Genomic DNA, 56,285 nt, shown 5'->3' on the forward strand with positions numbered 1-56,285 from the left:
GTGAGGGGAGTGGTCATGGTCTCCATGCCAGGAATCTGGGGGCGCCTCATATTTCACGTCCACTTAGTCGTGCCGGCTGTTTCGTTGAGCAGCGCTACGCCCGGCATCGGGGCCGGAACATGAAGCGGCCGCCGCGCCTTCCGGTGCGACGGCCGCTCGGGCATCACAGGCCCATCACGCGCCAGTCAGGCCATTCCGCGAACGCTTCAGGTCCTGGGTCCGCTCGGAAGCGGACTCCTCCGACGACTTCGGCTTCCGCTGGTCGGTGCGCCGCTCGGCGGCACGGTCCTTGTTGCCCGACTTACGGTTCTGGGACTTCGGCATGATGACTCCCTATGTCTCGCCGAATGTTTCTTACATGCCCAGTACCGCACCACCCGCGGCAGTTGGCCCCCCGGCGTGGGCCAGGCGGGTGACCGGAGCGTCACACGGGGTGACATGCCGCGTGCTACGGCTTGATGCGCAGCACCTGCGGATCGTGGTCGCTGGCCTGGTCGGCGTACTCGGCGTTGAGGTGCACGATGTCGTAGTCGGACCGGGTCAGCGGACGGCTGGTGAGCATGTGGTCCAGCACCTGTGAGTTGCCGCTGTAGACGTAGCCGTACCGCTCGGCGGCCGGCAGCCGGCGCACCTGGTCGGTGAGCACGCCGCCGGCGGTGAGGTCCTTCAGGGCCGGCGAGAACTGGTAGTCGTTGAGGTCACCGGCCACCACCACACCGGCCTTCGGGTCCTTGGCCAGCAGATCCTTGACGAAGGTGTTGACCAGGCGGGCCTGGGCGGTGCGCTGGGTCTCGGAGCTGCGGGCCGGGGGCTGGAAACGGCTGTCCAGGCCCTGGTCGCCGCCCTTGGAGTTGAAGTGGTTGGCGATCACGAACACCCGGCTGCCGGGACGGCTCTTGGCGGAGAACTGGCCGGCAAGGGGCTTGCGGCTGGTCTTCCATGCCTCGTCGGTGGGCGCGATCCGGCCCGGGGACGCGGACAGCGAGGCCTTGCCGTGGTCGCCGACCACCTTCACCGGGGTGGTGGCGTCGCCGCCCTTGATGTCGGTGAAGGACGCCCGCTCGGGGTTGAACAGGAACGCGGTGCGGATGTTGCCGCCGGGCTGGCCGCCGTCCTGGTCGTTGACCGGGTCGATCTGCCGCCACTCGTACGCCGGGCCGCCGGCCGCCTTGACGGCTTCGGTCAGCTTCTTGAGGGTTTCCCCGGCGGTGACCACGCCGTTGTCCTTGGGGCCGCTGTCGTCCTGGACCTCCTCCAGCGCCACGACGTCGGGGGAGGACAGGTTCTGCACCAGCGCCTTCGCCAGCCGGTCGAACTTGGCCTGCGGGGTGGCGGGGGACAGGTTCTCGACGTTGTAGGTGGCCACCGCCAGCTCATCGGACTTCTGCTTGCGGGTGGTCTCCGGCGCGGGGCTCTGACCGGTGACCTTGCCCAGCTCGGTGGCCTGCAGGGTGTAGCCGCCGAAGTTGTCGTAGTCCAGCGGCCCGGCGGTGGTGCCGGACAGTGCCTGGCCGACGTCGGCGACCGGGAACGGCTGCTGCGCGAACGGGATCAGGGACGCCACCTTGACCCGGCCGCCGTTGGGGTCCGCGTACGAGCCGTAGAGCGCCCCGCCGCGGGCGGTGCGGTGGTGGCCGGGCTCGGCGGTCACCCACAGCTCGTGGTAGCTGCTGGTCGGGCCGACGACCGGGGCGTTCGAGACGGAGACCCGCATGCCCTCCAGCGACTCGTAGCGGTCCAGGGCGTACGACGAGGGGCGCAGCTTCAGCGACTCGATGCTGTTGCCGCCCGCGGAGGGGGCGTAACGATTCGGCACCGAGGCCGGGTTGAGCTTGAAGGCGGCCGGCAGCGGGGCGTCGGAGGAGACGGTCTTCCAGGTCGCACCGGTGATCTCGGTGACGGACTGCAGACCGGCGTCCTTGCCGCCCGGGTAGTACTCGCTGACCGTGCCGGAGAAGGTGATCGCGTCGCCGACGGCGGCCTTCGGCGTCTCCTTGCCGGTGAAGACGAAGACCGCCTCGCTGGTGGCGGGGTTCTTGTCCGGGTGCGGGTCCTGCACCCACAAGCCGCGGGCCGAGCCGAACGAGCGGATCGCGGTGACGGTGCCGGGCACCTCGCTGACCTGCTGTCCGGCCAGCGGGGATATGCGGGTGCTGCCCTGGATGTCGTGGATCCGGGTGCCGGCGGCGGAGGCGGACTGCGTGGCGGTCAGCAGTCCGCCGGCCAGGGCGGCGCAGATCACCGCGCCGAGGGTGACCGGTCTGCGGAGTGAACGACGGGACGGCATGGATGCCTCCGAGGTATATGGGGGGTGGCCGGTGAAGGTGCGTGCGGAGCCGGGCCGGCGCGCGCTACGCGCGTCGATCTGCGTCAATCTCTTGCGCACACAGGGGAGTTGTCAAGCTTCGCCCGGTGACCGGCAGGGGACGCGCGGGTGAACCGTCCGGGTTACGGCGAATTCCGTCTACGCTGGGGCGGCGACTCTCCCGGCCACCGCTGGGAGGTACCCGCAGCCGTAGTCCGTCCGAGGAGCTGAGCACCCGATGTCCGCAGACCGCCCCACCCTGCCGCCGGTGCGGCTGCACTCCGAAGCGGAACTGGCCAGGGACGCGCTGAGCGCTCCCCTGCTGGCCCGCGCCGCGAAGCTCGCCCGCTGGGCCGAACGGGGTGTCCCGGTCGGCGTCGGCGGCCAGATCCTCGACGAGCCGCTGGCCGCCGCCACCGAGCACCTGGGCCTGGCCGGCGACGAGGACGGCGCCGCCTACACCGCCGAGGCCTGGCAGCTGGCGGTGGACACCGGACTCGTGGAGATCGAGGAGAGCGCCGACGGCGAGGACGGTGCCGACCTCCCCGACGATGCCGCCGCCGGCCTCGCCACCCCCGGCGACGAGCTCGGCCTGCTCACGTCCGGCAGCCCGCAGGACATCCTCGACATCTGGCTGGGCGGCATGGAGACCGTGCTCGCCGATGCGGCCGCCCCCGACCTCGCCGATCTCGCCGACCAGCTCACCGAGGGCGGCGAACTCGACCTGGACGCGATCGACTGGAACCCGGAGGAGGAGGCCGAGCTGCTGGACGGCATCCTCGGCAACCTCTATCTGCTCACGGCCCTGAACGAGCGCCCTGACCAGGACGTTCCGCTGCCCGCGCTGGCCGCTTCCATGATCGTCCCGGACGATATGGGCGAGCCCACCGACGACGTCCTCGAAGAGGTCTCCGAGGCGATGATGCGCCTGGACGACCAGTTCCGGGTGCTGGAGCCGATCGGTCTGGTCGCCTACCAGCCCGTCGACGAGGCGCTGATCGAGGAGCTGGACGAGGACGGCGAGGCGGTCCTCGCCCAGGGCTCCTCCGAGGGGACTTCCGCCGCGGGGCCGCTGACGGACGAGGACGTCTCCCGCTACGGCCTGGTCCGCCTCACCCCGCTCGGCGTCTACGCGGTACGCGCCCGGATGCTGGACGCGGGGGTCGACGCCCCGGCGGTCGGCGACCTCGCCGACAAGGGCGCCGACGTCCTCCTGGAGGCACTGCCCGACTACCCCGAGGCGCTGGCCCAGGCCGAGTCCGAGCTGTGGCTCGCCGCCCGTACGCCGCTGGACGCCGCACGGGACCTGCTCGCCGCCGCCCGCGGGGACGACGACCGCGCCCCGCGGCGCCGGCTGGCCGCCCAGCAGACCCTCTCGCTGGTCTCGTCGGACGCCGAGGCCGCGCTGCGTGACGTGCTCGACGACCGGCAGCTCGGCGGCCTGGCCCGGGTCTGGCTCGCCGAGCGGGCGCTGCCCGGCATCCCCGAGCCCTCCCAGGAGATGATCTTCTGGCTGACGGTGGACACCATCGCGGCGCAGCTGGAGAGCGCCGACGAGGACGCCACCGGGGAGCTGCGCGACCTGGTGCAGGGGCTGACCCAGCAGCACAGCGGGTTCTTCGACACGGCCTGGCGGGTGGACCACCCGGCCACCGCCGACGTCCTGGAGGTCATGGGCCGGCTGCACCCGGACAAGAAGGCGGCCAAGGAGGCCCGCAAGGCGGCCTTCAAGGCGCGTTCGCGGCAGTCCGGCTAGCGGAACCGGACCGGCCGGGACGGACCACCCCGCGGGGAGACACCCCTGCGCCCGGGGCCGGTCCAGCGGATCAGGGCACGCCCGGCCCTGATCCGCCGGACCGGCCCCAACTGCTTCCTGGATGTCGGGCGGCGTTCAACTGGAGTTCGACGACGCACGAGAGCGTGTGCGGCGCAGGCACAGGGGATGAAGAAACCGGCCATCCAGGAGATGACAATGCCGCTCACCCGCAGAGACTTCGCCAAGCGTTCCGCCCTCGCCGGCGCGGGGGTCACGCTGGCCGGCAGCGTCGGGGTGCTGGCCACCGCGCCCGGTGCCCTCGCCGAGGAGGCACCGGACGCCGGCCCGGGCGGTGCGGCGGACGGCCACGGTCACGGCATCGGCTACGGCCCGCTGGTCCCGGACCCGGACGGCATCCTCGCGCTGCCCGCCGGGTTCTCGTACAAGATCATCACGCGGACCGGCGTCACCAAGCTCGACAGCGGCGAGTCCACCCCCTCCCACCACGACGGCACCGGCACCTTCGCCGGCCACCGCGGCACGACTCTCCTCGTCAACAACCACGAGCTGAAGGGCCCGCGCGCCGACTGGCCGCACCCGGTGCCGCTGGCCGAGGGCCTGGTCTACGACCCGGCGGCGTCCGGCGGCTGCACCGTCGTCGAGGTCGCCAAGGACGGTACGCCGGTCGGCGAGTGGGTCGGCATCGCCGGTACCTCCACCAACTGCGCGGGCGGGACCACTCCTTGGGGCACCTGGCTCACCTGTGAGGAGAACGAGGACAAGGCCGGCCAGCACGGCATGACCAAGGACCACGGCTATGCCTTCGAGGTCGACCCGCACGACCTCCGGGCCGGCCGCAATCCCAAGCCGGTCAAGGCGCTGGGACGCTACGCCCACGAGGCGGTGGTCGTCGACCCCAAGCGCGGCCACCTCTTCCTGACCGAGGACGCCGACACCCCCAACGGCCTGTTCTACCGCTGGACCCCGCCGCACGGATTCCGGCACGGCCGCGGGCAGCTGCGTACGCTGGCCGATGACGCCGGCGTGCTGGAGGCCTTCAAGTGCTTCGACTCCGGCGGCCGGTTCGTCGATGACCTCTCGCGAGCCACCAAGGCCGGCACCGTCTACGGCGTGGACTGGGCAGAGGTCCCCGACCGCGACGCCCGCAAGGTCTCGGTGCGCAAGCAGTTCAAGGACGGTGAGGTCACCCGCGCCCGCAAGCTGGAGGGCCTGTGGTGGGCGGACGGCGGCGCGTACGTGGTGTCCTCGTACGCCCGCGACGAGAGCCCCGTCCAGCACGACGGCCAGGTCTGGTTCTACGACCCGCGGCGGCGGACCCTGACGCTGAAGGTGCTGCTGGGCGTCAACAAGGAACCGTCGAAGGACGGCGCCCTGGACGGCCCCGACAACATCACCGTCTCGCCCTACGGCGGGCTGATCATCGCCGAGGACGGCGAGGGCGTCCAGCACCTCTTCGGGGCCACCGACGACGGCCGGACCTACCCGGTCGCCCGCAACGACCTCAACATCGGCACCGCGGACGAGCCGGAGTTCAGCGAGTTCACCGGGCCGGTGTTCTCCCCGGACGGGCACACGCTGTTCGCCAACATCCAGGAGCCCGGCATCATGCTGGCCATCACCGGCCCCTGGAAGCGGCAGCGCCGGCAGCGGTAGCGCCGGCAGCGGCAGCCGTCACCCGGCGTCGGGCGGTCCGTCAGCGGCAGCCGTACCCCGGCGACCCCGGGCGGGCGGTTCAGTCCGCCCCGCCCGTGAGCAGGTAGTAGTCCAGCAGCCCGGTCTCATACGCCGTCAGGTAGCGGCGCGGCCACTCGTCGCGGAGCTCGGGCTGCTGGGCCATATAGCGGTCGTAGGACTCCCAGACGCCGTCGCCGATGGACCGGACCCGGACCTCGCGCAGACCCGCGGCGCTCAGCGTCGTGGCGACCTCGTCGACCACGTGCGGGACGTCCAGGCCGTCGGCGTACGGGGGCAGCATGGTGGGCAGCACCCGGGCGGCCGCATGGGTGCGGGCGAAGAACGTCGTCAGCGCCAGCCGGCCGCCCGGGCGCAGGACCCGCGCCGCCTCCCGGGCGAAACCGGTGAGCTCGCGGAAGTGCTGCGCCGCCTCGACGGAGAAGAGGCAGTCGACACAGCCGTCGGGGAGCGGGATGCGCTCGGCCGCGCCCCGGAGGAATTCCAGCCGCCCGGAGGAGTCGGAGGAGGCAGCGAGCAGCCCGGCATTCGCTTCCCGGGCACGGGCGATCTGGTCGGGGTGCGCGTCCATGCCGAGGACTTTGCCCAGGCCGAACTCCCGCAGTGCCAGCGCGGAGCCCAGCCCGCGTCCGCAGCCGACCTCCAGGGCGGTGCGGCCCTGCGGCCGGTCGAAGGTGCCGAGCACCAGACGGTAGAGGTCCTGCTCGCTGCGCACCCGGTCGGCCTCGGTCAGCGGCCGGCCGGCGGGGCCGGGCAGGCCCGCCCAGTAGCCGAAATTGATGAAGCCGCCGGCGAAGGCGGGGACGGTGCTGAGGTCGAGCTCGCCGTAGGTCAGCGCGACCCGGTCGGGAAGGTCCGGGGGCTCTGGGCCGTCCGGGGGATCCGCGGGGCCGGCCGGCGGCTGCTGCGTCATCGAACGCTCCTCGTGCGTGCCGTGGGGGACGCTCCGTGACGGGCCGGACGGGGCGGCCGTGACGGGGCGGGGCCAAAGGGCGTGGAGGGGGACGGGAGGGTACGGGCGGGACGGGGACGGCGGCCGGACGGGGACGGTAGGGAGCGGCGGTGGGCTCCGACGGTGGGGACGGCACAATTTTCGGTCCTTGGCCGCTCCCGCACCAGGGAGGTTTCGGTCCCGCTCCGTCCCTGGCGGCGGCCCGCCAGGGACGACGGCGTCAGCGGCTCACAGGGCCTGTGCGGCGGGTTTGGCCATGCCGCGCACCGTACGGGCGTCGGCGAACTCGCCCAGCGCGGTCATCTCCCACTCGCCGGAGAACTGGCGGATGAGCTTGGCCATCATCACGCCCGTGCGCGGTTCGGCGTGGGTGAGGTCGAAGCGGACCAGCTCCTCGCCGCTCTGGGCGTCCACCAGGCGGCAGTACGCCTTGGCGACGTCGGAGAACTTCTGGCCGGAGAAGGAGTTCACGACGAAGACCAGGCCGCTCACCTCCGGGGGGACCCCGCCGAGGTGGACGGTGATCGCCTCGTCGTCGCCGGCGCCCTCGCCCGTGAGGTTGTCGCCGGAGTGCTGGATCGCACCGCCCAGGATCATCAGCTTGCCGAAGAAGCAGTTGTCGACCTTTTTGCGGTCCGGGCCGAAGGCGATGACCGAGGCGTCCAGGTCGATGCTCTTGCCGCGGAAGGCCGGCTCCCAGCCGAGGCCCATGGTGACCGAGGTGAGCAGCGGACGGCCGCCCTTGACCAGCGAGACGGTCTGGTTCTTCTGCAGGCTGACCCGGCCCTTGTCGAGATTGACCTTGCCGGAGCCGGGTGCCGCAGCGGCGGGGGCCGGGGCCGGCGCCGCTGCGGCCGGCGGCGGGGCCACCGGGGCCGGGGCGCCCGCGGGCGGTCCCCACTGGCCTGCGGGGGCAGGGGGCGCCGGGGGAGCGGCGGGTGCCTGCGGGGCGGCGGGTGCCTGCGGGGCGGCGGCGGGTGCGGCCGGCTCCTCCACGCTGACGCCGAAGTCGGTGGCGATCCCCGCCAGACCGTTGGCATAGCCCTGGCCGACCGCGCGGACCTTCCAGGCACCGCCGCGGCGGTAGATCTCGACGACCACCAGCGCGGTCTCGGTGCCCAGCTGCGGCGGGGTGAAGGAGGCGATGACGCTGCCGTCGTCGGCGTTGCGGACCGTGCCGGTCGGCTCCGTGCCGGCGAAGGTCGCGCCGGGGGCGTCCGGACTCGCGGTGACCACGATCTTCTCGATGCCCTCGGGCACCGCGGCGGTGTCCACGGTGATGGTGTCACCGCCGCCGGCTGCCGCGGAGTGCGTCACGCCCGGTCCGCTGGGCTGGTTGTAGAACACGAAGTCGTCGTCGGAGCGCACCTTGCCGTTGGCGGCGAGCAGCAGGCCCGACACGTCCAGCCGCACGGGGGCGGTGACGTCCACCGCCACCCGCACGGCGTTGAGCGGGAGGTTCGAGCCAGGAGTCATAGCGGTCATGCCGGGCTCAACGATCGGCTCGCCTTTGCGGTTCCATTACCTGCGGCCGGATGGCCGCCGGGCCCGGTCACCGGCGTTCGCGGGAGTTGCCGAAGAGCAGCCGGTAGGCGATCAGCAGGACCAGGGCCCCGGCGACCGAGGCGATCCACATGGACGGCTCGCCGAAATCCTTGGGGATCGGGCGGTGCAGGAATTTGGTGGAGAGCCAGCCGCCGAGGAAGGACCCCACGATGCCGATCAGGGTCGTGCCGACGATGCCGCCCGGGTCCCGCCCCGGCAGCAGGACCTTCGCGATGATGCCCGCGATCAGCCCGAGTACGAGCCAGCTGACGATGCCCATGATGCGTTCCTCGTTCCTGCGCGGTGGGTGGGTACACAGACCAGGACGCCACCCGGGCGGCCGGGGTTCCGCGGCGTGGCAGGGGCCACGAGCGTACGGTCCCCGGCGGGCTCGGTGGCGCTGCGGCAAGGGGCGGGACCCCGGCCCGACCACCGTGCGGGACCGTCAGTGTGGCCACCGGGGCGGGTCGGTGCAGAAGGTGCCGCCGAGGAAGGCGTGTTCGGGGTTGTCCGGATCCAGTGCGCCCTGTGCGGCGATCAGCCGTGCCGCGTACGGCTCGGAGTCGTCCTGCGGCGCGTAGCCCAAGGCGCGGGCGGTCGACAGGTCCCACCACAGGCGGGTGTTGGCGGAGGAGCCGTAGACGACGGTGTGGCCCACGTCCGGCGCGGTGAGCGCGGCGTGCAGCAGCCGTGCGCAGTCGGCCGGGCTCAGCCAGATGGACAGCATCCGCACCGAGGTCGGCACGGGGTAGCAGGAGCCGATGCGGACCGAAACGGTCTCGATGCCGTGCGTATCCCAGTAGAGGGAGGCCAGATCCTCGCCGAATCCCTTGGACAGCCCGTAGTAGGTGTCGGGCCGGCGGGGTGTGCCGACGGGGAGGGCGCCGGAGCCGTCCGCGGGGCGCGGGGTGAAGCCGACGGCGTGATGGGAGGAGGCGAAGACGATACGGCGGATGCCCGCCTCGCGCGCCGCCTCGTACAGGCGGTAGGTGCCCTCGATGTTGGCGCGCAGGATCTGCTCGAAGTCGGCCTCCAGGGAGATGCCGGCGAGGTGGATCACCGCGTCGGCCCCGCGCACCGCCTCGCGCAGTGCCTCGGTGCCGGCCAACTCGGCCGTGATCGCGTCCGGTTCGCCGGCGGGGGTGTCGACGGGCCGCTGGTCGAAGAGGCGCAGCCGGTACCCGTAGGGCGGCAGCAGCTCACGCATCAGGGTGCCGAGCCCGCCGGCGGCGCCGGTCAGCAGGACGGTGCGCGGTGCGGTGCGTGGTGCGGTCATGGACGGGGACTCCTCCGGCTCAACAGCAAGGCTGTATGCACGGACAGCATTCAGATGTGTGGACACGCTAAGCGAGCTGGTTCATGGCCGGTCAAGACGCTTGACGGGGCCGGCAAATCCGCTTGCGGCGCGGCAGGGGCCGGTGCCTGATCACCCCGGCCGGACGCCATCACCCCCTCCGGGCGCCATCACCCCTCCGGACGCGTCACCCCGGCCGGACGAACCCGCACTCATACGCGGCGATCACCGCCTGGGTCCGGTCCCGCACCCCGAGCTTGGCCAGCACGCCCGCCACATGCGTCTTGACCGTGGCCGGGCCCACCCCCAGCCGGTCCGCGATCTCGGCGTTCGCCAGCCCGGCCGTCATCAGCCGCAGCACCGCCCGCTCCCGCTCGGACAGCCGGGCCCGCAGCGTCCGCACCGCCTCGGCTGCCGCCCGCTCCCCGGCGTGCCGGGCGGCCAGCCGCCGCACCGCCGCGGGGAACAGCAGCGAGTCGCTGCGCGCCACCAGTCGTACGGCCTCGACCAGGTCCTGTGCACCGGACCGTTTGAGCAGGAACCCGCTGGCGCCGGCCCGCAGTGCGTCATAGACGTAGGCGTCGTTCTCGAAGGTGGTCACCACGATGATGCGGGGCGGCTCCGGCATCCCGGCGAGCACCTGCTCGGTCGCGCGGATGCCGTCGATCTCCGGCATCCGGACATCCATCAGCACGATGTCCGGGCGCAGTGCACGGATCAGCGGCACCGCCTCGGCGCCGGTCGACGCCTCGCCGACGACCTCCATGTCCGCCTCGGCGCCCAGGATCGCGCGCAGCGCCGTGCGCACCATCCGTTCGTCGTCGGCGAGGACGATACGCAGCGGGCGGGAGCGGCCCCCGTCGCCGGACCGCTGGTCGTCGCCGTCCTGCCTCGTGGTCACGCCCCGCTCACCCTGTCCCCGCTCACTCACCCTGTCCCCGCTCACTCACCCTGGCCCCGCTTCCGGTCCGGTGCTCCCGCGTCCCGCTGCTCATCGGCCTGTCGCCCTGTCGCCTCGTCGCCCCGTCATCCCGTCATCCCGGCCGACGGCAGCCGGGCCGTCAGCCGCCATACACCGTCGTGGGCCGCGGCCGTCGCCTCGCCGCCCAGCAGCCGGGCCCGCTCGGCGATTCCCCGCAGTCCGCGGCCCCCGCCCGAACGGTCCGCGGCCGCGGGGGAGCCGTCCGCCTGCCCGGTCACCGGATTCTCCACCCGGATCGTCAACTCCCCCTCGTCAAGGCGCAGATGGAGCCGTACCGGTACCGGACCGGCATGCCGCAGCGCATTGCTGAGGCCTTCCTGCACGATCCGGTAGGCCTCCCGCGAGACCACCGGGGCCAGCCCCGCGCACCGCCCCTGGACCGTCGCCTCGACCGCCAGGCCCGCCGCCCGGGTCCGGGCGAGCAGCGCGTCCAGGCCGTCCAGGGTCGGGGCGGGCGCGGTCGGGTCGGCGCCGTCCTCCTCGCGCAACAGGCCCAGTACGGTGTCCAGTTCGCTGACCGCCTCGCGGGTGGTCTCCTCGATGGCGGCCAGTGCCCGGCGGGCGAACTCCGGGTCCGCGTCCAGCACCCGGCGGGCCGCGCTCGCCTGGAGGGTGACCGCGCTCAGCGCGTGTCCGACGGCATCGTGCAGCTCGCGGGCCAGCCGGTTGCGGGACGCCAGATAGGCCGCCCGGCGTTCGGCGGCGGCCAGCCGGTCGGCGGGCGTCGGCCCCAGCAGCACCGGGGCGCAGCGGGCCAGCAGCGCTCCGGCCCCCCAGGCGGTGCCGGCGACCAGCGCCAGGAGCGCCAGGCCCGTGAGCGGCCCCAGCGCACCGTGGAAGGCGTCCGGCCATCCCGGCGAGGCCCGTTGCAGGGGTTCGGAGAACGGAAGCACCAGCAGCAGGACGGCGGCCGGCGGGGCGGCCAGCGACATTCCGCTGACGATCCCCCCGGCCAGCAGATGCGCCACGAACCACAGCGCCGTACGCCGCCGGGCCGCCCAGGAGAGTGCCGGCCCCTCGGCCAGCCGCTCCGCCGGCACCGCGCACAGCGACCGTACGGCGGCCACCTCCAGCGGCCGCAGCGGCGGGAAGAGCAGCGCGGCCAGGGCGGCGAGCGGCAGCGCACCGCCGAACGCGACGAACTGCCAGCCCATCCGGCGCAGCGGGTCGGCCCCGTCCACGAGCAGCGGGATCACGACCGACGCCAGCAGATGGAACGGCATCAACAGTGCGCCGCCCAGCACCAGATGGACCCAGCGCCGGCCGGCCCGTCGCACCGGGCGGCCGGTACGGGTGTTCATGGCGTCCAGCCTTCCGCGGGCCGCCCCCGGCGCGCCTCCGCCCCGACGACGATCCCCCTCCGCCGTATGGGGGAGGGGGAGGTGCAAGGGAGTTGGCCGAGGGGGCTCACAGCCGCCGGGTGGCCAGCGTCAGCCGGTCGCGGGCGTCGAACAGGGCGTTCTTGGTCATCTGCTCATGGGCCGGGGTCAGCCGGGCCACCGGCACCGAGCAGCTGATCGCGTCCCGGGCCGGGGTGCGGTACGGGATCGCGACGCCGAAGCAGCGCAGGCCCAGGGTGTTCTCCTCACGGTCGACCGCATAGCCCTGCTCGCGCACCGCGTGCAGCTCCTCGATCAGCTGCTCGCGGTCGGTGAGGGTGTGTTCGGTGAGCTGCGTGAGCGTCGGCGGCAGCATCGCCCGCACCTGGTCGTCGCCGTACGTGGCGAGCAGCGCCTTGCCCAGCGAGGTGGAGTGCGCGGGCAGCCGCCGGCCGACACGGGTGAAGGGGCGCAGAGAGTGCTGCGACGGACGGGTGGCGAGGTAGACGACGTTGGTGCCGTCCAGGCGGGCGAGGTGGATGGTCTCGGTGGTGTCGTCGGAGAGCCGGTCCAGCGTCGGCCGGGCCGCGGCCACCACCTCGTCGCCGTCGATGTACGACGTGCCGACCAGCAGCGCGCGGACACCGATACCGTAGCGGGTGCCGGTGGCGTCGGTCTCGACCCAGCCCAGGTCGGCCAGGGTGCGCAGCAGCATGTAGAGGCTGGATTTCGGGTAGCCGACGGCTTCCTGGACGGAGGACAGAGTGTGCATACCGGGGCGACCTGCGAAGTATTCGAGCAACTCCACCGTCCGCACCGCGGATTTGACCTGAGATCCACCGGTCTCGGTAGCTGGCATCGCCCTTGACCCCCCTGTTCGGACCGCCATAGAGTCCCGGTTGTTCACCATCTGGGACAGCGTTCAGCATATCGAACGCCCTCCGATGTGCGGCAGGACTCGGAACGACTCGGCAGGCACGCCCGGGAGGAATGCACGGTGGCAGCAGCAGCACCAGTCTGGAGTGTCGACCCCCGAACCGGGAAGCAGCGCGAACAGGTTGCGGTGGAGGCCACGGCCGACGAGGTGGATACCGTGGTCCGCGCCGCCCACGCGGCCCGGGACGCGCTCGCCGACCGCGCCGTACGCGCCGCGCTGTTGCGCCGCGCCGCCGATCTGCTCGACGACGCGGGCGAGGCGGTCATCGAGGCCGCCGACGCCGAAACGGCGCTCGGCCCCGGCCGGCTCACGGGCGAACTCGGCCGCACCACCTACCAGTTGCGGTCCTTCGCGGACCTCGTGCAGGAGGGCGCGTTCCTCGACGTACGGATCGACCACGCCGACGCCGGCCTCGCCCCGCCCCGGCCCGACCTGCGCCGTTACAAGATCCCGCTGGGCCCCGTCGCGGTCTACTCCGCCAGCAACTTCCCGCTCGCCTTCTCGGTACCGGGCGGCGACACCGCCAGCGCCCTCGCGGCCGGCTGCCCCGTCGTCGTCAAGGCACACCCGGACCACCCGGCCACCTCCGAGCTGTGCGCCGCGCTGCTGCGCCGCGCCGCCGCCGAGGCCGGCCTGCCGGAGGGCGTGCTGAGCCTGGTGCACGGCTTCCAGGCCGGTATCGACCTGGTGCGCCATCCGCTGATCACCGCGGCCGGGTTCACCGGCTCGGTGCGCGGCGGCCGTGCCCTGTACGACGCCGCCGCGGCTCGTCCGCACCCCATCCCCTTCCACGGCGAGCTGGGCAGCCTCAACCCCGTCGTGATCACCGAGGCCGCGGCCGCGGAGCGCGCCGAGCAGATCGGTGCCGGGCTGGCCGGTGCGATGACGCTCGGCGTGGGCCAGTTCTGCGTCAAGCCGGGCCTGGTCCTGGCGCCCGACGGCGAGACGGGCGAGCGGCTGCTGTCGGCGCTGACCGACGCGGTCAGCGACACCGAGGCCGGGGTGCTGCTCGACCACCGGATGCGGCAGGCCTTCCTCGACGGGGTCCGCACCCGCGCCGAACTCCCCGACGTCGAGGCTCCGGTGACCCCGGGCGCGGGCGGCGAGCACACCGTCAGCGCCGGCTTCCTCTCCGTGCCGGCCGCCCGCCTCGCCGCCGAAGGGCCGCACGACCTCCTCCTGGAGGAGTGCTTCGGCCCGGTCACGGTCGTCGCCCGCTACCGTGACGAGGCCGAGATCGGCGCCGTACTCGCCCGGCTGCCCGGCAACCTCTCCGCGACCCTGCAGCTCAGCGACGCGGAGAGCGCAGGGCGCGACGACGGGGGCCGCGGCGCCCGGCTGCTGGCCGAGGTCACCCCGCTCGCCGGCCGGGTGGTCGTCAACGGCTGGCCGACCGGGGTCGCCGTCGCCCCCGCCCAGCACCACGGCGGCCCCTACCCGGCGACGACCTCCACCTCGACCTCCGTCGGCGGCACCGCCGTCGAGCGCTGGCTGCGCCCGGTCGCCTACCAGAACACCCCGCCCGCGCTGCTGCCGCCCGAGCTGCGCGAGGACAACCCGCTCGGTCTGCCACGCCGGGTCGACGACCGCGCCGAGGGCGCGTAGACACCGCGCTCCAGGCCACCGACGAGACCGCCGTCCAGGTCCGTGCGCCGGCACCCGCCGGCCTGGCGGCGGTCACCGGCGCCCTGCACACCGCCGGCTGCGCACCGGCCCCCCGCGCCACCCTCCACCGGGCAGGCCCCCGCAGGCGTCCTTCCACCTCACCCTGACGCCGGCCCCGGCGACGACTCCGGCCCCGCCGCGTCCGGCTCCCTGAAGGCAATGATCTGCAGCCGTTCCGCCGTCCGCCCGTCCAGCGTGCCCACCACACCGACCCGCTCCTTGCGTACCGAGAAGCCGGCCTCCCGCAGCAGCCCGCGCAGCCGCTCCGGCGGGTGGTGCCGGAACACCCCGCCATCGGGCGTCTCGAAGACCCCGTACGTCCCGTGGCGCTCCGCGAACCGGGCGTACCGCTCCCGGTTGAGCGCATCGCCCTGCAGCGGCACATCACTCAGGTAGACCACCCCGCCGGGCCGCACCAGCCGCCCCAGCTCCCCGGCGATCGCCGTCTGGTCCGCGTCCCCGGGAACACAGGTGAGCACCGCGAACAGCAGCGCGGCGTCGAAGCTCCCGTCCTCGAACGGCAGCGGGAAAGCGGGGCACCGCATGAGCGCCAGCTCCGGATGCTCCCGCCGGCCCCGCGCGATCAGCGCCGCCGAGACATCCACCCCGCGGACCGCCCCGTACCCGAGCCCGGCCAGCTCGGCGGTCAGCCGCCCGTAGCCGCAGCCGTAGTCCAGCACCCGCGCGCTCCGCGGCACATAGGCGTCCAGCAGCGCCGGATCGAGCGGATGGGTGAAGGTCTTGGCGGAGCCGGTCGTCTCCCAGAACCCGAGAAATCCCTGTGGCGAGGTCATGCGGGGACGCTACCCACGAAACAGCCTGCCGGCCCCCGCGGAAACCGGTGGGACGGGCCGCTGAAGCGGGAAGGACCGGGAAGGCGCGCCCGTCCGCAGCCACAGCGCAAGAGGGAAGGGCCAGAGGAAGTGGCCGCGTCGAGTGGCCTCAGCAAACATCGATTTGGCGCTGGCCTTGCTCGGAACCGATCGGCTGGATGAGGCTTGCAACGCAGCGCAGCGGGCCATACTGTCCGGCCGTATTGTTCCGTCGAATCACTGGCGTGCTCTTGAAGTCGTCATGGCAGTGGAGCGGCGCCGGCTCCCGGAAGCGTCCGACCTGCGAGAGGCTTACCAGGGTTTAAAGGCACTCCCCAGGCGTGACTGAAGCAGCGAGCCCGGCCCCAGTGCGCCATATGATCAATCGTTATTGTTGCAGTGAGTGTTCAGGGCTGGAATGGTTCGGTTCACTCCGCTCAACCGCGGCCGGTGCGGGCCTCGACCCCGCGCGGACCCGCAAGGATTCGTGGCGGGATACGGCCGAGGTCATGGACGCGCCGGGCGATCACCGAGCACAGTGGGGGCATGCAGCGACGCGCGTCACTCGGCGGGGCCGAGTTCGAGCCCCGGACGACCTATCTGAACTCCGCCTCCAGCGGGCTCCTCCCGGCGCGCAGTGCCGCCGCCCTGCGCGCTGCCGTCGAGGAATCCGTTTCCTACGGCACCATGGGCCGCGACTACTTCGCCGCCGCCCACGCCTCCCGCGCCGCCTTCGCCCGGCTGCTGGACGTGCCCGCCGAGCGGGTCGCCCTCGGCAGCTCGGTCGCGGTGCAGTCCGCGTTCGTCGCCGCCTCGCTCCCGGCCGGTGCCGAAGTGCTCGCTCCCGAGGGCGACTTCAGCTCCTTGCTCAATCCGTTCGCCGCCCACCCGGGGATCAAGCTGCGCACCGTGCCGCTGGAGGCGCTTGCCGACGCGGTGCGCCCCGGCACCGCGCTGGTCGCCTTCAGCGCCGTGCAGTCGCTGGACGGGCGGATCGCCGAGATGGCGGCGGTCCGCGAGGCGGCGCGGGCCCACGGGGCGCGCACCTACCTCGACGCCACCCAGGCCGCCGGCTGGCTGCCGCTGCGCGCCGCCGACTTCGACTTCGTCGTCGCCGGGGCCTTCAAGTGGCTGCTGTGCCCGCGCGGGACGACCTTCATGGCGTTCGGAGGGGACCTCGGGCGGGGCGAGGAGTGGCCCGCCGCCCTCCACGCCGGCTGGGTCGCGGGCGAGGACATCGGCGCGTCCAACTACGGCCCCCTCCGTCCTGCGGCCGACGCCCGGCGCTTCGACGAACCGCACGCCTACCTCTCCTACGTGGGCGCCGAGCAGTCCCTCGGCCTCCTCGGCGAGCTGGGCGTGGCGGCCGTCCACGCCCACAACACCGCACTCGCCGACCGCTATCGCGCGGGGCTGGCCGAACGCGGTCTGACGCCCTGCCCCGCGCCCGGTTCGGCGATCGTCTCCACCCCCGGGATCGCCGGCGCGGAGCAGCGGCTGACCGAGGCGGACGTGCGGATCTCGGTGCGCGGCGGCCTGCTCCGCGCGGCCTTCCACCTCTACAACTCGACGGATGACGTGGACCGGTTGCTGGCCCTGCTGGGGTAGCCCCGACCGGCCCCGGTCACACGGCCGGCCCCCGCTCACACAGCACGGCCGCCGCACAGACCCTGCTGTGCGGCGGCCGCGCCACCCGTACTCCCGCCGTGACTACTTCACCGGCGTGAAGTCCCGGGCTCCGATGTATTCGGGGCGCCGGACCGGCGCCGCGAACGGCTCCACCGCTTCGTTGTCCACGCTGTTGAAGACGATGAAGACATTGCTGCGCGGGTACGGCGTGATGTTGTCACCCGAGCCGTGCATGGCATTGCAGTCGAACCAGGTCGCCGAGCCGGCCTTGCCGGTGAAGAGGCGGATGCTGTGCTTGTCCGCCATCTTCGTCAGCACCTCGTCCGACGGGATGCCCGCGTCCTGCATCTGCAGCGACCGCTTGTAGTTGTCCTTCGGCGTCTCGCCCTCACAGCCCACGAAGTGCTGGTGCGAGCCGGGCATGATCATCAAGCCGCCGTTGGTGTCGTAGTTCTCGGTGAGCGCGATCGAGACCGACACGGTGCGCATATTCGGCAGACCGTCCTCGGCGTGCCAGGTCTCGAAGTCCGAGTGCCAGTAGAAGCCGGTGGCACCGAAGCCGGGCTTCACATTGATCCGCGACTGGTGGACGTAGACGTCCGAGCCGAGGATCTGCCGGGCACGGCCGACCACACGCGGGTCGGAGACCAGTTTGGCGAACACCTCGCTGATCTTGTGCACCTCGAACACGGTCCGTATGTCGCCCGACTTCGGCTCGACGATGGAGCGCGGGTCGGCGCGCATCGTCGGGTCCAGGACGAGACGGTCCAGTTCGGCGCGGTACACCGCGACTTCTTCCGCCGTGAGCAATTCCCCGATGGCGAAAAAGCCGTCGCGTTCGAAGTCGCTCAGCTCGGACGGCGCGAACGGGCCGGCCGCTCCGGGCTGCGACCACACCACCGGGTCCTTCCGCGGGGTGATGACCTCAGCGGTCCCACGGGTCGGGTACAGGTCGGCGGTGCGCTCGGGTGCGGTGGTCATGGTGTTGCCTTCCTCTCCTCTCGTACGGGCTCTGGCTTCCGTGCGTGTGGGCGTGCCTTCCTCATCTGCCGGACGGGGCAGGCGGGTGACGATCGCCTCAGACCGTCTCGGCCTCGGGCTCGGGCTCGGTGAGCAGCGGGTAGACCCCGTTCTCGTCGTGGTCCTCGCGGCCGGTGACCGGCGGGTTGAAGACGCAGACGCAGCGGAAGTCCTTCTTGATCCGCATGGTGTGCTTCTCGTGCCCGTCGAGCAGGTACATCGTGCCCGGCGTGATGAGGTGCTTCTCGCCGTTCTCGTCGTTCGTGAGCTCGGCCTCGCCCTCTACGCAGAGTACGGCTTCGATGTGGTTCGCGTACCACATCGAGGTTTCCGTACCGGCGTACAGGGTGGTCTCGTGCAGCGAGAAGCCGACGCGCTCCTTGGCGAGCACGATGCGCTTGCTCTCCCAGGTGCCCGACTTGGCCTTGACGTGGCGGTCGGTGCCTTCGATGTCCTTGAAGGATCGGACGATCACGGTGACTCGGTGCCTTTCTGTGGAACGGTAAGGGGCTCTGGAGTGGTCAGACGCAGTCGCGAACCGCGCGGGCGAGGATCCGAAGTCCCTCGTCCAGCTCCTCGGGGGTGGTCGTCAGTGCGGGCAGCAGCTTGACGACCTCGCTCTCCGGGCCGGAGGTCTCGATCAGCAGACCCAGCTCGAAGGCACGCTTGGCGATCTTGTCGGCGACGGGCTTGTCGTTGAGCTCCATGCCCCACACCAGACCGCGGCCGCGGTACTCGGCGATGGCGTCCGGGTGCTCCTCGGCGATGGCCTTGAGGTGTGCCTCGACGATCTCACCGCGGGCGAGAGTCTGCTTCTCCATCTGGCCGTCGGCCCAGTAGGTGTCCAGCGTCGCGGCGGCGGTGACGAACGCCGGGTTGTTGCCGCGGAAGGTGCCGTTGTGCTCGCCCGGCTCCCAGATGTCCAGCTCAGGCTTGAACAGGGTGAGCGCGAGCGGCAGGCCGTAGCCGCTGATGGACTTCGAGACGGTGACGATGTCCGGCACGATGCCCGCCTCCTCGAAGGAGAAGAAGGCACCCGTACGGCCGCAGCCCATCTGGATGTCGTCGACGATGAGCAGCATGTCCCAGCGCTCGCACAGGTCGGCGAGGGCGCGCAGCCACTCGGGACGGGCGACGTTGATGCCGCCCTCGCCCTGGACCGTCTCGACGATCACGGCGGCGGGGGTGTTCAGGCCGGAGCCCTGGTCCTCCAGCAGCCGCTCGAACCACAGGAAGTCCGGGTAGGTGCCGTCGAGGTAGTTGTCGAACGGCATCGGGGTGCCGTGCACCAGCGGGATACCGGCACCGGCCCGCTTCATGGAGTTACCGGTGACGGCGAGGGCGCCCAGCGACATGCCGTGGAAGGCGTTGGTGAAGGACACGATCGACTCGCGGCCCTTGACCTTACGGGCCAGTTTGAGCGCGGCCTCGACGGAGTTGGCGCCCGTCGGGCCCGGGAACATGACCTTGTAGGGCAGGTCGCGGGGCCGCAGGATGATGTTCTGGAACGACTCCAGGAAAGCGCGCTTGGCCGTGGTGGACATGTCCAGGCCGTGGGTGACGCCGTCCCGCTCGATGTAGTCGATCAGAGCGCGTTTGAGCACGGGGTTGTTGTGGCCGTAGTTGAGCGAGCCGGCCCCCGCGAAGAAGTCGAGGTAGGTGTGGCCGTCCTCGTCGGTCATGCGGCTGCCCTGCGCGCGGTCGAAGACGGTGGGCCAGCTACGGCAGTAGCTGCGGACCTCCGACTCCACGGTCTCGAAGACGCTCAGATCGGGCTGGGTGATGGTCACAACATGCTCCTGGGAGATGAGTGGCGAAAAGGATCAGGAAGTCTGGGGGGCTGGGCGGTGCCGGCGGTGTCGCGGGTGTGGTGCCGGGTCCCGCATGGCCGCTGCGGCGCGGTGGCCGCGCGGTCCTGGGAGGCGTCAGTGCTCCGGGCGGGCCGGTGGCTCGAACGGGCCGATGAGGTGCAGCACCTCCGGCTCGTGGCCCTGCTCGGGGAAAAGCCCCGCGTCGAAGAGCACCTCGCGCTTGATCGGCACTGAGTGCCGCTCGGCGAAGGACGCGAACAACCGGTTGGATGCGGCGTTGTCGGGGGTGATGGTGGTCTCGACGAAGCGCATGCCCAGCTCGTCCCTGGCACGGGCGCCGAGCCCGTCCAGGAGTGCGGCCGCCAGCCCCTGGCCACGGTGCGCGTCGTCGACGGCTACCTGCCAGACGACGAGGGTGTCCGGGCGCTCGGGGCGGATGTATCCGGTGACGAAAGCGGCCGGCTCGCCCTCCGTGTCACGGGCGACGACGGAGGTGGCGGCGAAGTCGCGACACCACAGGAGGTAGCTGTACGAGGAGTTGAGGTCCAGCGCCTTCGAGTCGCGGGCGATACGCCAGATCGCGGCTCCGTCCTCCACGCGTGGGGTGTCGAGCTTGAAGCCCTCCGGCAATTCTCTGATATCGCTTCGGGCACCTGCATGGTCTGCTTGTGCGGCGGTCATAGAAATTAAATTTACCCAGGGAAAAAGGAAATTGCATCGTGGGCAGGGGTTACGGAAGCGCCGAAGATGTGTTATCGCGCGGGGGCGCCCGTGCGCGCGGTCCCACCGCCGGATGTCCCGATTTGACCGGGATGTTCGGGGTAAAACGGACACGTTGTGTAGTCGGTCACAGCTCCGTAACGCCCACGAGATCCGTCCGAATTGCGGAACTTGCCACTAGCGAAATCTTGGCGTTTGGGGTGCGGAAAAGCGGGCAGAAGAATACGGGAAGCTGTACGCGCGGGTAATTGGGAATTCGCCCCCGGAAGGCTAGGCGTAAGGCCCATCGAAACCTGCTCGGCAAGCCGATGGCAAGACCCGTGAGAACGTGCGCGAGATGACGTCCCCGAGTATGCCGAGAACGTCGGCGCAAGTGTCGGCAGAACGTACGGAAGGCCTACGGAGAGCGACCGGCATGAAAAGCGCGGCGCGGCTGTGGGTATCCCGGGAATCGGCGGGGGAATGCCGCCTTGCGGCCGGTGTGACGGTACGGGTCACAGCGGCGGGGGCGCCGCCTACAGTGCCCCTATGACGTCCATGAGCGAAGGTGCGGTGCTGCACCTCAAGGGGAGGGTCCTCGTCGGGCCCGACGACGTGCGCGACGAGCTGTGGGTGGTCGGCGGTCGGGTCACCTTCGACCGGCCGGCAATGGCACGGGATGCCACCACCGTGACGGGCTGGGCGCTGCCCGGCCTGGTTGACGCCCACTGCCATGTGGGCCTGGACGCGCACGGCCCGGTGGACAACGCCACCAGTGAGAAGCAGGCGCTCACCGACCGTGATGCCGGCGCGCTGCTGATCCGCGACGCCGGCTCCCCGTCCGACACCCGCTGGATCGACGACCGCGAGGATCTGCCGCGGATCATCCGGGCCGGCCGCCACATCGCCCGCACCAAGCGCTACACGCGCAACTACGCGCATGAGATCGAGCCCGAGGACCTGGTCGCCTATGTCGCGCAGGAGGCCCGCCGCGGCGACGGCTGGGTCAAGCTCGTCGGCGACTGGATCGACCGCTCCACGGGCGATCTGGGCACCTGCTGGCCCCGGGGGGCGGTCGAGGCGGCCATCGCCGAGGCCCACCGGCTGGGCGCCCGGGTGACGGCCCACTGCTTCGCCGAGGACTCCCTCGCCCCGCTGGTCGAGGCCGGCATCGACTGCATCGAGCACGCCACCGGGCTCACCGAGGACACCATCCCGCTGTTCGCGGAGCGTGGCGTCGCCATCGTTCCCACGCTCGTCAACATCGCCACCTTCCCGCGGCTCGCGGCCGGCGGTGAGGGGAAGTTCCCGCGCTGGGCGGACCACATGCGGCGCCTGCACGCACGCCGCTACGACACCGTACGGGCGGCCTACGACGCCGGTGTGCCCGTCTTCGCCGGCACGGACGCCGGCGGCGCGCTCGCCCACGGCCTGGTCGCTGACGAGGTCGCCGAGCTCACCAAGGCCGGTCTGCCCGCCGTGGCGGCCCTCTCCGCGACCACCTGGGGGGCCAGGGACTGGCTGGGCCGCCCCGGCCTCACCGAGGGCGCTCCGGCGGACCTGGTCGTCTACGGCAGCGATCCGCGCGAGGACGTCCGGGTGCTGGCCGCGCCGCTGCGGGTGGTGCTGCGCGGGCAGGTCGTGGGGTAGCCGGACGGTGCCGTGCCGGGGTGCCCGGGCGGGTGTCCCGGCGTCATCCGGCCCGGTCAACCCCGGTCACCCGGACGGTGGGGCCGCTGTGGCGAGGGTGGTGCCCCGTGCCGCAGGAATCGAATAAATGCGCGGAAACCACCCATTGGGATGAACTGACGTCACGTGGCTCCCCGTTCACCCTCCGTGCGGACACGATGTGCGGGTCGAGGTCGTCGGCCCGCGTGATGTCCCCCATTGGCGCGGCCGGCGGCTCCATTTCTCCTGTGAGGGTTCCACACACGTGTCCACCAGTCCCGCCCGCTCCTCCGGCATGCCCCGACGCCTCGCCGCGACCTTCGTCGCCACCGCACTCACGGCCGGTTCCGCCCTCCTGCTCGGCGCCGTGCCCGCGCATGCCACCGGAGATCACGGCCCGGCCCGCGGCACCGCCGACGCGGTCGTGCTGCGCACCGGCCTGAACGTCGGGCTGCTCCACAAGACGCTCGACGTCCCGCTGAACGCCGTCCTCAACGAGGTGCACGCCCCGGCCTCGGCCTCCAGGACCGCGCTCACCGTCCGCCTCGACGGCATCGACCACGGCAAGCCGTTCAGCGTGCTGCGCGCCGATGCCGCCACCGCACGGGCCACCGCCGACCGGCGGAAGACCGAGGGCTACGCCAACCTCGTGAAGGCGAAGGTGCGGGTGCCCGGTCTGGCGCTGCGGTCCCTGGTCGAGGTCCAGCAGGTCACCGCCAAGGCGGTGTGCGAGGCGGGCGAGCGGCCCCGGGCCGAGGCGAACGTGCTGGGTGACGTCGTCGTCCTGGGCAAGCGGGTCAGGCTCACGGCGGGCGGGACGACGGACGTCGAGGTGCCGGGCGTGGGTGAGGTGCGGCTCGACCTGTCACGGAAGAGCGTCCTGTCCAAGAGCGCCGCGGCCACCGCGCTCGACCTCAAGGTCTCCCTCAACCCGTTGAAGCTCGGCGTCGCCGAGGTGCACGGCCGGGTCACCCTGGCCCGGGCCACCTGCACCGCACCGGGCGTCAAGGCGCCCGGGCACAACGGCTCCGGCGGCACCAGCGGTGGCCAGACCGGCGGCACCAAGCCGGACGGCGGTACCGAGCCGGTCGAGGGCAAGGGCACCGAGGTGCACCGGACCGGCACCCAAAACCTCGCGGAGACCGGCGGCAGTTCGGCCACCCCGTACCTCGCCGGGGGCGCGGCCCTGCTGGTCGCCGCGGGTGCCGGGGCGGTCGGCTTCGCCCGGCGGCGCCGCAACGCCGCGCCGGGCGGCCGCGGCTGACGGACCCCGTACGCCGCGCCGGTGCTGTGGGGGCGTCGCGCGCGGCGTACGGCCCGAGGTGCGCCGTACCCGGTCTCGGACGGCCGGGTGCGGCGCACCTCACCCCTGCCGGGGCCATGGAGGGTGCGGCGGGCCGCCGACGCGGTGGCCGGCCCGCTTCCCCCGGCTGTACCCCTTCGTCGGCGCCCCAGGGACTTTGCGGACACGACCTAGCGCAGCACCTCGCCCAGCGCCGCCGCGAACCGGTCCGTCGTGGCCCGGTCCCGTACCGCCAGGCGCAGCCAGCCGGGGCCCAGGCCGGGGAAGGTGTCACCACGGCGTACCGCGAAGCCGCGGGCCCGCAGCGCGGCGCGTACCGCGTCCGCGTCGGGCAGCCGGATCAGCACGAACGGGCCCGCCGCCGGGCCGGACGCCCGGATCTGCCCGAACTCGCCCAGCCGCGCCAGCAGATGTGCCCGGTCCACGGCGATCTGCCCGGCCGCCGCCTCCGCCTCGGCCAGCGCCCGTGGCGTACAGCAGGCCTCGGCGGCGGCCAGCGCGGGGCTGGAGACCGGCCACAGCGGCTGCGCGCGCTCCAGGGTGGCGACGGTGTCCGGGGCGGCCAGCACATAGCCGATCCGCAGCCCGGCCAGCCCCCAGGTCTTGGTGAGGCTGCGCAGCACGACCAGTCCCGGCAGGTCGGTGCGCCCGGCCAGTGCCTCCCGCTCACCGGGCACCGCGTCCATGAAGGCCTCGTCCACCACCAGCGTCCGGCCGGGCCGCGCCAGGGAGGCCAGTACGTCGGCCGGGTGCAGGACCGAGGTGGGGTTGGTGGGGTTGCCGACGACGACCAGGTCGGCTTCCTCCGGCACGGCCGCCGGATCCAGCCGGAAGCCGTCGTGCGCGTCGAGCAGCACCCGCCCGACGTCGTGCCCCGCGTCCCGCAGCGCCGCCTCGGGCTCGGTGAACTGCGGATGCACCACGACCGGCCGGCGGGCCCGCACGGCGCGCGCGATCAGTACGAACGCCTCCGCGGCCCCCGATGTCAGCAACACCCGTTCCACGGGCAGACCGTGCCGGGCCGCGACCGCCCGGCGGGCCGCGCGGCCGTCGGGGTACGCGGCCAGACCGTCCAGGGAGGCGGCGATCCGGGCCTTGAGCCAGGCCGGGGGAGTACCGGTACGGACATTGACCGCCAGATCCGTCAATCCGTCGTCCGCGCCCCGGACTTCGGCATCGCCGTGATGGCGCAGGTCGGGCTCGTGGTCCCGCGGGCCGGGCTCATGGGGCGGTGTGTCCCGGCCGGGAGGCGGTGCGTCCCGGCCGGGCGGCCGGAGCGGGGCGGATCCGGTGTGTGCCGGCATGCTCACCGCTCCCCGGCGTCCGCCGCCACCGCAGCGGTCCGCAGCGCCGTGCCGTCCGTCCCCCGGGCGTCCTCCGCCGCCCGGCAACCGCACGCCCCGCCGTCGGGCAGCGGATCGTCCGCCACCGTCGCGCGGTAGCGTTCCATGACGGCCTCGGCCACCTCGGCCGCGGGACCGATCGCCGCCGCGCCGAACACCTCCGTGCCGGGGTGTGCCGCGGCCCAGCCCTCGGCCTGCAGGTGCAGCCGCTCCAAGAGGCCGCCGGGGAAGAAGAAGTAGGGCAGGACCACGATCCGGCCCGGCCGGCCGGGTGACCCCGCGCCTGCCAGTGCCCGGCACCGGTCCAGGCCCGCCGGCACATCGGGCGCCGCCTGGGAGACGAACGCCGTCTCCACCCCCGCGAAGCCGCGCCCCTCCCACAGCAGCCGCGCGGCCCGTGCCACCTCGGCGTTGGCGTACGGATCGGCCGCGCCGCGCCCCACCAGCAACACCGTGGTGCGGGCCCGGTCCTCGGGCCTGCGGGCACCGGCGGCCAGCGCCTCGTCCAGCCGTCGTTCCAGTACGTCGAGCACCTTGGGGTGGGGCCCCAGTACGGCGTCACAGGCGTAGCCGAGCCCCGGGTGACGCTCCGCCGCCCGCTCCAGCGCCGAGGGCAGCGCGTCCGGTACAGGCCCGGTCGGGGCCGGCAGCAGCGGTATGACGACGAGCCGGGTCGCGCCCCGTCCGACGAGCTCGTCGATGGCGTCGTCCAGCGGCAGGGGAGAGGCCGGCACGCCGAAGAACCCGCCGGCGACGGGCACGTCGGGGTGGCGCTCGCCGAGCATGCGCACCAGCGTGCGCAGCGCCTCGGCTCCGCCTTCGTCACGGGTGCCGTGACCGGCGATGAGCAATGCGGGAGGAGTGGTCACTGGGTCTCCTTGGTACCGGGGGGTGCGCTGCCGGGCGGCGGGTCGCCGGCGACCGCCGTCCGCCGATCCGGGCCACGGCGGGGCGGGTTGGGGGAGGCCATGACGATAACCGCCCCGGTGGCGGGCACGACGGGCGCTCCCTCCCTACCAGCGGTAAGGACACTGTTGTCCGTTACAGCCGGCCCGGCGAGGTGGTGCGCCACGGCCGGCCCGGCGAGCGCACAGGTCGCCCGGGCCGGCGGCGGCGACTTCCGCTTGCCGGCGGCCAGTGCGGCACCCGGACCCGCGGCCAGCAGCGCGGCCGCCTCGGCCACGCTCGGCGTCTTGACGGCGGCCGCCACGGCCGCGGACGGCTCCGGTACCCGTACGGCCGCCAGGGCCGCCGCCGGGAACGACCGCAACGGCACCCCCAGTTCCCTGGCCGCCCCGGTCAGCCCCGGCTCGTCCGCCTTGGCCGCCACCGTCGCCAGGGCGACGACCTGGCGGACGGCGTACCCCGCCGCCGTGCAACTGGCCGTGATCAGCTCCAGCACTACCGACGCCGGGACGCCCCGGCGCGCGCCCACGCCGGCGACCAGCGGCACAAGCGACGACGCGAGCGCCGCCCCGGCCCTGCCGGCCCCGCGGGCCTCGTCGGCCGCCCGGCCCTTCATACCGCGGCGGTCCTCACGCCGAGTTCCCCGCCACGGCGCCACGGGCCGCGCTCGCCACCAGACGCCCGGCCAGCGACGGCTCGGCGGCCCAGTGCACATGCAGATACGAGGCGTGCACCCCGCCGGACACAAAGCCCTCCACCCGCCGCTCCGGGTGCGTCAGTCCCCACGCCGGGTCGGCCCCCGCGCCCGGCTCCAGCGCCGTGCGGTGGAACTCGTGGCCGCGCACCCGGGTCCCGGCCGCCGCCAGCGCGTTGTCCCGCAGCGCCACCGCCTCGCGGTAGCCGAGGGTGAGCCGTTCGGTCATCCGGGACTCGGCGGGCAGTACCCCGCACATCGGCTTCCCGTCCAGCGACCGGGAGAGGTAGAGCAGCCCGGCGCATTCGGCGGAGACCGGCGCCCCGGACGCGGCCAGGGCGGCCACCGCCGTGCGCAGCGGCGCGTTCGCCGACAGATCCGGTGCGTACATCTCCGGGAAGCCCCCGCCGATCACCAGCCCCCGGGTGCCGGGCGGCAGTCGTTCGTCCCGCAGCGGGTCGAAGGCGGCCACCTCGGCGCCCGCAGCGGCCAGCAGCTCGGCGTGCTCGGCGTACGAGAAGGTGAACGCGGGGCCGCCCGCGACGGCGATCAGCGGCCGCTCCGGGGTGGTGACCCCCTCGGCCACGGACAGCTCCGCCGCCGGGTCCCAGGGGGCGTCCGGCAGCTCGGGCACCGTACGCGCCAGCGCCAGCAGCGCCTCCAGATCGCAGCCCGCACGGACCCGCGCGGCCAGCTCGGCCACCGACTCCACCGCCTCGGCCCGCCGTTCGGCGACCGGCACCAGGCCCAGGTGACGTGACGGCGTACCGGCCCGCCCGTCCCGGCGCAGCGCGCCCAGCACCGGCACCCCGGAGGAGTCCATGGCCTCCCGCAGCAGCTCCTCGTGGCGGTCCGAGCCGACCTTGTTGAGGATCACCCCGGCCAGCCGCACCTCCGGATCCCAGGAGGCGAAGCCGTGCACCAGGGCCGCCACCGACCGCGACTGCGAGGAGGCGTCCACCACCAGGACCACCGGCGCCCGCAGCAGCTTGGCCACCTGCGCCGTCGAGGCCAGTTCGCCCCTCCCGGACGCCCCGTCGAACAGCCCCATCACGCCCTCGACGAGCGCGAGATCGGCGCCCGCCGCGCCGTGCAGGAACAGCGGCGCGATCCGGCCGGGCCCGCACAGATAGGCGTCCAGGTTGCGGCCGGGACGGCCGGTGGCCAGGGAGTGGTAGCCCGGATCGATGTAGTCCGGGCCCACCTTGTGCGGCGACACCACGAGCCCGGCCTCGGCGAACGCCGCCATCAGGCCCGTGGCCACCGTCGTCTTCCCCGCGCCCGAGGACGGCGCGGCGATCACCAGCCGGGGGATCGCACCGCCGCTCATTCCGCGCTCACCCCGCTCACCATTCGATGCCCCGCTGGCCCTTCTGGCCGGTGTCCATCGGGTGCTTGACCTTGGTCATGTCCGTCACCAGATCGGCGAAGTCCCGCAGCGCCTCGGGCGCGTCCCGGCCGGTGATGACGACATGCTGGGTACCGGGGCGGTCGCGCAGCACCGAGACCACCTCATCGGCGTCGATCCAGCCCCACTTCAGCGGGTAGCTGAACTCGTCCAGCACCAGCAGCTTGTAGGTCTCCGCGGCGAGATCCCGCTTGACCTGCTCCCAGCCCTCGCGCGCCGCCTCCTCGCTGGAGGCGATGTCGCGCTGGACCCAGGACCAGCCCTCGCCCATCTTGTGCCAGGCGACGGTGCCGCCCTCGCCGGACTCCCCGAGCACCTTCAGCGCCCGCTCCTCGCCGACCTTCCACTTCGCCGACTTCACGAACTGGAACACCCCGACCGGCCAGCCCTGGTTCCAGGCGCGCAGCGCCAGCCCGAAGGCGGCGGTGGACTTGCCCTTGCCCTGGCCGGTGTGGACGAACACCAGCGGGCGGTTGCGGCGCTGGCGGGTGGTGAGCCCGTCGTTCGGTACGACGGACGGCTGTCCCTGCGGCATTACGCGGCCTTCCTGTTGCCTTGTACGGTCCGTACGAGCGCGGAGACGCTGTCCGCGCGCAGTTCGTCGAGGGTGACCGCGGTGCCCTGCAGCTCACGGGCCAGCTCGCCCGCAAGGCCCAGCCGCACCGGGCCCGTCTCGCAGTCCACGACCACCGAAGCGGTGCCCTCGGCGGCCAGCAGGCGGGCCGCGCGGGCGGCGCGCACGACGGGCTCCGGGCCGCCGGTCGCCCGTCCGTCGGTGACGACCACCAGCAGCGGCCGCCGCGAGGCGTCCCGCATCCGCTCCACCCGCAGCACCTCATGGGCCCGCAGCAGCCCCTCCGACAGCGGCGTGCGGCCGCCCGTCGGCAGCTGCTCCAGCCGCGCCGCGCCGGCCTCGACCGACGAGGTCGGGGGCAGCGCCAGCTCGGCGCCGCCGCCCCGGAAGGTGATCATGCCGATCTTGTCGCGCCGCTGGTAGGCGTCCAGCAGCAGTGAGAGCACCGCACCCTTGACCGCGCTCATCCGCTTGCGTGCCGCCATCGAACCGGACGCGTCCACGACGAACAGGACCAGATTGCCCTCCCGCCCCTCGCGTACCGCCTCGCGCAGATCGTCCCTGCGCACCACCAGGCCCCGCCCGTGGCGGCCGCGGGCCCGCTGGTGCGGGGCCGCGGCCTGCACGGTCGCCGCCAGGTGCAGCTTGCCCAGGGCGCCGTGCGGACGCCGCGCCCCGGTCGTCCGGCCGTGCGCGGTCCGCGCCCGCGACCTGCGGCCGTCCGCGCCCTCGCCCAGGCCCGGCACATCCAGCCGCCGGGTCCGGAACGGCTCGCCGGCGCCGACCGCGGCCTTCTCACCGCCCGCGGCGGGGGCGCCCTCCTCGGACTGCTCCGGGGCCGCGGGCTGCTCCTGTGGCCGCTCGGAGCCCTCGGCGCCCTCCCGCTCCTGCTGGTGCGGGAGTTCGGGGCTCTGCGCCGGGGGCGGCTCCTGCGGAGCGCCGTCCCGGCCGTCCTGCGGGGGCGCCTCGCCGCCGTCCGGACCGCCTCCGCCGGGGCCGCCGTCCGGGCCGTCCGGGTCCGGGTCGTCCTCGCCGTCCGTGCCGTCGCCGCCCGTGTCCTCGTCCGCCCCGCCGAACTCCTCCAGCGTCCGGTCGAGCTTGTCCTCGTCCAGGCCCGGCGCGTCGAAGGGGTTGCGGCGCCGGCGGTGCGGCAGCGCCAGCAGCGCCGCCTGGCGTACGTCCTCCTCCAGGACGTCGGTCCGCCCCGCCCAGGCGGCCAGCGCCGTGGCCGTACGCGCCATCACGATGTCCGCGCGCATCCCGTCCACCTCGAACGCCGCGCAGGTCGCGGCGATCTGCCGGAGCGCCGCGTCGCCCAGCGTCACGCCCGGCAGCAACTCCCGGGCCGCGGTGATGCGGTGGCGCAGCGCGTCCTCCTCGGCCGCCCAGCGTGCGGCGAAACCGGCCGGGTCGGCGTCGTACGCCAGCCGGCGCCGGACCACCTCCACCCGCTGGCCGGGCTCGCGCGAGGCCGCGACCTCGACGGTGAGCCCGAACCGGTCCAGCAGCTGCGGCCGCAGCTCGCCCTCCTCGGGGTTCATCGTGCCGACGAGCAGGAAGCGGGCCGCGTGCCGTACGGAGACACCTTCGCGCTCGACGTACGAGGCGCCCATGGCGGCCGCGTCGAGCAGCAGGTCCACCAGATGGTCGTGGAGGAGGTTGACCTCGTCGACGTAGAGGATTCCGCGGTGCGCATCGGCCAGCAGGCCCGGTTCGAAGGCCTTCACGCCCTCCGACAGCGCCCGCTCGATGTCCAGCGCGCCGACCAGCCGGTCCTCGGAGGCACCGACGGGCAGTTCGACCATCCGCGTCGGGCGGTCCTCGGCGGCACCCGCCTCGTGCGGCCCGTCGGGGCAGCCGGGGTCGGGCGCGGCCGGGGCACAGGCGAAGCGGCAGCCGCTGATCACGTCCACCTGCGGCATCAGCGCCGACAGCGCACGCACGGCGGTGCTCTTGGCGGTGCCCTTCTCCCCGCGGACCAGCACCCCGCCCACCGCGGGGCTGACCGCGTTCAGCAGCAGCGCCAGCCGCAGATCGTCCATGCCGACCACCGCGGTGAAGGGGTACTGCGGGGCGGTGGCGGTGTGGTGAGCGGTAGTCATGCGGTGTCGTCCTCCAGGTCGTCGGGCGGCTGCGTCATCTGCGTCCTCTGCGTCGGTCGCGGTCCTCCACCGCGTACCCTCATGGCGCCCCCGGAGGCACGAACGGCAGCCCCTCCGGTACTCCTTCCTCGATCAGCCGCAGCAGCGCGCCGGTGTCCGCGTGCTCCTCGATCAGATCGCCCAGCCGGTCGAGCTGCTCCTCGCGCAGGGCGGCGAAGGCGGTGCCGGGGGCCGGTACGAACGCCCTCCCCGCGTCCGCCGCGACGCGCCGCAGGAAGGCCCGCCGGAAGCCGTCGCTCTCCAGCGAGCCGTGCCAGTGCGTGCCCCATACGGAGCCGGCCCGGCACCCGTCCAGGCTGCGCCCTTCGCCATCGGACATGAACGCCTCGTCCCCGCCGGTCACTTCGGCGACGCCGTGGTGGATCTCGTAGCCCGCCACCGGCTCGCCCAGCGCCTCGCCGACCGGCCGCGCCAGGGTCTTCTCCACCGCGAACCGTACGCGCACGGGCAGCAGCCCCAGCCCGTCGACCGTCCCTGCCTTTGACTCCACGTCGTCATCGATGCGTTCGCCCAGCATCTGGAAGCCGCCGCAGATGCCCAGCACCGGGCGGCCCTCGGCGGCCCGCCGGACGACGGCGTCCGCCAGTCCGCGCTCGCGCAGCCACTGCAGCGCCCGGACCGTGCCCCGGGTCCCCGGCAACACCACCAGGTCCGCGTCGGCCAGCTCCTCGGCCCGGTCCACGAACCGCACCACCACGCCCGGCTCCGCGGCCAGCGCGTCCACGTCCGTGAAGTTCGACATCAGCGGGACGGCACAGACCGCCACCCGCAGCACCTGGGCGCCGTGCGGCGGAGCCACCACGCTCTCGCGCACCGCGCCGCGCAGCGACACGTGCAGCCCGTCCTCCTCGTCGATGCCGAGGCCGTGCGAGAAGGGCAGCACGCCCAGCGTCTGCCGCCCGGTGAGGCCCCGCAACATCGCAAGCCCCGGCTCCAGCAGCGTCACATCGCCGCGGAACTTGTTGACGAGATACCCCGCGACCAGCGCCTGGTCCTCCTTGGACAGCAGCGCGGTGGTGCCGAAGAAGGAGGCGAACACCCCGCCGCGGTCGATGTCACCGACCACCACCACCGGGATCCGGGCGGCCCGCGCCAGGCCCATGTTCACGAGGTCGGTACGCCGCAGATTGATCTCGGCGGGACTTCCGGCGCCCTCGCAGATCACCGCGTCGTGGGTACGCCGCAGCTCGGCCAGGCAGTCGGTGACCGTGCCGAGCAACTGCTCCTGGCGGCCCTCGTGGTAGCCCCTGGCACTGAGCTCGCCCACCGGTTTCCCCAGCAGCACCACCTGGCTGCTGCGGTCGCTGCCGGGCTTGAGCAGCACGGGGTTCATCAGCGCGGTCGGCTCCACCCGCGCCGCGGCCGCCTGCATCGCCTGGGCCCGCCCGATCTCCGCGCCCTCGCGGGTGACGAACGAATTCAGGGACATGTTCTGCGCCTTGAACGGCGCCACCCGCACCCCCTGCCGGGCCAGCCAGCGGCAGATCCCTGCCGTCACCACGCTCTTGCCGGCGTCGGACGTCGTGCCGGCCACCAACAGGCCACCGCCGACGGCCCCGCCCGATGCCTTGATGCGCCCGTTCACCGGGTCCTCCTCATGCGCCGGGACTCCGGCTGTCGTGAGCCGTACGCGCCAGTGCACGCACGGCCCTGCGCGATACCGCACCCGCGGCCGGGCGGGCGGTGACCACCGGGGACCGCCGCAGCGCCCCGGCCGCCAGCCGCGCCGCCACCGTGGTCGCCAGCGCAAGGACACTCACCCGGCGCGAGAGCCGCACCGCCCGTTCGATGTCGGGCACCGCGACCGGCGGCGCCCCGTCGTTGAGCACCGGCCGGTGCTCGACCCGTCCGCCGTAGGCCAGCGTGCCGCCCAGCCGTACGCCCAGCGCGCCCGCGAACGACGCCTCCACAGGGCCCGCGTTGGGGCTCGGATGGGCGCCGCCGTCCGCCCGCCAGGCCCGCAGCGCACCGCGCCGGTCGGGACCCGCGAGCACGGTGAGGGCGGCGGTCAGCCGGGAGCCGGGCCAGCCGGCGACGTCGTCGAGCCGGGCCGAGGCCCAGCCGAAGCGGCGGTGGCGCGGCGACTTGTGCCCCACCATCGCGTCCAGCGTGTTCACCGCCCGGAACGCCACCAGGCCGGGCACCCCGCCCAGCGCGCCCCACACCAGGGCGCCCACCACGGCGTCCGAGGTGTTCTCGGCGACCGACTCCACCACCGCGCGGGCCATCTGGGACCCGTCCAGGGCCTGGGGATCGCGGCCGCACAGATGCGGCAGCCGCTCCCGCGCCACGTCCAGATCACCCGCCGTCAGCGCACCACCGACGGCCCGGGCCTCCCGGCCGAGCGAGGTGCCGCCCAGCACCGCCCAAACCGTCGCCGCGGTCAGCGCGATCCGGGCGCCGCCGCGCAGGGAAGGTGGGACGGCCGCCCGTACGGTGCGCTCCAGCAGCGCGGCCCCGGCGGCGGCCCCGCCCGCACACAGCACGGCGTGCGCCGCTCCGTATCCGCGGTGATCGCGCCACAGCCGGCGTTCGACGGCGCTCGCGGCCCGGCCGAAGGCGGCCACCGGATGGCCGCGCCGTGGGTCCGCTGCGATCAGGTCGCCGAGAAAGCCGAGGGCCGCGCCGCACGCATATCCCGCGTGTTCGCCGCGCACCGGTCAGACCGCCGCGCAGGCGCGCCCAACGGGCCCTGTGGCGGCGGGCAGTGGAGATCTAACAGGGTGGCCGGGCATGGCGGTGTGTCCTCACTCAGGGTCCGCGCCCTGGCTCGACGTGACGGCGACAAGAGTCTCCTGGCTCCCGGATCGGCGAGTCCTCCGGCCTTCCAGTCCCTCGCGTACGTCATCCGACGTATGCGAGGCGGACCGTGGCCTTCGCTGGAGGATCGCTCCCCGGTGACAGTGGCGGGACCGCGCCGGATTCGCACCGGACTTCCTCAGCTGTCGCCGAATGGCTTTGGCAGTCCACCACGCCCCGCGAATGCCCGTCAACTCGCCCTTGACCTGCGACGCTGTCCTGTGGCACGCGTTGTGGTGCACGCCACAGCGTGGCGATGAGGTCACGGACGGTTGCCCGTGCCCCTGATCTCACGTCACTATCTGGTGGTGCACGGTGGCGACGGGGCCGCCGGAAGGGGGCCGGGGGATGCCGCAGAGCGCTGACCGTCACGAGATCCGCCTGAGGATCACGGGCACGAACAATCCTGACCAGGACATCGAAGACCTCAAGGCCTGGCTGGAGCGCGAGCCGTGGCTGGACGGGCCCGGCCACGGCTGGCTGCTCCGGCCGCGTTCCGAGGACGGGAGCGACGACGGCCCCGGTGACATGGCCGCCGGCCTCGACGACCTGATCCTGGTCATCATCGGCGCCGTCACCGGCGAGATCACCAAAAGTCTCACCATCGCCCTGCAGGAGTGGCTGCGACGGCGCCGGGAGGAGCGCGGCACCGGCGAGCGGCCCGCCGTCGCGGTCGGGGCCGGCGACGGGGACCTGCGCGCGCTCGACGACGCGGGCCCGGGCACGGCCTCCCCCGAACACCCCGATCCCGGCAGCCCGGCGGACGGGAGCGGCAGCCCCGCCGGGGACTGAGCCGGATGTCCGAATACGACGCACGGGGCAAGGTCAACCGGGCGCTGCTGATCAGCGTCGACGACTACCGCACGCTGCGCCCGCTGCCCGCGGTGAAGGACAACGTCCGCAAGCTGGAGCAGGCCCTGCTCGCCCCCGGCACCGACCTGTTCACCAAGGGCGAGGTCGTCACCTGCCGGCCCCAGGAGCCCTGGGAGGTGGAACAGGCGCTGGACACCGTCGTCCAGGAGGCGCGCGGACTGCTGCTGGTGTACTTCTCCGGCCACGGCCGGGTGGGCAACGACGGCGGCAATCTGCACCTCATGGTCGGTGCCTCGGAACGGCGGCACAAGACCGTCTCCTGGCAGGACACCGTGCTGTCCTATCTGGACAACGCCCGGGCCGACCGCATCGTGATCGTCCTGGAGTGCTGTTACGCCGGCAACGCGAGCGAGGCCTTCCACTCCTGCCGCCACCCCACCTCGCTGCTGATGGCCGCGCAGCCCAACCGCCGGATCTTCAGCGGGGAGGAGCCCACCGGGGGCAGCGTCTTCAACCGTGCCCTGGTCCAGATCCTGGAACGGGGCATCCCCGGCAAACGGTTCGTCACCTTCGAGGACCTGGTCCGGGCACTGCGGGAACAACTGGCCGGTGAACGGACCCCGATGGGCGACGTCTGGGAACCGCGCTCGGCGAAGCAGAACACCGTCGACGACGTCATCCTCTCCTTCGCCACCCCCGAGGCCCGCCCGCCGACCCCGCTGCGGGTCCGCTTACGCCGCCGGCTGAAGTCGTCCTTACGGCACTGGACCGGAATCCTGCTGATCCTGGCGGTCATCTTCGTACCGGCCACCGCGGGTGTCGTCCTGCTCCGGCTCCCGAACGACGCGGCGCCCTGTCCGCCCGCCCTCGAACTGCGGCTGCTCACCGCCCCCGAGGCCGAACCCGCGCTGCGCCAGGCCGCCTTCGACTACGAGCTGTCCGAGACCAACACCCGGCCCCTGACCGGCGAGGGCGACCTCCCCGACGGCTGCCGGCGCGCCCAGATCACCGTCTACTCCGCCGCCCGGGACCAGGTCGACCAGGGCTTCGCCGCCGCCGAGCGCTGGCAGGGCGAGGCCCTGGGGACCGGGAGGACCCGGCCGGCCGACAAGGGCCTCGACCCCCTCAACCGGCCCGGACCACAGCCCGACATCTGGATCCCCGAGTCCACCGCCGACTACTACGAGGCGCGCCGCGGTATGCCCGCCACGAGCTCCCCGGCGACCCTGCACTACAGCGCCCCCGTCGCCTACACCCCGCTGGTCGTCGGCATCCCGGAGAACCGGCGGCTGGACGACGTCGAACCGGCCGACGCCTCCTGGCCGGATCTGCTCACGCAGACGGACGGCAGCCACCACGACCTCAGACTCCTGCGGCCCAGCCCGGTGCTGTCCGGTACCGGTCTGCTGCACACCCTCGGCCTCTACCTCGCCCACGACGGCCCGGGCGGCGCCTCGACGGGAGCGCCCGACCTCACCCTCGCCCGGCAGGCCGAGGAGCGGCTGTCCGCCCCGGGCAGCCAGTACGCGGGCAGCACCGAACTGCTCTGTTCGCTGCGGCCCGACACCGGCACCGACGCCGCCGGCTCCGTCGACCGCACGAAGTCCGCGCCCCTGGTGTCGGAGAAGTCCCTCGCCGACTACAACCTCGGCCACGCCATCGGCAGTTGCCCGGCCCGTCCGTCCGCGCTCCCGTTCCGCAACCGCTACCTCGCCTACTACCCCGAGAACGTCCCCGCGCTCGACCACCCCCTGGTCCGCGTCGACTGGCAGGGCGCCACGGACGCCACCGTGCGGCAGGCCGCCGTCGCGAGCTTCGCCGGCTGGCTGCGCGCCCCCGACGGCGGGCAGCGCACCCTCACCGCGCAGGGCTACCGCGGGGTGCGGGAGGCGAGCCCCCCACCGGGCTCACCGCTGCGGGACAGCCGCGCGGACGTCCACCCCGTCGGACAGGTCGTGCCCTTCACCGCCGGCCCGGAGCAGGTCTCGCAGGTGCTGGACGGCTACGACAAGGCGCAGAAGTCCAGCCAGGTGCTGATCCTCATGGACACCTCCACCTCCATGGCGGACGGCGGCAGGCTCCCGGTCGCCCTGAGCGCGGCCGGACGCGCCCTGGAGATGACCGGCCCGCGCCACACCTACGGCCTGTGGGCCTTCCCGGACCGCGCGCACCCCGCCGACGCCGACGCGGTGCGCGAACTCGTCCGGCTGGGCAGCGCCGACCCGGCCCGGGGCAAGGCCGCGCTGGACCGGATCGCCGGCGGCGGACTGGTCGAGCACGGCGCCGCGATGGAGGAGGCGCTGACCCGTGCCCTGCGCACGATGAAGAAGTCCCCGGCCACCAACAAGGCCATCGTGCTCCTGCTCGACCAGGACGACGGCGCGGGGCGCCGTGCGGCGAGCGTGGAGCGGACGCTCAGCGCCCTCCTCGAGGAGAAGCCCGACGTGCCCATCCTGGCGCTGGTGATGGGCCGGTCCGGCTGTGACACCTTCGCCTTCCGGCAGCTGGCCGGCGCCTCGCACGGACAGTGCGTGCCCGCCGGCCCGCAGGCCGTCGACACGCTGGCCGGCCGGATCGCCTCCATCGGCACGGCCGCCAAGGGGGACCGATGACCGCTGTACGCACCACCGCGCCCGCCGCCGCGGTATGTCTGCTGCTGACGCTGGCGGTGAGCGGCTGTACGCCGGGGGAACAGGACGTCCCGGAGAAGGGCGCGATCGTCTTCGCCACCGGCAGCGACCTCAGCAGCTCCGGTATCCGCCAGGATCTGATCCGCGCCTGGGAGAAGGAGCACGGCCGCACGGTCCGGATCGTCGAACTCCCCGACACCGCCGACGGCCAGCGCAGCCAGCTGCTGGCGGCGGGCCAGTCCGGCAACGGCGGGTACGACGTGCTCAACCTCGATGTGGCCTGGACCGCGGAGTTCGCCGAGGCGGGCGTGATCCGGCCCTGGCCCGCGAGCCTGGACGGGGACTTCCTCGGCAGTGTGGCCAAGACCGTGGAGTACGACGGCAAGGTGTGGGGGGTGCCCTTCAACACCGACGCCGGGCTCCTGTACTACCGCAAGGACATCCTGCGCGCCTACCACCACGACGCCCCGTCCAACTGGGGCGAACTGAAGGACATGGCGATCGAGGTGACCCAGGACTACAACCGCAAGGCGGCCCACGACGCCGCCGCCGGCAAGAAGAAGCGCCCCACGATGTACGGCATGGTCGCCCAGCTGCGGCCCTACGAGGGGCTGACCGTCAACACCCTGGAGTCGGCCTGGGTCTACGGCGGCGACCCGGAGGCCACCAGCTTCACCAAGGGCGAGCAGGTCGGCGCGCTGCAACTGGGCGTCGCGGAGCTCAAGAACCGGCTCGACTCGATCATGCCGCACGAGGCCACGGCCATGGACGAGACGGAGAGCCGCCGCTGGTTCGCCGACGGCCGCGCGCTGTTCATGCGCAACTGGCCGGTCGAGTACGCCTCGGTCGCCCGGAAGCTCACGCCGGGCAAGGAGTTCGACGTCACCCAGCTGCCCGCCCGCCCCGGCGACGGCAAGCGGATGTCCGTGCTGGGCGGGCAGAACCTCGCGATCTCCGCGGGCAGCAAGCGGCCGGCCGGCGCCCGGTCCCTGATCGAGGCGCTGACCGGAGCGGGCAGCGAACGCTGCCTGCTGGAGCGGGGATTCGCGGCCACCCGCGACTCGGCGTACCGGGACGGGCCCACGGCACCGCGCTGCCCGCTGCCGCCCCGCGATGCGGAGCGCGGCGGCCCGGGAGCACCGGAGCCGCGCCCCGACCCCCGCACCCTGCACGAGGCGCTGCTGGCGGCCGAACCGCGCCCGCGCAGCGCCCACTACCAGACCTTCAGCAAGGTCGTTCAGCTCGGGGTGTCCGCCTTCCTCAACGGCCGCGGCGGCACGGCCATCGCGGACCGGCTGGCCCGGCAGGCCGATGACGCGCTCGGCGGACGGGGCGCACCGACGACGAGGCGCCCGGCGGACGACGGCTGATGCCGTGGTCCGCCGGGCGCCTCGCGCTGTCCGCTGCCCGCGGCTGGGTCAGGCGGCGACGATCAGATAGATGCCATAGGCCACCGCCGCCGCGCACAGGGCGAAGGCCGCCACCGCGCCGGCCCGCGCCCCCGCGGCCGGTGCGGCGACCGCGGCCGCGGCGCCTTCCGGCTGCGGCTTGCGGGCGGTACCGACGATGCCGACGGTGAACAGGCCCACGATCCCGACCGTGACCGCGAGGGTGACGCCGAAGACCTGGCCGAGAGCTGCCCAGTCGATGCTCATGGAGTTCCTTATCAGGTGATGACAGCTAGCGGGAGACCGTCGCGGCCTTGGGACGCGGGGCGGATGTCGTGTGGGTGCCGGCACCGGATCCCTGAGCCGGGATCCCGGCGGTCTTAGGGGCGTCGGCCTGCTGGGCGTCGGCCGCCGGGGCGTCGGCCGCCGGGACGTCGGTCACCGGGGCCGGCTGGCCCGCCGGGGGAGGGGAGACGGTGCGCAGCGCGGCGGTCACCACGCCCACCGGCTCCGCGGCCGGGCCTTCGTTGACATTGGTGTGGTCGATCGGCTTGCGCCGGGAGGCGGCCCAGATCGCACCGCAGATGCCCAGGGCGAGGACGGCCACCGCCGCGACCCCCCAGGTGCCCTGGCCGGCGAGGAACGCGGCGCCCGCCGCGACCAGACCCGCGGCCGGCAGCGTCAGACCCCAGGCCAGGACCATCCGGCCGGCCGTGGACCAGCGCACCACGCCGCCCTTGCGGCCCAGACCCGAGCCCATCACGGAACCGGAGCAGACCTGGGTGGTGGAGAGCGCGAAGCCGAGGTGGGAGGAGGCCAGGATGGTGGCCGCCGCGCCGGTCTGGGCGGCGAAGCCCTGCGGCGGCTGGATGTCGGTGATGCCCTTGCCCATCGTGCGGATGATCCGCCAGCCGCCCAGGTACGTACCGAGCGCGATGGCGAGACCGGCCGAGGCGATGACCCACAGCGGCGGGTCGGCGTGCGGGGCGACCACACCGCCGGTGATCAGCGCGAGGGTGATCACACCCATCGTCTTCTGGGCGTCGTTGGTGCCGTGGGCGAGGGAGACCAGGGCGGCGGAGGCGATCTGACCCGCGCGGTAGCCCTTGGCGGTGTCCGCCTCGTCGCGGTTGCGGGCCAGCCGGTAGGTGAGCCGGGTCGCCGCCATCGCGGCCAGGCCCGCCACGATCGGGGCGGCCACCGCAGGGATGAGGACCTTCATCACGACGGCGTCGCCGTGCACCCCGTTGGTGCCGACGGACACCAGGGTGGCACCGATGAGACCGCCGAAGAGAGCGTGGGAGGAACTGGAGGGGAGCCCCGCGAGCCAGGTCAGCAGGTTCCAGACGATGGCGCCGACCAGGCCGGCGAAGATCACTTCAGGTCTGATGCCGGCGCTCTCGTCGATGATCCCGCCGGAGATGGTCTTGGCCACCTCGACGGACAGGAACGCACCGACGAGGTTGAGCCCTGCCGACATCGCCACCGCGGTCTTGGGTCGCAATGCCCCGGTGGAGATGGTGGTGGCCATTGCATTGGCCGTGTCGTGGAAGCCGTTCGTAAAGTCGAACACCAAGGCCGTGACGATCACGATCCCGATGAGAAGCGTGATGTGTTCCATTCACCCAGGCAATCAGTTCGAAGGTCAGTGTCGTTGGGACCGTACGGAGAGCGGGTGAACGGAAAGTGAACTGGGACGGGCGCGATGATGACGCCCCCGCAGTGTTCACGGGGAGGAGTCTCACGCGTCACTTCCGCCTCACCCGTTGGCGAACTTGATGAGCTGTGCCGGCCGGCCGTTCCCGCGGGGGCGCCGTGCGCCGGCTCCCCGGCGACGTCAGCGGAGAACCAATACAAGGTGATCTGTCTCCGGCCAATCCTCCACAAAGGGGCAGATATCCCTATATGGCGGATGCCGGACGGGCGGGCCCCGGCGTACTCCGCCCCGGCCTGCTCGTACGGTGTCGCGCACTGCATCTGCCACTCGCCGCACCGCGCCGGAGGACCCATGAAGGACCACGCCGACCGTCTCGCCGAAGCCTGGGGCGAACTGGTCGCCACCGCCCGCAGAACCGTCACCGACGGCCTGGTCGTCGGCACCTCGGGCAATGTCTCGCGCCGCATCAAGGACCTGATCCTGGTCACCCCCAGCGGCATCCCCTACGACCGGCTCGGGCCGGGCGACACCACCGCGGTCGACCTCGAAGGACGCCAGATCATCGGCACGCTCCGGCCGACCAGCGAACTGCCGATGCATCTGGCGGTCTACCGCAGCACCACGGCCACCGCCGTCGTCCACACCCACGCCCCGTACGCCACCGCCGTCTCCACCCTCGTCCCCGAACTCCCGCCGGTCCACTACATGACCGCGGCGCTCGGCGGCCCCGTGCGCGTCGCCCCCTATGCCCTGTACGGCAGCGACGAGCTCGCCGCGAACATGCTCGACGCGCTCCGCGACCGCACCGGCTGCCTGCTGCAGAACCACGGCACCCTCACCCACGGCGACAGCCTCGACCAGGCACTGGACCGCACCGCCCAGCTGGAGTGGATGTGCCGGGTCTGGCTGACCGCGAGCTCCGTGCCCGGCCATTCACCGAACCTGCTGTCGGCCGGACAGCTCGACGCGGCCGCCGCACAGCTGCGGGGCTACGGCCGGCAGGGCTGAGCCCTCATCGTGGACGGCGGCGCGGCCCCCGCCCGCCGTCCACCGCCCGCCATCCGCCCGGCCGCCCCAGGTCACCCGCCCGGCACCGCCAAGTGGCCGCTCCCGCCACCGCTGCGCACACTGAACAGGTGCGCCTGGTTACCGCGGCGGCCGTGGCCGCCACCACTGTGATCGGTGCCGGGGCGGCCGCCGTGGCGGTCGGCCGGTACGCCGGTGACATTGCCCTGAAACCGTCGCCCGAGGACCCCTTCCCGGGCGACTCCCGTCTCACCGTGCACTCCGCCACCGAGAACCGCATCGCCCTCACCCGCAGTCTGGCGACCCTGCGGCCCGGCACCTACGGGCTCACCGGCTCCGGCTGCCACGCGGTGGTCGGCGATGTCATCCACGGCGTACCGCACCCCGCCGACGCGGTCGTACGGCGCCTGGTGCGGGTCACCCACGGCACCCTCAAACCGGGCAACAGGATGCGGCTCACCCCGCAGGTGCACCTCGGCAACCCCCGCGACGCCCTCGGCCTCGACTGCGCCGATATCGATGTCCCCGGTGAACTCGGTGCCCTCCCGGCGTGGTTCCTCCCCGGCGTACGCGACACCTGGGTCATCACCGTCCACGGGCTGGGCACCACCCGCCGGCACCCCATGGTGGTGATGCCGTTCCTGCACCGCCACCGGTTGCCCGTCCTCGACCTGGCCTACCGCAACGACGTCGGCGCCCCGCGCACCGCCGACGGCCTGAGCCACCTCGGCGACACCGAATGGCGCGACCTCGACGCCGCGATCCGCTACGCGGTCCGCTACGGCGCCCAGGACATCGTCCTCCACGGCTGGTCCACCGGAGCGACCATGGCGCTGCGCGCCGCCGCCCACTCCGCGCTGCGCGCCCGGATCAGCGGCCTGGTCCTGGACTCCCCGGTCCTCGACCGGGGCGCCACCATCCGGGCGCTGGCGGCCGCCCGGCGGGTCCCGCGCGTCCTGCTGCCGCTGGTCGTACGCGCCGCCGAAGGCGCCACGGGGATGCCCGTCGACCGGCCCGAGGCCATCGACCCGGACGGGCTGAACGTCCCCATCCTGCTCTTCCACGGGCCCGACGACCTCATCGCCCCCTGGTCGGCCTCCCGCACCCTCGCCGCGCGCCGCGCCGATCTGGTCACCCTCCAGCCGGTCCCGCACGCACCGCACGCCGCGATGTGGAACGCCGACCCGACGGGCTACGAAGAGGCACTGCGGCGCTTCCTCACCCCGCTCATGTGACACCCGCCCCGCCGGTCCGCCGCCCCCGCCGGGAGCCGGCGCCCGGTGACGCCCGGGCATACGGGGCGACAACTCCCCGCATCAGGGACGGGTCGGCAGGATGACATGGCCCCGGCAGGTCGCAGGCGGGGTTCCGATTGGGCTTTCGGGCCGACAGCGGCAACACTGCTCCTGTGACGTCCCGTACCCCGCGCGACTCCCGGCTCCGCATCGTCCCCCGTCAACCGGTTGCGGCCGCCCGCCGGGCGGTGACAACCCGGACCAAGCGTCCGGCGCCCCGCCCGCCCGAGGGCACGCCGCCGCCCGCGGAACTGGCCCGGCAGGCCCGGACCGTGCTGGCCGGCGCTGCCCGCCTCGCACGCTGGGCCGACGGCGCCGCGCTGCGCGCCGGAGCGGACGGGGCGCTGCCGAAGGCCGCGGCACAACGCGCCGCCGGGGCTTTGGGCCTGACGCCGCAGCAGGTCCGCACCGACTGGGACCGGGCCCGGCTCGCCGGTCTCGTCGAGCTCCACGACGGTCTCGCCCGTCCCGGCTGGCGGCTGCGCGCCTGGGACCGCGACGACACCGCCGTGCTGCGCGGCTGGGTCGCCCTCTTCGACGCCTGGTCGCTGGCCCGCCCCGCGCCGGCCACCGCCGGCCCCGCGATAGTCGCCGAAGTCGTCGAGGCGCTGCCGCAGTTGTTGTCCCTGCTGCACCTGTCGGCCGGGCCCGTCCGCCTGCCGGTGCTGCTCGACATGCTGGACCAGCGCGTCGCCGAGCTGCGCACCGAACGCTGCGAGGTCCCCTACGGCCAGGACCCGGCCCCGGGCAGCGCCGGCCATGCCGCGCCAGCGGCCGACGACGCCGCGGGGGCGTCGCTGGCCGAGCTGCTGGGCTGGGCGCTGGACGCCCTGCGGACGGTCGGCGCGCTGGTGGCGCCGGACGGTGCGCACGACGGCGTCCACGAGGCCTTCCACGACGCGTCCGAGGCGCAGCTGACGCCGCTCGGCAACTGGTCGGTGTGGGTCAAGCTGGAGCAGATCTGCGTCGCCGCGCAGAGCCAGGCGGGCCATATCGAGCAGTCGGCGGAGGCGATGCTGCGCGGCTGTGCCCGGCTCACCCCCGGCCCGGCCCGCGCCGAGTACCGCGCCTGGCTCGCCGCCCGCTCGGTCGGCGCGGCCGTCGAGGAGCTGCTGACCGTGGCCCGCGGCGAGGACGCGCTGCTGCGCGGCCTGGCCTTCGAGGCGCTGCGCGCGGTCGGCGCCCCGGCCGAGCCCGCCGTACGCGCCGCGGCCGACGAACCGGGCCTGCGGCCGTACGCCCTGCTGTGGCTGGTCGAGCACGAGGGCGGCGACCCGGAGACCGCACCCGATGTGCTCACCCGTGAGGAGTCGACCTGGCTCTGGGTGGACACCGCGGCGGCCGTCGCCGACCACGGCGAGACCCAACTCCTGGTGCGGCACCTCGACTCGGCGGTCCAGGGCTCGGTGCCGCGCCTCCTGGAGGAGGTACGCGCCATCGGCCACCCCCGCACCGTCCAGGTACTGGTGGCCCTGGCCGCGGCCCACCCCGACCCGGCACTCGCCAAGGCGGTGCGGCGCGCGGCGTTCCAGGTCCACACGGGCGGCGTCTGATCCCACGTTTTCGGCTTCCCGCCGTGGGGGTTCCTCGCCGTTTCGCGCCCGCTGCGCGGTGCGCCCGCCGTGTTACCTGCGGCGGGCGGGTGCGCTGCGCGGGCCGTGGGTGCGGTGACGGGCCTCCGGGGGCAGGGCGTGGGGACGTGCAGCGAAGCAGTCCGGCACCCCACCCGCGCGGGCCCGTCACCGCACCCCGGGCGCCCCGCGCGGCGCACCGCGCCGCGCGGCGGGCGATGAACGGCGAACCACCACCCACGTCGGGCCTGACGAAAACCTGGGAGGAAACCACTTGCATAGGGCCGTTAGACTGCCTCCCATGGCAGTTCTCCCTTGGGTTCATTAGACGGCGCAGCCCGCTCTCGGACCGTCCGTCCAATCCGCCGTCTTCCTGCCCTGGAGTTTTTCCGTGATCACCGCCTCTGGCCTTGAGCTGCGCGCCGGCGCCCGCATTCTCATCGAGTCCGCTTCCTTCCGTATCGCCAAGGGCGACCGCATCGGCCTGGTCGGCCGTAACGGCGCCGGCAAGACGACCCTCACCAAGGTGCTGGCGGGCGAGGGCATCCCCGCCTCCGGCACGGTCACCCGCTCCGGCGACGTCGGCTATCTGCCGCAGGACCCGCGCACCGGCGACCTCGACGTGCTGGCCCGCGACCGCATCCTGTCCGCCCGTGATCTGGACAGCGTGCTGCGCAAGATGCGCGAGAACGAGGACCGGATGGCGAACGGCAAGGGCGCCACCCGCGACAAGGCGATGCGGAAGTACGAGCGCCTGGAGACCGAGTTCCTGACCAAGGGCGGGTACGCCGCCGAGGCGGAGGCCGCGACCATCGCCGCCAGCCTGGGCCTGCCCGACCGCATCCTCGGCCAGCCGCTCCATACGCTCTCCGGCGGTCAGCGCCGCCGCGTCGAACTGGCCCGGATCCTCTTCTCGGACTCCGACACCCTGCTGCTCGACGAGCCGACCAACCACCTCGACGCCGACTCCATCGTCTGGCTGCGCGACTACCTCAAGACCTACCGCGGCGGCTTCATCGTGATCTCTCACGACGTCGACCTGGTCGAGACCGTCGTCAACAAGGTGTTCTACCTCGACGCCAACCGCTCGAACATCGACATCTACAACATGGGCTGGAAGCTCTACCAGCAGCAGCGCGAGGCCGACGAGAAGCGCCGCAAGCGCGAGCGGCAGAACGCCGAGAAGAAGGCCGCGGCGCTCAACAGCCAGGCCGACAAGATGCGGGCCAAGGCCACCAAGACCGTCGCCGCCCAGAACATGGCCAGGCGCGCCGACAAGCTGCTCGCCGGCCTGGAGGCGGTGCGCGCCTCGGACAAGGTCGCCAAGCTGCGCTTCCCGGACCCGGCGCCGTGCGGCAAGACCCCGCTCACCGCCGAGGGGCTGTCGAAGTCCTACGGCTCCCTGGAGATCTTCACCGACGTCGACCTGGCGATCGACAAGGGCTCCCGGGTCGTCATCCTCGGTCTGAACGGTGCCGGCAAGACCACCCTGCTGCGGCTGCTGGCCGGCGTCGAGACACCGGACACCGGCGAGGTCCGCCCCGGGCACGGCCTCAAGCTCGGCTACTACGCCCAGGAGCACGAGACCCTGGACCCGGACCGCACGGTCCTGGAGAACATGCGCTCGGCCGCCCCGGACATGGACCTGGTCGCCATCCGCAAGACGCTGGGTTCCTTCCTCTTCTCCGGGGACGACGTCGACAAGCCCGCCGGGGTGCTCTCCGGCGGTGAGAAGACCCGGCTCGCCCTGGCGACGCTGGTCGTCTCCTCGGCCAATGTGCTGCTGCTCGACGAGCCCACCAACAACCTCGACCCGGCCAGCCGCGAGGAGATCCTGGGCGCGCTGCACACCTTCACGGGCGCGGTGGTCCTGGTCTCGCACGACGAGGGGGCGGTGGACGCGCTGGAGCCGGAGCGCATCATCCTGCTGCCCGACGGTGTCGAGGACCTGTGGGGCCAGGACTACGCGGACCTGGTCGCGCTGGCCTGATCACGGCGTATGGATCATGCCGTATGGATCATTCGGCCGATGTGTGATCCATCATCTGAGTGAGAACGGCTCGTACATCGGCGAGTCTGCGGCATCCGGCCGGGTCCTTGGGGCCCGGCCGTCACCATTTCGGCCACCTACCGCCTGACCTGCCGCTTTTCGCACAAAACCGGGGACGGGCGGCCATCCGAAGAGGCGGAATATGGCATTCCGGCCCGCGAGGGCGGCCGCCGGAAGGCAAAGGATGTCGTACTGACCCTGCGGAATGGGTGGCCAGGAAGCCGGGGAGGGGTGATCATGAGAGTCCAGAGCGCACTTCCCACGAGGAGGCACGGGTGGCCGAGACTCTGAAGAAGGGCAGCCGGGTAACCGGCGCCGCGCGCGAGAAGCTCGCGGCAGACCTGAAGAAAAAGTACGACTCCGGTGCGAGCATCCGGGCGCTGGCCGAGGAAACCGGCCGCTCCTACGGATTCGTGCACCGGATGCTCAGCGAATCCGGTGTGGTCCTGCGCGGTCGAGGCGGAGCCACAAGGGGCAAGAAGGCCGCATCGGCCTGACGGCTGCGACTCCGGGTGCAACGGTGTCCCCCCGGTCGACCGAGCGGTCGACCGGGAGGTTACCGTTCAGTCACTTACGCACGCAGGTGCGGACGGCTGACTCGGAGGCGCTGATGACTCTGCTCGACAAGGACGGTGTGCGACTCACCGTTGACGGTGCGATCGCCACGGTGACCCTCGCCAACGCAGCGAAGCGCAATGCGCAGTCACCGGCCATGTGGCGGGCGCTCGCCGAGGCGGGTTCGCTGCTGCCGGGAAACGTGCGGATCGCGGTGCTCCGTGGTGAGGGCCAGTCCTTCTCCGCCGGCCTCGACCGTCAGGCGTTCACGCCCGAAGGCTTCGACGGCGAGCCGTCGTTCATCGATCTGGCGCGCGGCACCGACAGCGCGCTGGACGCCACGATCGCCGAGTACCAGGAAGCGTTCACCTGGTGGCGGCGCAACGACCTGGTGTCCATCGCCGCCGTGCAGGGCCATGCCATCGGCGCGGGCTTCCAGCTCGCCCTGGCCTGCGATCTGCGGGTGGTCGCGCCCGACGCCCAGTTCGCCATGCGCGAGACCAGCCTGGGACTCGTACCGGACCTGACCGGTACCCACCCCCTGGTCGGGCTGGTGGGCTACGCCCGGGCGCTGGAGATCTGCGCCACGGGCCGCTTCGTGCATGCCGAGGAGGCCGAGCGGATCGGCCTCGCCAACCTCGTCGTGCCCGCGGACCAACTCGATGCCACGGTGACCGACCTGGCCGCCGCGCTCACCGCCCCGCCGCGGGACGCCGTCATCGAGACCAAGGCCCTGCTGGCCGGCGCCGCGGGCCGTACGTACGAGGAACAGCGCACCGCCGAACGGGCCGCGCAGGCACGCCGGCTGCGCGACCTCGCGGGCGTGGGGGAGTAACCCCGCCGCACCCCTCTTACTGACGGGCGTCCCTTCCGGCCGGGGGCGCCCGTCAGCTCCGTTCCACGGCGGTGACCAGCACGGCAACCGTCGACGGCGCCGCCGGTGCGGCGGCCACCGCCTGCCGTACGGCACTCGAGACGTCCAGGGCCCGGTGGCCGGGCGCGGTCGCCAGCTGGACCAGCACATGGCCGTCGGTGTACCGCACCGCACGGGACGCCCCGCCGAGCACCGGAGCCAGCCGGGCCACGCCCGGTACGCCCCGCGCGACGGCGGTGATCCCCGCCAAGCCCTCCTGTGTCGCACCGCTGCCCTCATCCGCCGCGGGAGCGGCAGGCGGCCCCTGCGTACGGCCGGGGGGCGGCGACGGTGCCTCGCCCTCTTCCAGCAGCTCGCTGACCTGCAGATCCACCACACCCACCACCAGCCCCAGCTCCTGGACCGAGGCCTCCAGCAGCGCGGTGCGCACCTGGTCGGCGACAGCGGGCAGCGGCCGGCCGGCGACCGCGGCGAAATCCGCCTCGATCCGCAGCGGGCCTGGCGGCAGCGCGCTCGGCGGGGCCGGCACCGCGGGCTGTGGGGCCCGGTCCGGGTCGGCGACGGACAGCCGCAGCGTGCCGAGGTGCACCCCGGCCGGTGTCCCGGCGGCCGCCCGCAACGCCCCGGCGGCCGCCTGCTCGGTGATCCAAGCTCCGTCCGCGGGCCCGCCGAGCGGCAGCACCCGGCCGATCCCGAGCTGTACCCGCACCGCCTGCGCCCACTGGTTCGCGGCCACCGCGTCACCCCTTTCCCGGCAGGTCCCCGGACCCGTTCCGGGCACCTCCCGCACACCACGTCACCAGCCTGCCGCAGACCTGCCCCTACGGCCGGTATGGCGGGGCGGTGTGCCGGGCGCCGCCGTGCGGAGCACTCCGCTGCCACGTCCCCGGAGCGGCCCGGGGGATGCGGACCTACTGTGGGCAACGGAGCGGGTGGACCGCTTCTCCTCGCGGAAGCGGACCGCTTCTCCTCGCGGAAGGGACTACGGCGATGAGCGAGAGCCAGCAGCATGCAGAGGCGCCCCGGACTCCTGCCAAGCGGGGTGGCGGCGACCCCGCGACCCGTGGGCGGACCACCATCGCCGACGGCGTGGTCGAGAAGATCGCCGGTCTGGCGGCCCGGGACGTCCTCGGTGTGCATGCCATGGGCAGCGGCCTCGCCCGTACGCTCGGCGCGGTACGCGACCGGGTGCCCGGCGGCGGCAGGTCCGCGACCGCGACCCGCGGGGTCAAGGCCGAGGTCGGCGAGGTGCAGACCGCGCTGGACCTGGAGATCGTGGTCGACTACGGCGTCTCCATCGCCGATGTGGCGCGCTCCGTACGGGAGAACGTCATCTCCGCGGTGGAGCGGATGACGGGCCTGGAGGTCGTCGAGGTCAATATCGCGGTCAGCGACGTCAAGCTGCCCGACGAGGAAGACGAAGAAGAGGGAACGGAGCCGCGGCTCCAGTAGCCGGGCCCGTCCGGAGCGGTAGCGAAGGAGCGCACGATGAGCATGGCCGTGGTCGGCCTCTTGGCCGGTATGGCACTGGGCTTCGCCGGATATTTCGGCGGCTTCGGCGCCTTCGTACTGGTGGCGGCGCTGGGCGCCATCGGCTTCGTGGCCGGCAGACTCCTGGACGGGGATCTGGAGGCCGGCGATTTCTTCCGTCCGCGCCGCGGCGACCGCGACGAACGGCGGCGGTGAAGCCGGGTGGCGACGGTGTCCCCGGCCGCCGCTGCCGCCACCGTGGCGGCGGGCGAGCGGGGCGCGACCAGCATCGCGGACCGGGTGGTGGCGAAGATCGCCGCACAGGCGGCCCGGGAGGCGCTGCGCCGGCAGTCCCCGCAGACCCGCACCCAGGCACATGCGACGGTGACCGTGCACCGACGCGATGACCGCCGGCACTTCGGCGAGGCGCGGGTGCGCATCGCCGTGGAACTGGGCTACCCCTCCGACCTCGGCGCCCAGTGCCGCGTGGTACGCCGTCACGTCACCGAGCAGGTCAAGGCGTTGGCGAGCATGGAGGTGCCCGAGGTCGCCGTGGAGGTCGAGCGGCTGCACTCCCGGCTTCAGGAGCGTACGGGCCGTGGGAGGGTGCGATGAGCGACGACGCGGAGCAGCCGGACACCCGGCGGATGCCCACCCTCGACAAGACGCCCGACGCCACGGACCGGGGGAGCGGGTCCGGCCCGGACCCGGCCGCGACGGACCGGGTGGACGACGGCCGCACCGGGCGCTTCTGGTCGGCCCGCCGGGTGCCGGCCGCGGTGGTCGCGCTGGTGCTGCTGGCCGCCGCCGGACTGCTGCTCTACGACGTGGTCGCGGTGCGCGTCCATCACCCCGCGATGGCCTGGCGCCGGTGGCTCGCCCGCGAGCTGGCCACCCTTCACCTCGACAACCCCTGGGTGCTGGCCGCCGCCGCTCTCGCGCTGGTGCTCGGCGTCTGGCTGATCGTGCTGGCGCTCACCCCCGGGCTGCGCCAGGTGCTGCCGATGCGGCCCACGGCGCCGGACCTCCGGGCCGGGCTGGACCGGGCGGCCGCCGCGCTGGTGCTGCGCGACCGTGCCATGGAGGTGGCCGGCGTCCAGTCCGTACGGATGAAGGTCGGCCGCCGCAAGGCGAAGGCGCACGCCGTCTCGCACTTCCGTGAGCTGGACGAGGTCCGCGCCGACCTCGACATCGCGCTGGGCGAAGGCCTGCGGCAGCTGGGGCTGGCGCACCGGATCGGCCTGACCTTGCACGTCCGGCGCCCGAAGAAGAAATGAGGCAGCGATGCGCAGGGTCGGCAGAACGATCAACCGGGTACTGCTCGGCGTGACCGGCGTGGTGCTGCTGGGCACCGGTGGCCTGGTGCTGTTCGGCGGCCTGGACCTGCCCGCGAGATGGCGGGTGCGGCTGCCCGCCCACTGGCCCTGGTCCCGCCCCGGCGGCGTACTGCTCGCCGAGCGGCAGCGCACCCGCTGGACCGGCCAGGGCTGGTTCTGGCCCGCCGTGATCGCCGTCCTGGCCGTCTTCGTGCTGCTGATGCTGTGGTGGCTGCTGTCCCAGCTGCGGCGGCACCGGCTGAACGACATCCTCGTCGACAGCGGTGACGGCGAGGGCGCCACCCTGCGCGGCCGGGCGCTGGAGGGCGTCCTCGCGGCCGAAACCGAGTCGCTGGAAGGCGTCGACCGGGCCGGGGTGCTGCTGACCGGCCGCCGGAGCGAACCGCGGATCCGGGCCCTGCTGTCCCTCGCCCCGCACGCCGATCCGGGGACCGTGGTCCGCCGCCTGTCGGACGAGGCGGTGACCCACGCCCGCCGCTCGGCCGGGCTCGGCCGGCTGCCGGGGGACGTCCGGCTGCGCGCGGTCAAGCACCGGCCCGAGCGGGTCAGTTAGGGCGGGCGGGCCGGCCGGGGCGACTCCCGCCGGGCGTGCCGGTCCGGTCCTCATGAGCAGTCCCCGGCCCGGCCGGCCGGCGGGCTCCCCGTCAGAAGCCGTGCCGGGCCCCGCCGTCCACCGGCACCATCACCCCGGTGACATACGACGCGGCCGGCGACAGCAGGAACGCCGCGGCCCGGCCGAACTCCTCGGGTGTGCCGTAGCGGCCCAGCGGGATCGCCGCGGAGTTCCGTGCGCGGGTGCCCTCCGGGTCGCCGGAGAGCGCGTCGAGCTGGGTCATCCGGTCGGTGGCGATCCGGCCCGGCAGGACACCGAGGACCCGGATGCCGCGCGGGCCGAGCTCGACCGAGAGTGACTTGGCGAAGCCGGCGAGGCCGGGGCGGAGCCCGTTGGAGACGGTCAGCCCGGGGATCGGCTCATGTACCGAGCCGGACAGTACGAAGCCGATCACGCCGCCCTCCGCCAGCTCGGCGGCGGCCGTGCGGGCCAGCCGTACCGCGCCGAGGAAGACCGACTCGAAGGCCTGCTGCCACTGGTCGTCGGTGTTGTCGAGGGCGCCGCCGGGCGGCGGGCCGCCCACGCTGATCAGCACGCCGTCCAGGCGGCCGAAGCGCTCCCGGGCCGCGGCCACCAGGCGGTCCGGGCCCTTCGGGTCGGCGTTGTCGGACGCCACCCCCAGGGCGCGTTCGCCGAGCGAGGCCGCGGCCGCTGCCGCGCTCTCCTCGGTGCGTCCGGTGAGCACGACGTTGGCGCCGTCGGCGACCAGTTCACGGGCGGTGGCGAAGCCGAGGCCGCGGGTCGCCCCGGTGACGAGGTACGTCCGGTCGGTGAGTCCAAGATCCATGGCCCTAGTCTGCCCCTGCCCCGTCCTGCAGCCCGAAGGCGGTCCCCACCAGGCCGATATGGCTGAACGCCTGCGGATAGTTGCCCAGCTGGCGGCCGGCCACCGGGTCGTACTCCTCGGAGAGCAGCCCCACATCGTTGCGCAGGTCCAGCAGCCGTTCGAACATCTCGTGGGCCTCGCGCCGCCGTCCGCTCATCCGCAGCGCGTCGACGAGCCAGAACGAGCAGGCCAGGAAGGTGCCCTCGTCGCCGGGCAGCCCGTCGACCGAGCCGCCCTCGGTGCTGTAGCGGCGCACCAGACCGCCGTGGCTCAGCTCCCTGCGTACCGTCTCGATGGTGCCGGCGACCCGCGGGTCGTCACCCGGCAGAAAGCCGACCCGGGGGATCAGCAGGGTCGCCGCGTCCAGTTCCGCGGACCCGTAGAACTGGGTGAAGGTGCCGCGGCCGGCGTCATAGCCCCGCTCGCACACCTCCCGGTGCACCTCGTCGCGCATCGCCCGCCAGCGGTCGACGTCCCCGCCCAGCTTCGGATTGGCCTCCAGCGCCCACACCACCCGGTCGGCCGCCACCCAGGCCATGACCTTGGAGTGCACGAAGTGCCGGCGCGGCCCGCGGATCTCCCACAGCCCCTCGTCGGGGTCGCGCCAGGTGGACTCCAGATAGTCGACCAGCGCGCGCTGGATGCTCCAGGCGTGCGGCTCCGACGGCAGCCCGGCCGTGCGCGCGATGTGGAAGGAGTCGAGCACTTCGCCGTAGACGTCGAGCTGACGCTGTTCGACGGCGGCGTTGCCGATGCGTACGGGCACGGAGTCGGCGTATCCGGACAGCCACGGCAGCTCGGCCTCCGGCAGCCGCCGCTCACCCGCCAGCCCGTACATGATCTGCAGATCGTCGGGGGCGCCGGCCACCGCACGCAGCAGCCAGTCCCGCCAGGCACCGGCCTCCTCCAGATATCCGGCGGAGAGCAGCGAGTTCAGGGTGAGGCTGGCGTCGCGCAGCCAGCAGTAGCGGTAGTCCCAGTTGCGTACCCCGCCCAGCTCCTCGGGCAGCGAGGTGGTGGGGGCCGCGACGATGCCGCCGGTGGGCGCGTAGGTGAGCGCCTTGAGGGTGATCAGTGAGCGCATCACGGCCTCGCGGTAGGGGCCGTGGTAGCGGCAGCGCCCGGACCAGGTGTGCCAGTCGTCCAGGGTGTCCTGAAGCGCCTCGAAGGGGTCGATCTGGACCGGCCGGGGCTCGTGCGAGGGGTGCCAGGTCAGCACGAACGCGGTGCGTTCGCCCGCGGCGACGGTGAAGTCCGAGCGGGTGCTGAAGTCCTTGCCGTAGGTGGTGCTTTGGGCCGGGGTGCGCAGCCATACCGAGTCCGGCCCGGCGACCGCGACCCGGCAGCCCTCGGTTGCCCGCACCCAGGGCACCGCCCGGCCGTAGTCGAACCGCAGCCGCAGCACGCCCCGCATCTCGACGCTGCCGCTCAGGCCCTCGACGATCCGTACGACATCGGGCTGACGGTCGCGCTGCGGCATGAAGTCGATGACCCGGACGCTGCCCGTGGGGGTCTCCCACACCGTGTCCAGGATCAGCGAATCACCGCGGTAGGAGCGCTCCGCGCGGGCCTCGGAGGAGCGGGGGGACAGCCGCCAGTGGCCGTTGTCCTTGTGGCCCAGAAGCGCGGCGAAGCAGGCCCCGGAGTCGAAGCGGGGCAGGCACAGCCAGTCGATGGAGCCGTCGCGGCCGACGAGTGCGGCGGTCTGCAGATCGCCGATGAGCGCATAGTCCTCGATATGTGGGTGCACTCAGCGCCTTTTCCCGCACGGCTGCGGCGCCACGCGCCGTGGCGGCTGTACGGGCTACGACGTGGCCGGCACCGGCTTCGTGTCGTCGGTCTCAGGAGCCTTGGCAGCCTCAGGAGTCTCCGGGTCCGGTCCGGCCTCGGCTGCCTCCTTCTCCTTGGCGGCGGCCTCCGCCCGGTCGCGCCGCTCACGGCGCACCAGGATCACCCAGCCGACCGGCACCGCCGCCGCGAACAGCCACCACTGGACCGCGTACGCCATGTGCGGCCCGATGGAGTCGTGGTCCGGCTCGGGGACCAGCTCCGGCTTGCCGCCGGGCGGCTCGGGCCCGGTCTGCTCGATATAGCCGCCGAGCAGCGGCCGGCCGACCCGCTTCGCCTGCTCCTTGCTGTTGATCAGCATGATCTGGCGGGCGGGCAGGCCCTTGGTGTCCTTGATGCCGCTGAAGGCGGTGGTCTCGTCGGCCATCATCCGGCCGGTCACGGTGACCTTGCCCCGGGGGGCGGCCGGGACGTCCGGGAACCGGGTGAGGTCGTTGCCCGCCGAGATCCAGCCGCGGTTGACCAGCACGGCCCTGCCGTCGCCGAGGACCAGCGGGGTCAGTACGTAGTAGCCGATGCTCTGCTCGTCGGCGGCGGTGCGCTGACGGACCACGACCTCGTGCGCGGTGTCGTAGGTGCCGGTGGCGGTGACCGTGCGCCACATGTCGTGCCGGGGCAGGGTCCGGCCGGGCGCGGTCAGCTCGGTGACCGGGACCGGCCTGGCGGCCAGGCTGCTCGCGATCAGCTGGTTCTGCGCCACCTTGTGCTCATGGCGGTGGAGCTGCCAGAAGCCCAGCTTGATCATGACGGGGATCAGCACGAGAGCCACGAGGGTGAGGATCACCCACTGCCGGGACAACAGGAAGCGGTACACGGCTTCGACGGTACCCGGGCCGTTGCCGCACCCGAGCCGGGGGTCCCCGGTAGGGGCCGGGGGAGGGGCCGGCCGGGCGGCCGCCCGGCCCGGTCCGGGCGGTCCCTTCGGATCAGAGCCGATGGGATCAGACCCAGGTGGCATCAGACGGGACCGGGCGGGACCGGGCGGGCTCAGACACGGTCGACGATGCCCACCCTCCCGTCCGACCGGGCGCAGTGCGCACCGCAGTACCACTGCCCGTCGGCTTCCACGCCCTGGCCGATGATCTGGCACCGGCAGTGCTCACAGATCGGCGCCATGCGGTGGATGGCGCAGGCGAAACAGTCGAAGACGTGCACCGCGCCCTGCGCATGCACCTCGAATGTCATGCCGTATTCGTTTCCGCAGACCTCACAACGTGCCATGCGCCACAGGGTGCGGGCGGCGCCCCTGCGGGGCGAGGTGCCGACGGGTGTGTTGGACGGGCTTCACCCGGACGCAGGCGCCGATGCCGCCGGCTCGACGTCCTGCAGCAGCTGCATGAAGGCGGCCTCGTCGATCACGACCGTGCCGTACGAGGCGGCCTTGGCCGTCTTGGAGGTCCGGGCGTCGGGGTCGTTGGTCACCAGCAGGCTGGTCAGCCGGGACAGGCTCGTGGCGACATGGAGCCCGGCCTCGACGGCCCGGTCCTCCAGCAGCTCGCGGTCCACGGAGGTGTCGCCGGAGAAGGCCACCCGCATCCCCTGGACGAGCCGGCCACCCGCCTCGTAGCGCCCCGGGTTGGGGTAGGGGCACGCCGGGCGCCTACGGGAGGGCCGCCAGGACGTGGGGCGGTATGCCGAGGCGGTGGCGTGCTGCCGGGGCGCGGGGGCGTCCGACCACTCCGTCAGCGGCTGACAGCTCATCAGCGGCAGCCGCAGATTCTCCTGTGCGGCCCGCCGCAAACCGGGACGGAACGCCTCGGCCAGCACCCGGGCGTCGTCCAGCGCGTGGTGGGCGCGCTCCTGCACCACGCCGTAATGCGCGGCGAGGGATTCCAGCTTGTGATTGGGCAGCGGGAGCCGCAGCTCCTTGGACAGGGCGATGGTGCACAGCCGCTGCTGGACCGGTGCCGTCGCCGCGGCGCGGGCGTACTCGCGGGCGATCATCGACCAGTCGAACATGGCGTTGTGCGCGACCAGTACCCGGTCCGCCAGGCGCCGGGACAGCTCCGGGACGACCTCCGGGAAGAGCGGGGCATCGGCCAGCACGGCGCTGGTCAGACCGTGGATCCAGACCGGCCCCGGGTCCCGCTGCGGGTTGACGAGGGTGTACCAGTGGTCCTGGACCTCGCCCTGTGCGTCGAGTTGGTACACCGCGGCGGAGATGATCCGGTCGTCGCGGGCCAGGCCCGTGGTCTCGACGTCGACCACCGCGTATCCCTGGGGATATGCGGACGGCCAGGGAGCCGGCGGCGTCTGCGGGCCCGGCTGCTGCCCGATCTTCGGCGCGATCGGGTCGGCTGCTGCCATACGGTCTTCGAGCATGGTCACTGAGGATACGGGCCACCACTGACAGCCACCGAACCGGCGTGGGGCGCGCGGGGGCGCTCGCACGCCCCACGTGCCGCGCGGCCCGCTCCGCAGACGGACGACGGGAGGCCGGCGACACCTCTGGGCCGCCCCTGGCCCCGGGGCCGGCGGCGAAGTTGACGGCGGGCCGGAAGCCGGTCACCGGCGCCGGCGCCGCAGGCCCGCGGAGACCGGAAGGCGCCCCTAGGCCGCCAGCTGCCGCGCCGTCTGCGCCACTTCCTCCACCGAGCCGTCCCCGCCGACGCTCACCCGGTGGAGCGTGGCGCCCGGTCTGCGGGTGACGACTTCCACGAGGCGGCCGTCGGTGAACACCCCGGCGGCGCCGTCGTCGACCGCCCAGCCCCCGGGCAGCGCACGGTCGTTGACCGCTGCGAGATAGCCGGGCCTGCGCTCCGGTTCGCCGTCGTAGTGCGGGCACAGGCTGCCGGGCAGCAGTCCGAGCCCGTCGGCCAGCGGCACGGGCGGGCCGAAGGAATCGGAGAAAGCGGTCTCGAACCAGCAGCAGGCCCCGGCGCTGATGCCGCACAGCAGCACCCCTGCCGCGTACGCCTCGCGCAGGATCGCGTCCAGGCCGTGCACCCGCCAGACGGCAAGCATGTTGGCGGTGTTGCCGCCGCCGACGTAGACGATGTCCTGGGCGAGGACGAATGACCGCAGATCGGTCACGGT

The 56,285-nt window shown here is 73.3% G+C and carries 52 protein-coding genes and 1 riboswitch (2 of these 53 only partly in view); of the genes, 20 read left to right on the forward strand and 32 right to left on the reverse strand.

Translation table 11 applies throughout. The features are described 5' to 3' along the window. The 3 genes from dapA to ACGFR7_RS17020 form a co-directional block, all read right to left on the reverse strand. Positions 1–17 carry the 5' portion of a 4-hydroxy-tetrahydrodipicolinate synthase gene (gene dapA, locus ACGFR7_RS17010; RefSeq protein ID WP_393319198.1) on the reverse strand. 943 nt of this gene lie to the left of the window's left edge, so only the first 17 of its 960 coding nucleotides appear in the window; its start codon is at positions 15–17; the stop codon falls past the left edge of the window. Between the two features lie 157 nt (positions 18–174). Next, complete coding sequence (locus tag ACGFR7_RS17015) at positions 175–324, reverse strand: hypothetical protein (protein ID WP_176956553.1); 150 nt, start codon at positions 322–324, stop codon at positions 175–177. Positions 325–448: 124 nt separating this feature from the next. After that, positions 449–2,287: an endonuclease/exonuclease/phosphatase family protein gene (locus tag ACGFR7_RS17020; RefSeq protein ID WP_393319200.1), complete on the reverse strand. Its 1,839-nt coding sequence runs from the start codon at positions 2,285–2,287 to the stop codon at positions 449–451. Between the two features lie 256 nt (positions 2,288–2,543). Here ACGFR7_RS17020 and ACGFR7_RS17025 point away from each other — a divergent pair, with 256 nt between their 5' ends. Then, entirely contained in the window at positions 2,544–4,061 is a 1,518-nt protein-coding gene (locus ACGFR7_RS17025; RefSeq protein ID WP_393319203.1) for a hypothetical protein, read from the forward strand. 216 nt (positions 4,062–4,277) lie between these two features. Then, positions 4,278–5,735 carry an alkaline phosphatase PhoX gene (locus tag ACGFR7_RS17030; RefSeq protein ID WP_393319205.1) on the forward strand — a complete coding sequence of 486 codons (1,458 nt, stop codon included), beginning with the start codon at positions 4,278–4,280 and terminating at the stop codon, positions 5,733–5,735. 79 nt (positions 5,736–5,814) lie between these two features. Here ACGFR7_RS17030 and ACGFR7_RS17035 read toward each other — a convergent pair whose 3' ends face one another. The 7 genes from ACGFR7_RS17035 to ACGFR7_RS17065 all read right to left on the reverse strand — a co-directional run bounded on the left by ACGFR7_RS17035 (position 5,815) and on the right by ACGFR7_RS17065 (position 12,725). Further along, positions 5,815–6,687, reverse strand: coding sequence for a class I SAM-dependent methyltransferase (locus ACGFR7_RS17035; protein WP_393319207.1), 873 nt, complete (start codon positions 6,685–6,687; stop codon positions 5,815–5,817). Between the two features lie 267 nt (positions 6,688–6,954). After that, the gene (locus ACGFR7_RS17040; RefSeq protein WP_393319425.1) at positions 6,955–8,202 is read right to left on the reverse strand and encodes a TerD family protein; all 1,248 of its coding nucleotides are present in this window, start codon (positions 8,200–8,202) and stop codon (positions 6,955–6,957) included. A gap of 76 nt (positions 8,203–8,278) precedes the next feature. After that, complete coding sequence (locus ACGFR7_RS17045; protein WP_088797103.1) at positions 8,279–8,551, reverse strand: GlsB/YeaQ/YmgE family stress response membrane protein; 273 nt, start codon at positions 8,549–8,551, stop codon at positions 8,279–8,281. 165 nt (positions 8,552–8,716) lie between these two features. Next, positions 8,717–9,547: an NAD-dependent epimerase/dehydratase family protein gene (locus tag ACGFR7_RS17050; protein ID WP_393319210.1), complete on the reverse strand. Its 831-nt coding sequence runs from the start codon at positions 9,545–9,547 to the stop codon at positions 8,717–8,719. A 205-nt stretch (positions 9,548–9,752) separates the two neighbouring features. Then, positions 9,753–10,466 (reverse strand): response regulator, encoded by a 714-nt coding sequence (locus ACGFR7_RS17055; RefSeq protein WP_393319212.1) that lies wholly within the window; start codon positions 10,464–10,466, stop codon positions 9,753–9,755. A gap of 125 nt (positions 10,467–10,591) precedes the next feature. After that, a complete protein-coding gene (locus tag ACGFR7_RS17060) occupies positions 10,592–11,848 on the reverse strand; it encodes a sensor histidine kinase (RefSeq protein WP_393319215.1) in 1,257 nt (418 codons plus the stop codon). A gap of 106 nt (positions 11,849–11,954) precedes the next feature. Further along, complete coding sequence (locus tag ACGFR7_RS17065) at positions 11,955–12,725, reverse strand: IclR family transcriptional regulator (protein WP_393319218.1); 771 nt, start codon at positions 12,723–12,725, stop codon at positions 11,955–11,957. A gap of 138 nt (positions 12,726–12,863) precedes the next feature. Here ACGFR7_RS17065 and ACGFR7_RS17070 point away from each other — a divergent pair, with 138 nt between their 5' ends. Continuing rightward, positions 12,864–14,408, forward strand: a complete 1,545-nt coding sequence (locus tag ACGFR7_RS17070; RefSeq protein WP_393319221.1) for an aldehyde dehydrogenase (NADP(+)) — start codon at positions 12,864–12,866, stop codon at positions 14,406–14,408. A 158-nt stretch (positions 14,409–14,566) separates the two neighbouring features. On the opposite strand, the gene ACGFR7_RS17075 is transcribed toward ACGFR7_RS17070, so the two are convergent. Then, positions 14,567–15,262 carry a class I SAM-dependent methyltransferase gene (locus ACGFR7_RS17075; RefSeq protein ID WP_393319223.1) on the reverse strand — a complete coding sequence of 232 codons (696 nt, stop codon included), beginning with the start codon at positions 15,260–15,262 and terminating at the stop codon, positions 14,567–14,569. 564 nt (positions 15,263–15,826) lie between these two features. Here ACGFR7_RS17075 and ACGFR7_RS17080 point away from each other — a divergent pair. Continuing rightward, positions 15,827–16,888: an aminotransferase class V-fold PLP-dependent enzyme gene (locus ACGFR7_RS17080; RefSeq protein WP_393319225.1), complete on the forward strand. Its 1,062-nt coding sequence runs from the start codon at positions 15,827–15,829 to the stop codon at positions 16,886–16,888. 102 nt (positions 16,889–16,990) lie between these two features. Here ACGFR7_RS17080 and thpD read toward each other — a convergent pair whose 3' ends face one another. From thpD to ectA, 4 genes are all read right to left on the reverse strand, one after another. After that, positions 16,991–17,890, reverse strand: a complete 900-nt coding sequence (thpD, locus tag ACGFR7_RS17085; RefSeq protein ID WP_393319226.1) for an ectoine hydroxylase — start codon at positions 17,888–17,890, stop codon at positions 16,991–16,993. A gap of 97 nt (positions 17,891–17,987) precedes the next feature. Beyond that, positions 17,988–18,404 carry an ectoine synthase gene (locus ACGFR7_RS17090; protein WP_350250248.1) on the reverse strand — a complete coding sequence of 139 codons (417 nt, stop codon included), beginning with the start codon at positions 18,402–18,404 and terminating at the stop codon, positions 17,988–17,990. Positions 18,405–18,450: 46 nt separating this feature from the next. Further along, complete coding sequence (gene ectB / locus ACGFR7_RS17095) at positions 18,451–19,719, reverse strand: diaminobutyrate--2-oxoglutarate transaminase (protein ID WP_088797091.1); 1,269 nt, start codon at positions 19,717–19,719, stop codon at positions 18,451–18,453. Between the two features lie 135 nt (positions 19,720–19,854). Next, positions 19,855–20,421, reverse strand: coding sequence for a diaminobutyrate acetyltransferase (ectA, locus tag ACGFR7_RS17100; RefSeq protein ID WP_393319228.1), 567 nt, complete (start codon positions 20,419–20,421; stop codon positions 19,855–19,857). Between the two features lie 576 nt (positions 20,422–20,997). On the opposite strand from ectA, the gene ACGFR7_RS17105 reads away from it, so the two are divergent. Further along, complete coding sequence (locus ACGFR7_RS17105) at positions 20,998–22,089, forward strand: amidohydrolase family protein (protein ID WP_393319428.1); 1,092 nt, start codon at positions 20,998–21,000, stop codon at positions 22,087–22,089. Between the two features lie 313 nt (positions 22,090–22,402). Next, on the forward strand, positions 22,403–23,371 hold the full coding sequence (locus ACGFR7_RS17110; protein ID WP_393319431.1) for an SCO1860 family LAETG-anchored protein: 969 nt from the start codon (positions 22,403–22,405) through the stop codon (positions 23,369–23,371). Positions 23,372–23,580: 209 nt separating this feature from the next. On the opposite strand, the gene cobC is transcribed toward ACGFR7_RS17110, so the two are convergent. The 8 genes from cobC to ACGFR7_RS17150 all read right to left on the reverse strand — a co-directional run bounded on the left by cobC (position 23,581) and on the right by ACGFR7_RS17150 (position 33,154). Continuing rightward, on the reverse strand, positions 23,581–24,714 hold the full coding sequence (cobC, locus tag ACGFR7_RS17115) for an Rv2231c family pyridoxal phosphate-dependent protein CobC (RefSeq protein ID WP_393319230.1): 1,134 nt from the start codon (positions 24,712–24,714) through the stop codon (positions 23,581–23,583). Between the two features lie 2 nt (positions 24,715–24,716). Next, entirely contained in the window at positions 24,717–25,622 is a 906-nt protein-coding gene (locus ACGFR7_RS17120) for a sirohydrochlorin chelatase (protein WP_393319232.1), read from the reverse strand. Then, positions 25,619–26,275, reverse strand: coding sequence for a cobalamin biosynthesis protein (locus ACGFR7_RS17125; protein WP_393319234.1), 657 nt, complete (start codon positions 26,273–26,275; stop codon positions 25,619–25,621). Before ACGFR7_RS17125 ends, ACGFR7_RS17120 begins: the two co-directional genes overlap by 4 nt. A gap of 13 nt (positions 26,276–26,288) precedes the next feature. Continuing rightward, positions 26,289–27,683, reverse strand: coding sequence for a cobyrinate a,c-diamide synthase (locus ACGFR7_RS17130; protein ID WP_393319236.1), 1,395 nt, complete (start codon positions 27,681–27,683; stop codon positions 26,289–26,291). 16 nt (positions 27,684–27,699) lie between these two features. Next, positions 27,700–28,296, reverse strand: coding sequence for a cob(I)yrinic acid a,c-diamide adenosyltransferase (gene cobO, locus ACGFR7_RS17135; protein ID WP_393319239.1), 597 nt, complete (start codon positions 28,294–28,296; stop codon positions 27,700–27,702). Beyond that, positions 28,296–30,437, reverse strand: a complete 2,142-nt coding sequence (locus ACGFR7_RS17140) for a putative cobaltochelatase (protein ID WP_393319242.1) — start codon at positions 30,435–30,437, stop codon at positions 28,296–28,298. The genes cobO and ACGFR7_RS17140 overlap by 1 nt, the downstream gene beginning before the upstream one ends. 79 nt (positions 30,438–30,516) lie before the next feature. Then, a complete protein-coding gene (locus ACGFR7_RS17145; protein ID WP_393319245.1) occupies positions 30,517–32,082 on the reverse strand; it encodes a cobyric acid synthase in 1,566 nt (521 codons plus the stop codon). 10 nt (positions 32,083–32,092) lie between these two features. Further along, the gene (locus ACGFR7_RS17150) at positions 32,093–33,154 is read right to left on the reverse strand and encodes a cobalamin biosynthesis protein (RefSeq protein ID WP_393319248.1); all 1,062 of its coding nucleotides are present in this window, start codon (positions 33,152–33,154) and stop codon (positions 32,093–32,095) included. Between the two features lie 131 nt (positions 33,155–33,285). Next, positions 33,286–33,438, reverse strand: a riboswitch (cobalamin riboswitch). A gap of 206 nt (positions 33,439–33,644) precedes the next feature. Between ACGFR7_RS17150 and ACGFR7_RS17155 the strand changes: the two genes are divergently transcribed. Genes ACGFR7_RS17155 through ACGFR7_RS17165 form a run of 3 tightly spaced genes read left to right on the forward strand, consistent with a single transcriptional unit; the run spans position 33,645 to position 38,109 of the window. Beyond that, on the forward strand, positions 33,645–34,088 hold the full coding sequence (locus ACGFR7_RS17155) for a hypothetical protein (RefSeq protein ID WP_393319250.1): 444 nt from the start codon (positions 33,645–33,647) through the stop codon (positions 34,086–34,088). 5 nt (positions 34,089–34,093) lie between these two features. Beyond that, the gene (locus tag ACGFR7_RS17160; RefSeq protein ID WP_393319253.1) at positions 34,094–36,721 is read left to right on the forward strand and encodes a caspase family protein; all 2,628 of its coding nucleotides are present in this window, start codon (positions 34,094–34,096) and stop codon (positions 36,719–36,721) included. Next, positions 36,718–38,109, forward strand: a complete 1,392-nt coding sequence (locus tag ACGFR7_RS17165) for an extracellular solute-binding protein (RefSeq protein WP_393319256.1) — start codon at positions 36,718–36,720, stop codon at positions 38,107–38,109. Before ACGFR7_RS17160 ends, ACGFR7_RS17165 begins: the two co-directional genes overlap by 4 nt. A 48-nt stretch (positions 38,110–38,157) precedes the next feature. On the opposite strand, the gene ACGFR7_RS17170 is transcribed toward ACGFR7_RS17165, so the two are convergent. Together ACGFR7_RS17170 and ACGFR7_RS17175 are read right to left on the reverse strand one after the other, a co-directional pair. After that, entirely contained in the window at positions 38,158–38,394 is a 237-nt protein-coding gene (locus ACGFR7_RS17170) for a hypothetical protein (RefSeq protein WP_393319259.1), read from the reverse strand. Between the two features lie 25 nt (positions 38,395–38,419). Beyond that, a complete protein-coding gene (locus ACGFR7_RS17175; RefSeq protein ID WP_393319262.1) occupies positions 38,420–39,748 on the reverse strand; it encodes an anion permease in 1,329 nt (442 codons plus the stop codon). 387 nt (positions 39,749–40,135) lie between these two features. Between ACGFR7_RS17175 and ACGFR7_RS17180 the strand changes: the two genes are divergently transcribed. From ACGFR7_RS17180 to ACGFR7_RS17205, 6 genes are all read left to right on the forward strand, one after another. Continuing rightward, on the forward strand, positions 40,136–40,792 hold the full coding sequence (locus tag ACGFR7_RS17180; protein ID WP_393319264.1) for a class II aldolase/adducin family protein: 657 nt from the start codon (positions 40,136–40,138) through the stop codon (positions 40,790–40,792). A gap of 128 nt (positions 40,793–40,920) precedes the next feature. Then, positions 40,921–42,045, forward strand: a complete 1,125-nt coding sequence (locus ACGFR7_RS17185; RefSeq protein WP_393319267.1) for an alpha/beta hydrolase — start codon at positions 40,921–40,923, stop codon at positions 42,043–42,045. 173 nt (positions 42,046–42,218) lie between these two features. After that, on the forward strand, positions 42,219–43,658 hold the full coding sequence (locus tag ACGFR7_RS17190; RefSeq protein ID WP_393319270.1) for a hypothetical protein: 1,440 nt from the start codon (positions 42,219–42,221) through the stop codon (positions 43,656–43,658). A 409-nt stretch (positions 43,659–44,067) separates the two neighbouring features. Then, positions 44,068–45,666, forward strand: a complete 1,599-nt coding sequence (locus tag ACGFR7_RS17195; RefSeq protein ID WP_393319273.1) for an ABC-F family ATP-binding cassette domain-containing protein — start codon at positions 44,068–44,070, stop codon at positions 45,664–45,666. Between the two features lie 335 nt (positions 45,667–46,001). Further along, positions 46,002–46,223 (forward strand): helix-turn-helix domain-containing protein, encoded by a 222-nt coding sequence (locus ACGFR7_RS17200; RefSeq protein WP_006606369.1) that lies wholly within the window; start codon positions 46,002–46,004, stop codon positions 46,221–46,223. A 113-nt stretch (positions 46,224–46,336) separates the two neighbouring features. Then, positions 46,337–47,116 (forward strand): enoyl-CoA hydratase/isomerase family protein, encoded by a 780-nt coding sequence (locus ACGFR7_RS17205; RefSeq protein WP_393319277.1) that lies wholly within the window; start codon positions 46,337–46,339, stop codon positions 47,114–47,116. Positions 47,117–47,168: 52 nt separating this feature from the next. On the opposite strand, the gene ACGFR7_RS17210 is transcribed toward ACGFR7_RS17205, so the two are convergent. Next, entirely contained in the window at positions 47,169–47,891 is a 723-nt protein-coding gene (locus ACGFR7_RS17210) for a hypothetical protein (protein ID WP_393319279.1), read from the reverse strand. Between the two features lie 254 nt (positions 47,892–48,145). On the opposite strand from ACGFR7_RS17210, the gene ACGFR7_RS17215 reads away from it, so the two are divergent. The 5 genes from ACGFR7_RS17215 to amaP are packed head-to-tail and all read left to right on the forward strand — an operon-like array spanning position 48,146 to position 50,515. Then, positions 48,146–48,607: an Asp23/Gls24 family envelope stress response protein gene (locus ACGFR7_RS17215; RefSeq protein ID WP_393319282.1), complete on the forward strand. Its 462-nt coding sequence runs from the start codon at positions 48,146–48,148 to the stop codon at positions 48,605–48,607. A 36-nt stretch (positions 48,608–48,643) separates the two neighbouring features. Next, positions 48,644–48,841, forward strand: a complete 198-nt coding sequence (locus ACGFR7_RS17220; protein ID WP_088797070.1) for a hypothetical protein — start codon at positions 48,644–48,646, stop codon at positions 48,839–48,841. A gap of 6 nt (positions 48,842–48,847) precedes the next feature. Continuing rightward, entirely contained in the window at positions 48,848–49,240 is a 393-nt protein-coding gene (locus ACGFR7_RS17225; RefSeq protein ID WP_393319285.1) for a hypothetical protein, read from the forward strand. Next, positions 49,237–49,902, forward strand: coding sequence for a DUF6286 domain-containing protein (locus tag ACGFR7_RS17230; RefSeq protein WP_393319288.1), 666 nt, complete (start codon positions 49,237–49,239; stop codon positions 49,900–49,902). The genes ACGFR7_RS17225 and ACGFR7_RS17230 overlap by 4 nt, the downstream gene beginning before the upstream one ends. Positions 49,903–49,909: 7 nt before the next feature. After that, a complete protein-coding gene (gene amaP, locus ACGFR7_RS17235; protein ID WP_393319291.1) occupies positions 49,910–50,515 on the forward strand; it encodes an alkaline shock response membrane anchor protein AmaP in 606 nt (201 codons plus the stop codon). Between the two features lie 91 nt (positions 50,516–50,606). On the opposite strand, the gene ACGFR7_RS17240 is transcribed toward amaP, so the two are convergent. The 6 genes from ACGFR7_RS17240 to ACGFR7_RS17265 form a co-directional block, all read right to left on the reverse strand. Beyond that, positions 50,607–51,362 carry an SDR family oxidoreductase gene (locus tag ACGFR7_RS17240; RefSeq protein ID WP_393319294.1) on the reverse strand — a complete coding sequence of 252 codons (756 nt, stop codon included), beginning with the start codon at positions 51,360–51,362 and terminating at the stop codon, positions 50,607–50,609. Positions 51,363–51,366: 4 nt separating this feature from the next. Continuing rightward, positions 51,367–53,151 carry a glycoside hydrolase family 15 protein gene (locus ACGFR7_RS17245; protein ID WP_393319297.1) on the reverse strand — a complete coding sequence of 595 codons (1,785 nt, stop codon included), beginning with the start codon at positions 53,149–53,151 and terminating at the stop codon, positions 51,367–51,369. Between the two features lie 54 nt (positions 53,152–53,205). Then, positions 53,206–54,063, reverse strand: coding sequence for an SURF1 family protein (locus ACGFR7_RS17250; RefSeq protein ID WP_393319300.1), 858 nt, complete (start codon positions 54,061–54,063; stop codon positions 53,206–53,208). A gap of 173 nt (positions 54,064–54,236) precedes the next feature. Next, entirely contained in the window at positions 54,237–54,470 is a 234-nt protein-coding gene (locus ACGFR7_RS17255; RefSeq protein WP_030087516.1) for a hypothetical protein, read from the reverse strand. A 63-nt stretch (positions 54,471–54,533) separates the two neighbouring features. Beyond that, positions 54,534–55,571, reverse strand: coding sequence for a DEDDh family exonuclease (locus tag ACGFR7_RS17260; protein ID WP_393319302.1), 1,038 nt, complete (start codon positions 55,569–55,571; stop codon positions 54,534–54,536). Between the two features lie 228 nt (positions 55,572–55,799). Next, positions 55,800–56,285, reverse strand: partial view of a Type 1 glutamine amidotransferase-like domain-containing protein gene (locus ACGFR7_RS17265; protein ID WP_393319305.1) — the 3' portion only. Its footprint extends 219 nt past the window's final position; the window shows 486 of its 705 coding nt (coding positions 220–705); its start codon lies beyond the right edge, outside the window — the gene reads right to left on this strand; its stop codon occupies positions 55,800–55,802.

This window comes from Streptomyces sp. NPDC048516, from assembly GCF_043199875.1.
Taxonomy (GTDB): Bacteria; Actinomycetota; Actinomycetes; order Streptomycetales; family Streptomycetaceae; genus Streptomyces.

Coding starts and splice junctions, on each gene's coding strand:
- ACGFR7_RS17015 (WP_176956553.1), bottom strand. CDS start 324: ATGCCGAAGTCCCAGAACCGTAAGTCGGGCAACAAGGACCGTGCCGCC.
- ACGFR7_RS17020 (WP_393319200.1), bottom strand. CDS start 2,287: ATGCCGTCCCGTCGTTCACTCCGCAGACCGGTCACCCTCGGCGCGGTG.
- ACGFR7_RS17025 (WP_393319203.1), top strand. CDS start 2,544: ATGTCCGCAGACCGCCCCACCCTGCCGCCGGTGCGGCTGCACTCCGAA.
- ACGFR7_RS17030 (WP_393319205.1), top strand. CDS start 4,278: ATGCCGCTCACCCGCAGAGACTTCGCCAAGCGTTCCGCCCTCGCCGGC.
- ACGFR7_RS17035 (WP_393319207.1), bottom strand. CDS start 6,687: ATGACGCAGCAGCCGCCGGCCGGCCCCGCGGATCCCCCGGACGGCCCA.
- ACGFR7_RS17040 (WP_393319425.1), bottom strand. CDS start 8,202: ATGACTCCTGGCTCGAACCTCCCGCTCAACGCCGTGCGGGTGGCGGTG.
- ACGFR7_RS17045 (WP_088797103.1), bottom strand. CDS start 8,551: ATGGGCATCGTCAGCTGGCTCGTACTCGGGCTGATCGCGGGCATCATC.
- ACGFR7_RS17050 (WP_393319210.1), bottom strand. CDS start 9,547: ATGACCGCACCACGCACCGCACCGCGCACCGTCCTGCTGACCGGCGCC.
- ACGFR7_RS17060 (WP_393319215.1), bottom strand. CDS start 11,848: ATGAACACCCGTACCGGCCGCCCGGTGCGACGGGCCGGCCGGCGCTGG.
- ACGFR7_RS17065 (WP_393319218.1), bottom strand. CDS start 12,725: ATGCCAGCTACCGAGACCGGTGGATCTCAGGTCAAATCCGCGGTGCGG.
- ACGFR7_RS17075 (WP_393319223.1), bottom strand. CDS start 15,262: ATGACCTCGCCACAGGGATTTCTCGGGTTCTGGGAGACGACCGGCTCC.
- ACGFR7_RS17080 (WP_393319225.1), top strand. CDS start 15,827: ATGCAGCGACGCGCGTCACTCGGCGGGGCCGAGTTCGAGCCCCGGACG.
- thpD (WP_393319226.1), bottom strand. CDS start 17,890: ATGACCACCGCACCCGAGCGCACCGCCGACCTGTACCCGACCCGTGGG.
- ectA (WP_393319228.1), bottom strand. CDS start 20,421: ATGACCGCCGCACAAGCAGACCATGCAGGTGCCCGAAGCGATATCAGA.
- ACGFR7_RS17105 (WP_393319428.1), top strand. CDS start 20,998: ATGAGCGAAGGTGCGGTGCTGCACCTCAAGGGGAGGGTCCTCGTCGGG.
- ACGFR7_RS17110 (WP_393319431.1), top strand. CDS start 22,403: ATGCCCCGACGCCTCGCCGCGACCTTCGTCGCCACCGCACTCACGGCC.
- cobC (WP_393319230.1), bottom strand. CDS start 24,714: ATGCCGGCACACACCGGATCCGCCCCGCTCCGGCCGCCCGGCCGGGAC.
- ACGFR7_RS17125 (WP_393319234.1), bottom strand. CDS start 26,275: ATGAAGGGCCGGGCGGCCGACGAGGCCCGCGGGGCCGGCAGGGCCGGG.
- ACGFR7_RS17130 (WP_393319236.1), bottom strand. CDS start 27,683: ATGAGCGGCGGTGCGATCCCCCGGCTGGTGATCGCCGCGCCGTCCTCG.
- cobO (WP_393319239.1), bottom strand. CDS start 28,296: ATGCCGCAGGGACAGCCGTCCGTCGTACCGAACGACGGGCTCACCACC.
- ACGFR7_RS17140 (WP_393319242.1), bottom strand. CDS start 30,437: ATGACTACCGCTCACCACACCGCCACCGCCCCGCAGTACCCCTTCACC.
- ACGFR7_RS17155 (WP_393319250.1), top strand. CDS start 33,645: ATGCCGCAGAGCGCTGACCGTCACGAGATCCGCCTGAGGATCACGGGC.
- ACGFR7_RS17160 (WP_393319253.1), top strand. CDS start 34,094: ATGTCCGAATACGACGCACGGGGCAAGGTCAACCGGGCGCTGCTGATC.
- ACGFR7_RS17165 (WP_393319256.1), top strand. CDS start 36,718: ATGACCGCTGTACGCACCACCGCGCCCGCCGCCGCGGTATGTCTGCTG.
- ACGFR7_RS17170 (WP_393319259.1), bottom strand. CDS start 38,394: ATGAGCATCGACTGGGCAGCTCTCGGCCAGGTCTTCGGCGTCACCCTC.
- ACGFR7_RS17175 (WP_393319262.1), bottom strand. CDS start 39,748: ATGGAACACATCACGCTTCTCATCGGGATCGTGATCGTCACGGCCTTG.
- ACGFR7_RS17180 (WP_393319264.1), top strand. CDS start 40,136: ATGAAGGACCACGCCGACCGTCTCGCCGAAGCCTGGGGCGAACTGGTC.
- ACGFR7_RS17205 (WP_393319277.1), top strand. CDS start 46,337: ATGACTCTGCTCGACAAGGACGGTGTGCGACTCACCGTTGACGGTGCG.
- ACGFR7_RS17215 (WP_393319282.1), top strand. CDS start 48,146: ATGAGCGAGAGCCAGCAGCATGCAGAGGCGCCCCGGACTCCTGCCAAG.
- ACGFR7_RS17220 (WP_088797070.1), top strand. CDS start 48,644: ATGAGCATGGCCGTGGTCGGCCTCTTGGCCGGTATGGCACTGGGCTTC.
- ACGFR7_RS17230 (WP_393319288.1), top strand. CDS start 49,237: ATGAGCGACGACGCGGAGCAGCCGGACACCCGGCGGATGCCCACCCTC.
- amaP (WP_393319291.1), top strand. CDS start 49,910: ATGCGCAGGGTCGGCAGAACGATCAACCGGGTACTGCTCGGCGTGACC.
- ACGFR7_RS17240 (WP_393319294.1), bottom strand. CDS start 51,362: ATGGATCTTGGACTCACCGACCGGACGTACCTCGTCACCGGGGCGACC.
- ACGFR7_RS17255 (WP_030087516.1), bottom strand. CDS start 54,470: ATGGCACGTTGTGAGGTCTGCGGAAACGAATACGGCATGACATTCGAG.
- ACGFR7_RS17260 (WP_393319302.1), bottom strand. CDS start 55,571: ATGCTCGAAGACCGTATGGCAGCAGCCGACCCGATCGCGCCGAAGATC.